Below are 57,671 nucleotides of genomic sequence, written 5' to 3' on the forward strand. Positions count from 1 at the left end.
ATAAATAAGAGAAATAAAATCATCTACTAAAATAACCTTGGATGTAGCACAATAATAGCCATACAGCCATACATGCCAATAACTCATCCGTTTTGGTTCACTGTCATCTAAAAGGAATCGAATATCTAACGTTTTATCTTCTTTTAAGATATTATAAACAAATTCAAAATTACCTGTTAAATCATTTCTTCTATTTGATATAAATACAACTCGGTTTTGCTTAATTGGAAGCTTACTGCACACATTAAAAGCAGTATGAAGCGTTTTTATTTTACTGTCTGTAATACCAAAGTTCTTGCGAGTAAAACGATTTACTCTCCAACGCATATGGAAAAGAATCTTTAATGGTCCCCACTTTTTATTTTTAGGAGCTTTTTTTGCACATCCGATTAATGCCAATACACTTTCTACAAAATAAACAGGAAGTAAAGGTACTGACAATACAACTAAAATACAAGTCCATAGTCCTTTTACAAAGTTCTGAATACTTTTTACAATCCCAGTTGTAGTTTTTTCTGTTTGATCTTCCAGTAATTCAAATGTAAAAATTTTATTATCATCAGATGTATATATATTATATACTTTATCATCTTCCTCTTCTTCTAATTTTACATCACGGCTGATTCGAAATTCCATAGAATCAATTACAATATCGCCATACGTAAATTCAAACCAAAAATCAATTTTTTTATTTACCGGTGTATTAAAAAACAAATATTCTAAATTATAATTGTACTTTGCAAAAATCGTACATTCATTCAAATCTTCATTTGGAAAATATGCCTGTACAATCACTGGCAATCTTCTTGTTTCTACTCCATTACTAAAAATAACTGTAACCTTTGGATTTCTAACCTTTGGGTCATAAGGACAGTTTACTCTCAAATTGATATTAAGCATCTTACCTTTGCGAAACAGCTCTAATATCTTTAAACTATAACTTTCCAACGTCTTTCTCCTTCTTACGTGCTAATTCTAAGAAATATTTACCCACAAAAACATTCCCCCATTCTACAAGGCATTCATTTGTTATGATGCCCTCTCGAAAGTACATTGTAAGAATGGAGGAACCTTCTATTATCAGCTTATTTTTTTATCTTATTTTTTGCATAAGAAATACAACGTGCCATTTTTTTGCTAATAGAACAGGATTCACATTCCCTTTCTAATTCTTTCACACGTTTTTCTTCCTGTTGTAATTTTCTTTTATAATCAGCGCTCTCTTTTTCTGCTTTTAATACTCTTTCTTTCATCTTAGCTAAATTACGATTATAAGTTGGATAATAATTGTTCCAACGTTCAATCATCTCATCTAAACTGCAATTCCGAATAGACTTAATTGGTTCATACAAATCAAGTTCTTTCATTTTTTTATCAAGTGGAGCCTCATCCGGATTTACACCATCTTTAAAAATATGTTCTAAACCATTTTTATTCAAGAAATCAACATAATGTTCAAATCTCTTGTCATGTCCGTTTAATACCTGTTTAAAGTCAAGTTTTTGAACCAAATCAAAAAGATTGGTATCCTCTTTAATATCTTTTGCCCATACATGTGTAATATTGTGATATTCTGTCAATTCACGCATTCTCGCATCATGAGGAATTAATAATGCAGGGGCACCGGCAAGAATGGCTGTTATATTACCATGAAGTCTTGCACCAAAACTTAAATCTACTTTGCTTAAAAAATCAATCCATGTAACAGCACTATTAAAAAACTTAACTCTGTCTTCTGCATAAAGGCGGGCATCCAATGTGCATGGATAGGTTGGACGCTTCTGTACATGGGAATATGGAGTACCAGCATACAACAGACGAAGCTCATCAATACGTTGCGGCAAATAATAATGATTTGGCAACTGCATCATGCTTCTCTCTAAAAAATTCTGTACATTGTTAGGTGACATAACTGAATTATTCACACTAACAATAGAATCTGTCGTCAGATTTAAATCGCGAACCTTCAAATCCTTTCCAAACATATACATAGAAGGGCATCCAATTACCGTATGGTCAATTCCTTCACGAAATCCTAATTTTGTAAGATAATCAGATGTAATTTCTCCTCTTACTCCTACTATCGCAGATTTGTCTAAAACTGCCTTCACAAATTCCCTGACATCTTCATCAAATTCAAATGACTGGTTTAACTTAGGTTCAAATGGAGCTCTAAGCCCTACTCCGACTACTACACATGGTATAGTAAGCTTCTTAATTAGTTCTGTCGTTCTTCGCATTTCCGGCATAAAATCTTTTCGAAACGCATCTGCCAAAGGAATGACAAAACAATCATATTCTTCATTAATTTTTTCTGCATCTTTAGGATTTACTTTATAATGATTTGCTACTATTTCTGTATCTTCATCAACCATCAAGGAACGAAAAGCACTATAAGCATAAATAAGGTTACCAACATTATCTCCAATCGAATTCCCCTTCAGTATCTGCAAAGGCGACAAGTTTTCCAATGGTGATAATCCCGCCCTTATATAGATTCGTTTCATTTATGTCCTCCTTAAATTCCTTTCACTAACTCCTATTACTAGGTCATTATAAGCAATATTATTTGAAAAGTCAATTATTCCTGCTGCTTCTTCATTTAGTCTTATTTTACTTCAACCATCTGTCCTTCCTGATTAAATGAACTCCAACATGTACTTCCTTCCTGTTTGCGATATGCCTTGACGGTAAAGGAATAATATTCTCCGCTTTCTAATCCCTTCAACGTTACGGATTTTGTATTTTGACCTTTTACATTTTTTATACCAATCCAGTCACCATATTCATCCTGCTGGTAGATTCGATAACCAGTGGCTCCCGGAACCGTTTCCCATGTGATTTTTGCTGTACCCTCTTTTTCAGAAAAAGCATCATTTAGTAGACATTCATCCAGCTCACTATAGGCGTATACTCCGGACTCATCACATTCACTCTCATTGGTAGCGTCATAGGCTTTAACTGTATAATAATATACTTCACCTGTATTAATTGTCTTATCAATATAACTTGAACTAGTTCCACCAAGCTTTTTCGCTATTTTGCTCCATCTTCCATCCTGTGTCTTGCGATAAATAGAATAGCCTTCTGCAAACGGAACCGGAGTCCAGTTAACCTGGATTTCATTATATGAAAGTGCAACTGCTTCCTTTAACTGGGGTATTTCAAAAGCGGTTATTATCTTAGCTGAACTGTAAGATTTGTTACCTGCTTCATCGGTCAACGTCAAATCTAATGTATGTCCCGAACTAAGTGGTGTAATTCCCAAAGAAAAGTCACTTTCAACCGTCTGGTTTGACGCAATTTCTTCATCTTTTAAGAATACTTCTATTTTCCCACCACTGGCACTCTGCCCCGTAATACTTGAATCACTGTTATAGATGGTATTAATCTTACGAAACCCTAACGAGGATATATTTGAAGTACATCCTACCTGAATATTAATATCCAATCCCTGGTTCTTTAATGCATTATCTGTAATTTCTGCATTAGAATAATTTTGTAATAAAATTCCGTTTTTCTTATTATCCTGAATCGCATTATTCATAATCTTTGACCATGAACAATCCAAATAAACTCCATATTTATTTTTCTCTGTTCCGGTTACCTTATTCTTACTAATCTGAGCAGAAGAATATTTTAATGCAATACCAATATTATTATAATCCTTCACTTCATTATTCGTAATCTCATTTCCAATATCCTCCATACTGCCAAGCTGAGAATAATATACCGCAATTCCGTTAGACTCAGAACCATTTAAAACATTATTTTCTACTTTACAGCCGGAACAGTTTCTCAATGCAATTCCATTCGATACTGTCGCATTAATTGCATGATTCTTCCTTATTTCTGAAACTGTATTATTCGTAATCTCACTGTCCCTGACATATTTATAATAAATTCCTGCATCATAAGCAGTATCAATTGTATTATTGTCAACATAAATATTGTCCATATAGTAATCGCCAACTGGGAAAATACCTCCTGTATTGACACCTCCACACAAAAAGATTGCGTAACCGGCACTCATATCCGGTTTGGCGACTGTTGAAATGGCATTATTACGAATAACAATATTAGCCGCATCTTTTTTTGGTTTTAAAATATTACCAACCGGCATCATATAGCTGGCAGTTCCTGTCCAATATTTGAGATTAATTCCCTCGCCAGACTCAGTAATCTTATTGTCTACAATAATACAGTCTTTATAGTTCAATCCATAAACCGCCTGTTTCGCTACATTTTTAAACTGATTATTGGCAATTAAGATATTCGTATAGTACTCACCAATTACTGCTGAATGTGTTCCAATTGCTCTTTGAAGATTTTCAAATTCACAATTGTAAATTACTACATTATCACAGGTTGTATCATCATAGGCACGATAACCGCTTGCTACACTACTGCTATGTGTAATATCAATTTGTATTGCCTCTTTGTTCTTACTTCCCTTATAGCCACTCATATAAGAATTTGTAATCGCAACATTCTGCACGCCACAAAGCTCAACATGATGACCATTATAATTGTCTAAAATTTTCACCTGATTAATCAAAATATTTTTGGCATGACCAAATCGGATAAAGGAATGTTCATAGCTGGAGTCTTCGGCAAATTTTTTCATATTGCCATCCCATGTACCGCCTTCTAAAATTACATTATGAACTCCGTTGTATTCTGTATTAATCTCTTTTGTATTACCACCCATTATCATTGAACTTTTTCCTGTCGTACTTACAATAGAAGCATCTTCATCCATACAAAGCCATGTATTGCTATATATATGAAGTGCTTTACTAATCGCATACGTTCCTTTTGGAATTACAATTTTATATTGAACCTGGTCTGATGCATTTACTTTTGCTTCGTTTAATGCACACTGCAATGCATCTGCAGCATCTTTTTTTCCGGTATTATCCGCATAATAAGGATCGTCCATTACATTAATTGTAATCATATTTGAATAATTAGGAAAAACAGGGAGCCCTATCCCTGTTACTTTATTGTTATCTAATCCCTCTTGTGCCTTTTTTACAATATAATTAATATTTGCAGAAGTGGTTCTATCGTAACTCTTATCCTTAACGCCTGCCTTTGCAGTAACAGACATAGTTTGAATCGACATATATGCACTCCCTACGATTAACATAATAACTACTAGCATTATCCTTAAAGCCGGTATTTTCTTTTTTTCCATTGTTTTTCTATTCATTATACTACCTTCTTTACCCTCTTGCTTGTCATCCTGTTTCTACTTATCCTCATTTACTTGTTTCTTCAATTAATTTACATATCTTTTCCGATGCTGTTCCTGACTCAACTTCATTATATTTTTTAGAAAAAGCAGAATACTTTTCTATATATTTTGCCTCATCATAATGCAGTATATCCTGAATTAATTCTTTTGTTTCATATGAAATAGGACCAGGAGCTTCTTTTTCAAAATCAAAATAAAATCCTCTTAAATTATTTTTATAATTATCATAATCATAACAATAAAATAACATAGGACGTTTTAAAATACTATAGTCAAACATAACAGAAGAATAGTCTGTAATTAAAATATCTGATACTAAATATAATAAAGAAATATCATAATTTAAATCGCAATCAAAAATAAAGCCTTTATATGGACTCCAATCCACTAAATCCTTTACCAAATAATGATATTTAACAATAATACAATATTCATCCTCTAATTGTTCTTTTAACAGTTCGAAATCAATATGGGGATTAAATTTATAACGTCCCGAACCATAAAATTCATTATCACGCCAAGTTGGTGCATATAATATTATTTTCTTGTCCATTGGAAGTTCTAATTCTTTTTTTAATGATTCAATGTATTCCTTCGTATTATTACGGATTAAAATATCATTTCTCGGATAACCAATCGTAAGCATTTCTTTTTCAAAGCCAAATGCTTTCCGAAATATTTTAGCTGAAAAATCATTTTGAGCAATCAAATAATCCCAAGTTTGTGCATTTTGATAGAATTTATTTTTATATTTCTCAATGTCCTTATCCTCTGCCATAGACACCGAATCCATATCAAGTGCTAACTTTTTGAGTGGTGTTCCATGCCATGTCTGAATATAAGTTACGTTTTTCTTCTTAACTAAAAAATCTGGCTGTCTACAATCAAACACCCATGTTTTAGCTATTGCCATATAATAAAAATATTTTATCCGTTTAAAACGAACAATTTTATAATTTCCTGGTAGTTCTTTTGGAAGCGATTCAAAAAACCATATACACTGATATTTTTTATCAAGACCTTTTTCAACCATATATTCATAAATATATCTCGGGTTACCAGTATAATTTCTTCCCATACTACTGTTAAATACAATTACTTTCTTGTCAATTGGAAGAAGACTCGCCATGATTCGGTAGCAAAATAACATAACAGATTTTGCTGCTTTTTTCAGTTGTTTCTTCATTTTAATATCCCCCTGTCCTCTTCCATTTAATTTTAATTCGAATGATGATTCATCTCTCCACGTCTTAGGTCATTTTTTATCTTTGTTGTTGATATTTTTTCGGTTCGAGGTAAATAAATCACTTCACAATAATCCTTAAGAAAATCAAACTGTCCTTCCCAGTCATGTCCCATAACAAAGATATCAATATCATTATCTACAACATCTTTTATCTTCTGATCCCATGAAACTTCCGGTATTACCTCATCTACGTAACGAATCGCCTCTAATATCATTTTTCTGTCTTCATAAGAATGGTAGGCCGTTTTATGTTTTAGAGCATTAAATTCATCCGTTGATAACACAACCAATAAATAATCTCCCAACTCCTTTGCCCTACGGAGCAAATTAATATGTCCGACATGTAGCAAATCATAGGTTCCATAAGTTATAACTTTTTTCATAATTATTTTTCCTTCTTTCTGATATCCTATACATATATCTAAAAACAAAAATATTTATTATTTCATCCTCTGCTCATACAACTTACTAACCTCTTCGACAGACCCTTCTGCCAGTACTTTTCCATGATCAAGCAAAATTGCTTTATCACAAAGACGTTTTACCTGTTCTAAAGAGTGAGATACAAATAACACAGTTACACCTCGGTCAAACATATCTCTTATCTTCTTTTCACTTTTTTTACGGAATTTTGCATCACCAACAGATAATACTTCATCTAAAATTAAAATATCCGGTTCTACTACAGTTGCAATTGCAAATCCAAGTCTTGCTTTCATACCGGAAGAATAGTTTTTTAATGGTACATTGATAAAATCGCCCAACTCAGAAAATTCAACAATTTCATCATATTTTTCCCGTATAAACTCCTTGGAATATCCAAGAACTGCTCCATATAAATATATATTTTCCGCTCCTGTATATTGCTTATCAAAACCGGCACCAAGCTCTAAAAGAGGTACTATCTTCCCTTTCTTCTTAACAGAGCCTTCGGTTGGCTTTAACACACCTGCAATTACTTTTAATAATGTACTCTTTCCTGCCCCATTAAATCCTAAAATTCCAAGCCGTTCTCCCTTCTGAAGTTCAAAAGAAACATTTCTCAATGCCCAGAATTCCTGAAAACGTAATTCTCTTTTTATAAATTTAATCACATAATCCTTTAAATCATCTACTTTTTCTGCACTAAGGTTAAAACGCATACTTACATTTTCAACTTTTAATGCCACATTTTTCTTACCCACTTTTGTGCCTCCTGCTAAATATTCAGAATAAATTTATCCTGATTCTTGTAGAATACGTAAACACCTATAATCAAACTTCCAAAACTTATGACTGCTGAAAATACTAAAGCATACATATCAAATCCCTGTCCATACATAACCGTATTTCTAAAGTTCTGGATTAGGCAGTATAATGGATTAACTTTGAAAATCCACTCAAATCCATTCTTGATTACTCGGGAAGGATAATAGAATACTGCACACGCATAAAAGAGTAATGTTAAAAATACTCCCCACAAATATTCCAAATCACGGAAAAATACCGCTAACGTAGCAAGAATTAATCCAAAACCCAAACTCATGATTAACAATAAAACAATCGGAACAATTGCTCCAAATACATAAATAGTTGGTTTTACATGTAATACAGCCGCAACTCCAACTAAAACAATAAGTGACAGTAAAAATGTCACGAAGTTTGATAATACGGATGATAATGGATAAATATACTTTGGTACATATACTTTTTTAATCATACCACTGTTTGTCCGAATTGATTTCATCGCAGATTTTGTAGCACCTGAAAAGAATTGGGTCATTAAGCGTCCGGTTAAAATATAAACCGGAAACAGGGCATCATCTTTTGCATATAATTTTGAGAATACAACCCAAAGTACCAACATATTAAGAAGTGGCTCTAATAAGGTCCAGACAAGTCCAAGTACAGACCGTCGATACTTCAGTTTTATGTCTTTTTTCACCAATTCTTGAAGTAAAAACCGGTATTTCATAAAGTTATTTAGATATTTTTTCATCTCTGTTCTCCATCTTTCTTCCCGTTTCACTTTAGCTTTGCCGTCAGGCGGGGTTATTATATCATATTTGATTATATTAGTCAAACGAAGTAAATACACTAAAAAAGCCAAAAACAAAACAAATGTCCAGTCTAAGTATTGGATATTAAGGCAATTAGAATATTCATTAAAACGTGAACTTTAAAAATAAATTTTTCTAAAGTTCACGTTATAAAATCTTAATTATTTTGTTCTTTTTTACTTATTCAAACGATTGATTGCACTAAATAATGCCCGCAAAGAAGACCTTGTAATATTAGAGCTTATTCCTGCACCATAGATTGCATTTCCATTCTCTTCATCCAATAAATGGATGTAAGTAACAGCCTGTGCATTTGATCCTGACTGTAGGGCATGCTCATTATAATCTAATACTTTTAATTTTCTACTAATTATATTACTAATTCCCTTCTGTGCCGCATCAATCGGACCATTTCCAATTCCTTCTAATGTTTTTTCAATTCCATTTTCTTTATACAAGATTGTAATATGTGTGCTTTCCCGGTTATTTTCGTCCATTTTCTCTTCTATCTTGCACTGGCAGAAATGAAACGGCTCTTTTGCTTCTAAATATTCTTTTTTAAATTCCTCCATAATCTGTTCCGGAGCTACCTCACCTTGCTTTTCTGAAATTTCCTGTATTATTTTTGCAAACTCTTTTTGCATCCCCTTTGGAAGCTTAAAGCCAAAACAGGAATCCATAATGAATGCAACACCACCTTTTCCAGACTGACTGTTGATTCTCACAATTGGTTCATACTTCCGTCCTACATCTGCTGGATCAATTGGCAAGTATGGCACTTCCCAATATGACTGATTTCTTTCTTTCATGGCTTTAATACCTTTATTAATTGCATCCTGATGAGAACCTGAAAACGCCGTAAAAACTAGTTTTCCCGCATATGGATGGCGAATATGAACCGGTATTTTACAACATCTTTCATAAACTTCTATAATTTCATTGATATTTTCTAAATTTAAATTTGGATTCACTCCCTGAGAAAACAGATTATAGGCGATTGTTAAAATATCCACATTTCCTGTTCGTTCTCCATTTCCAAATAACGTCCCTTCGATTCGGTCTGCTCCTGCTAATAAGGAAAGTTCAGCTGCCGCAACCGCACAACCTCTATCATTATGAGGATGAACACTTAAAATTACCGCTTCTCTGTTTTTCAAATGACGATGAAACCACTCAATCTGATCTGCATATACATTTGGTGTATTCATTTCCACGGTAGCCGGAAGGTTTATAATAACTGGTTCTTCTTTTGTTGCACCCCATTCATCCAGTACAGCTTCACAGACATCCAATGCATAATCCACTTCTGTTCCTGTGAAGCTTTCAGGTGAATATTCTAATATAATTTTTCCTTCGAAATCTTTCATTTTCTGCTTTACCAGCTTCGTTCCCTCAATTGCAATTTCTTTTATCTCTTCTTTACTTTTTCCAAAGACAACATCTCTTTGTAAAGCAGAGGTCGAATTATAAATATGAACGATTGCTTTTTTTACTCCATTTAACGCTTCAAATGTTCGTTCTATCAAATGTTCCCTACATTGTACCAATACTTGTACAATGACATCATCAGGTATTAAGTTCCGCTCGACAAGCTGTCTTAAAAAGTCATATTCAATCTGCGAGGCTGAAGGAAATCCCACCTCAATTTCTTTGAATCCAAGCTTTACCAGCATTTGAAAAAATTCAATTTTTTCTTCTACAACCATTGGCTCAATCAATGCCTGATTTCCGTCACGTAAATCAACACTACACCATACCGGTGCCTTTTCAATCTGATTATCTGGCCATTGACGTTCTGACAAGCTTATAACTGGATTTTTTTTGTATCTCGCATAATTTAACATCGCAAACCCTCCTATTTTCTTCAAAAAAAAAGCCCTCGTCTCCAATTTATTAGAGACGAAAGACTATATTCTTACGCGGTACCACTCTAGTTTATACTTTATGTATACCCTCACCCAATACAAGTATCTTCTTATATTGTCCTGTCTGATAACGGTCAGGATCCGTCTTTTCCTACTGCTATTAAAATCAAAACTTTTGACTCTCTAACGGTTCAGAAAAACTGCTAAAAGGCGAGTTCAGTTTTTTCCTGCAATCGTTTTTCACCGGTCAACGACTCTCTGAATGCGCAAAAAAACTTACTATTCCTTCTCATCGCTTTTATCTTTTATCAATTTTAATATTGATATTATAATAATCGAATTTCTTTTCCATGTCAATTCTTTTTTCAGATTATTCTGTTTCTTCTATTACTTCTCCTAATCCGCTTTTAACAAGCGAAATTAATGCATCCAGTGCTTCTTTTTCACGCTCTCCTTCACAGATGATATTAATCTCATCGCCCTGCTTCACACATGCACCTAATACTCCTAGTATACTCTTTCCATTAAGCTTCGCATTTTTCGATTGAATCAATATAGAACATGGGTATTCAATTGCTAATCCACAAAATCTTTCTGCAACTCGAAGGTGAAGTCCTTTTGGATTTTTTACAGTTACACGTTGATTAACCATACAATCGCCTCCTATAATAGCTACTATTCTTCTGTTCTTTCCTCCACATCTGTCTTATCATCATCTGAAGTATTTTGATTATTGCTATTATTTGTATTATCCATCGAATCAATATCATTTTCATCTGTATTATTTTCGGGTTCAGCGGTCTCTTCTGGAGGTTCTGTCTTATCATCGGAAGAAAAACCGTTATCTTCATCTGCTAATAACATAACTGATACGGTAGGTGTACTTACAATTTCAAAATTCTCATTTTCTTCAAATTTAACCGCAATTACATGTTTTCCTTTTCCAAGATTATTTAAATCAATATATGCCCCCAGTTTAGAAGCTGTCAACTTACTTACAACATCTTCAAGCCCCATAACCTTCACTTTATAAATCTTATTCGAATTACCATAAGAAAATTCCATTCCATCAGGAACATTTTTTGTTTCAATGTCGCTTGCCGTAAATGATATTTCTTTTGTAACAAGCTTCTCAACGGTTATCTTGACAGCTATTGATGTCATATTTCCAACAATTGATATGCCTTCAGGAAGATATTCCTTTAAATCAATCTCTTTTTCAATATTCTTTTTCACATTATTCACATTTATTATAATCGGAATAGAAGAAATCGTTTGAAGGACACGGTCTTCTCCCGTTATCTCAACCTGCCCCGGTTCAAAGTCAGTTTTCATGACCATATATCCCTGACCGGCTGTTCCTTCTGTCTTTACCTCAATTGGAACCGTTTTTGTACGCTGTACATTTATTTTTACCGAAATCGAAGAGGAACTGAATTTAAGTCTTGAAGAATCGATTTCCTTTCCCTCTTCATCATATACCTTTGGTATTAATTGATCTTCTTTAAAACTTGCAGATGCATTATTAATATCTACTACAACTCTTGCTTCTGCTATCTTATTCACAACTGATTTAGCACCTGATACTTCAATCAAATTTGGTTTTGCCTCAACAGTTCCGACAGAAAACCCGCTTGCGGCTTCACCAATCTGTTCAACATTTATTTTTACCTGCTTTGTTTCTTTATCTTCCATATTGATTGTCAGCATTTTAGGTTTTACCGTAAACTCTAAACTTGCATAATCAAATTTAGGACAACTCGCTACCAATTCAATTTTATTAAATGGTGTCATTTGTGTTAAATCAGCAGTAACCTGTAAATCTGTATATTTAATTTTATCTAATACACTTCGTTTACCTCTCACCGTAACAGTTACCGTATTTCCCTCTTCTACATCATATACTTTACCCAAGGAAGAAATTGCATCCTCATTAAGAAATTCAATCGGAATATTTGAAAAAGGTCTTGTTATCGCAGGATCATCAATATTAATAATAATAATCCAAATTATGGCGGCAAGTGGTATTGATAAAAGTTTAATGCCTAGGTTATTCATCAGCTTTTCTTTCATTCTTCTTTCTTCCCTTCCATAATTTTATTTTTTTACTATCAGCACTTTTCTTTTTCTGATAACGGGTAAGATATTCTTTTAACTGTTCTCCATCAACAGAGCGTTTTAATACACCTTCGGAAGCAATCGACACTTTACCAGTTTCTTCGGAAACAATAATTGTAATACTGTCTGTCACTTCGCTGATTCCGACGCCGGCACGATGTCTGGTTCCCAAATCCTTACTCAATTCCATGTTATCTGACAACGGTAAATAACAGGTAGCCGCAACAATTCGATTACCTCTTATAATAATTGCACCATCATGGAGGGGCGTATTATGTTCAAATATATTAATTAACAACTGACTGCTAATTACCGAGTCCAATATAATCCCTGTCCGCTCATATTCGTTTAAATCAATATCTCTCTCAATTACAATCAATGCCCCTGTCTTTGTCTTAGCCATCTCAAATGTAGCCCTTACAATCTCACTAATTGTCCGGTCTGAAAACCGTTCGTATTTATCCTTCTGGTCATCAAATGGAATAATTGAGGATATATAATTCTTTCTTCCAAGTTGTTCCAGCGCCTTCCTGAGCTCTGGCTGAAATACAATAATAATTGCAGTAATTCCAACACCAATTGTATTTTTAAATATCCACAAAATTACACTCATATCCAAAACAATTGCAATGATACAAAAAATACAAAGCACAATAATACCCTTTACCAGCATCCAGGCTCGTGTTTTTTTCACCCAGATAATAATATGGTAAAGTGCAAATGCAATAATTAATATTTCTAAAACATCAATAACTGTTATCTTAGGCAGTGATACTACCGTCAGATATTTTTCAAAAAAGGTTTTAATGATGTCCATACTGCCTCCAATTATCTTTTCTATTTTCTTTCTCCTAAATTATTCTCATCAAAATCATCTTCTAACTCCCGATTTTGATATATTTCATCCTGACTGTATCCCTTTTGAATCACATCTTGAAGATTCATTGTATTTTCATTTGTCTTTTGTGGATTAATTCTTTTTATATTTTTTTCTGGTGCTGTAATTGCCATTTTCGGAACCGCTTTTACATAATAGTAATAGTCATCGTCTTCAAACTGCAATTTTTCAACTGTTGTATAGTCAAGACTAAGTCGAAAAAACCAGATAATATAAACTAATACTCCACTTACTGCATTTCCTATAACAATAGATCCAATATTTTTATATATATCGAAGCCTAATCCTCCAATTAAAAATCCAATAATGCTTACGCAAGTTCCTACGACAATTCCTGCTTCAAATGCATGATCAAAGCTTTGCTTCCTTACAATATAAGTCACAAGCATAACAACAGAAAAAATAAGTATTGCTGAAAGCATTTCCTTGTTATTGACCAGACTATCTATTACAATCCGATACACATTGAAAATATCCTCTACTGAATTGCCATTTGTCGCAAGTACACTCTCCTTAATTGCAGAAAACAGGTAAAACACAACAACTCCACAACTTACAGGTAGAACTGCAATTGGCGTTCCTATCATCCCGAGTAAGATAGGAATGCAGTAAGGAATTTTTAGTAAAAATAGAATCGGAATTGCCAGTACTGCAAAACTATATTTAGGAGTAAACCGCAAAAACATACAGTACATAATAATCAATATAACGGCAGCAACAATTGCCAATATTTTAGAAACAAAAAATATTTGTAACACTGCAACAATCCCTGTCACTAAACTGATAAATGAAACTGGCAAAAATGCACACACAAAAGAACCAATTACCATTATGTTAACCTGTGTCAGTTTTGGGTTAAACCCCAGATGGGTATTTATCATATAAAATATAAATAATGTCGATATAAACTTTATCGCAGGATTAAGGTAGCTATCCGCTTTGGAATAAAATTTCCGAAGCTGCTCTTTGATTACCAATAGATTCATCATCCTGTCTTGCCCTCCTACTTTTGTTCTGCCTCGTCTTTGTAGAACTTACGGAGTACACCAAGCATTCTAAAATATTTTTTCACAAATTTATGGGCTTTATCATATTTCAAAGAATACATAACAATTGTTCCAATTATATATATAATAAGTAAAATTAAATAGACTGCCAGTGCTTTTCCAATCACTGCTTTATAATTCAGTGTTGCCGCATTTGTAATCAAAAATTCTGCATTGTAAAAAACCAATAGACCTAAAATAAGTATATACCCAATTGTAACACTCACTATAGTTTTCAACAAATTATATCGTATATAGTCCGATTTATAATAACCAAACCGTTTAAAATTTTCTTGATTTTCTTTCTTCTCATAGCTGGCTAATCGACTCATAATACGAATCTTCTTTTCATTTAACACGGTCACACCTCACTTTCTACCGATAGGCATACTCACTTATAACTAGTATAGCACACATTGTTTTGATAGTGAAGAAAATTTTTAAGCTTATTATACTTCTAATCTTTCTATTATATAAGAGAGCAGTTCATCTGAAAAAATTTGTAATTGGGAAAGTGTAATAATTTTTTCGTCTAAAATAGATAACCTTCCTAATTGATGTGGGGCAATTCCCAAATCTGCTTCTTCCAACATCGAAAGATCAAACTCACTGTCACCAGCAGAAATTACCAATTCAGAATTAATTTTTTCTTTAAAACGCCTTACCGCATTTCCTTTCGTTAATTTCTTTGGTATAACATAAATTTTCGTGCCATTACTACATACATCTACTAAATCTGTATTTAGATTTTGTTTTAAAAGTTCTACTGTCTTACATGGAAAACTACTTTTGGTAAATAAGAATAATTCCTCAATATTTCTCAATTCAAAACACCGATTTTTATCCCTTTCAAGCATTGACTCTGCATTCTTCAACTCCATTTTACAGTCTGATATCAAATTTAATGATTCTTTATACCATATATTGTCGCTTTTTCCATTTTTCAAAAGTATCCCGCCATTACAAACAAAAGCATATTCCGGTTCGTCAATTCCCAAATTAATCCTTTTATATTGTTCGATTGTTCGGGTCGTGGTCGGTACAAACAATATCCTTTTACAAATTTGTTTTAACAACTCATTGGATTTTTTGGTCATAAAAGAAATTTCCCGACCTTGATAAACTTCTACGCATTTTTTCTTTTCTTCTATTGGGTGTTTATACGAATAAATTAAAGTATTATCTAAATCGCAATGAAATACAACCATATTTATCCTCCTAAAAAACTGGCATACGATATAAAATACCGTATGCCATCTTCCTATTTCATTCTCTTTTTATTTTTCTCTGTCGCCAACAATATATTTTCGAACCAAATCAACAGGAATCATTGTAAATGCCAATGCAATCACTAATAACCAACCCTTTATTCCAAATGGAACACAGCTAAACATTTCACCAATCCATTTAAAGACTGGGAATGGTACTAACGCTGCATTTACAATAACTGCCTGCACAAGAATAATCGTGAAAAATACTTTTAAGAAACCTGGATTTGCATTTATATTCTTGAAAATTCCAAAGCCGTCATCTCTTACATTAAATCCGTTAAATAATGCACTTACAATAAATAGAACAAAATATCCTGTTAATAATTGCTCTTGATTATCAAAGAAACTTGCAAAAAATGGAGCCTTTAGGAATACAAAACTAACAATTGTAAGCCAGATTCCCATTGTTAATATCTGTTCCATCATTTTTCTGCTGACAATACTTTCATCTCTTCTTCTTGGTCTTTCTTTCATGTATTTTTCAAGAGCCGGTTCATTGCCCAGCATAATTGCACCTAAACCATCCATTACAAGATTTACAAATAATAAATGTGTTACTTTTAATGGCTCTGCCACTCCAAAGAACGGTGCGATTGCACTGACAACTACAGCTGCAACATTGATTACAAGCTGGAATTTACAGAACTTTAATATATTATGATAAATTGTTCTACCATACCAGATTGCATCTTTAATTGATTTAAAATTATCATCTAAAATTACAATCTTACCAGCTTCCTTTGCTGCTTCTGTACCGCTTCCCATTGCAAATCCAACATCAGCTCTTTTTAACGCAGGAGAATCATTTACACCATCACCAGTCATACCAACTACAAGGTTCATTTCCTGACATAATCTTACCATTCTTGATTTGTCAGTTGGAAGTGCACGGGCAATTACTCTAATATTAGGAATAATTTTCTTCACTTCCTCATCACTCATTTGATTTAACTCTATTGATGACAATACAACATCTGATTCCTTCTTAATTAAGCCTGCATCTTTTGCGATTGCAGCTGCTGTTTCAAGTCGGTCACCCGTAATCATGACAACTTGGATACCTGCATTTTGCACTTCTTCAATCGCTTCTCTTGCTTCTGCTCTTACTTCATCCCGGATACCAACTAAGCCGATAATAACAATATCCTCATTAATCTTATTTTCAACAAGTGCTTTTTCTGAATACCCAAATGCCAGTACTCTCATTGCCTTAGAAGCCAAATCATCAATTTTTTTGTCTAATACAGCTTTATCCAAATTTTTAATTTCACCATTTGCATCCATATATTTTGTTGCTGCTGCCAAAAGACGCTCTGGTGCACCTTTATAAAAAGTCTTGCCATACTTATCAATTCTTGCCTGACTAAATTTATTAGTAGAATTAAATCCCTGTGAAGCTGTTACAACACAATCACTGGAAGATGATAACTGGTTAAATGTTGTTTCACCAAGGAATTTCATTAATGCCTGATCCGTTGCATTTCCACCAATCACTCTATGTTCTGAATCATACATAGACTGTGTATTTTTTCCAATTGCTAAGTCAATATGTTCTTTTACTTTCGCATGAGAATCTAATTCCTGAATTGGAATTGATTGCCCATCCGCTGTAAAGAAGTCAACAACCTCAAGCATCCCCTTTGTAATCGTTCCTGTTTTATCACTAAATAAAATATTTAAAGAACCGGCTGTTTCAATTCCCTCCGCTTTTCTTACAAGAACATTATGGTCTAACATCTTACTTGTATTCTGCATTAATACAAGTGAAATCATAAGTGGAAGTCCCTCTGGAACTGCACAGACAATAATTACAACGGCTAATGAAACTGCCTCTACAATATCCTTAAATACTTCAGCAAACCCTATTGAGAAATATGCAGATACACCACCTGCACTAATAATAAAGTAAGCAAAATATAAGATTGCAATTACAATCGCACCGATATATCCAAAGGTAGAAATCTGATTCGCAAGTTTAGCCAGTTTAACCTTTAATGGGGAATCCGGCTCATCTTCCTGCATTTCCTCTGCCATTTTACCCATCATTGTCTTTAAACCAACTTTTCTTACATCTAAGATTCCTTCTCCGTCAAACACTACGGCACCACGAAATAGGGAATGTTTATCTACAAATGTATCTCCAGTAATATCATCCGGTAAAACAAAACCTTCGTCTGCCGCTGTCTTTTTACATTCCTCTGCCTCACCATTTAAAGCAGAATTGTCAACTCTCAAATTACCGGATACTAACACACCATCTGCCGGTACTTTATCACCAGACTGTAATAATACCTTATCTCCAACAACAACATCGTCAATATCAATAACAGAAACGGCACCATTACGATGTACCTTACACTGATCTTTTTTCGTGCTATCCTTTAACTCACGATACTTTGTATCACTTGCAACACCGGTTTTGGCAGATACCACTGCTACGATCAATACTGCTACAATCGTTCCTACCGGCTCATAAATCTCAGCATAACCAAAGAAAAACATAACAATCATCAATGCTGCAATTGCCAGCAAGATTCGAATCATCGGATCACTAAATGTTTCTTTAAATTCCTGCCAAAAGGTAGTAGGCTCGGAATCAGGAATTTCATTTGAGCCGTATTTTGCCCTCGAGTCTATAACCTCTTTGTCTGTAAGTCCACTAAATTTCATATTATTCTCCTCGTGTCTTATAATATTATTTGAAAACTATTGAATATACCGATTCGCAAGTTCTCCTAATCCCGGATCATTCGTTCCCTGACCGATTGCATTAAATTTCCATTCACCATTGTGTCTATATACTTCTCCGAAAATCATAGCTGTCATTCCGGAATAATCTTCTGTCAGGTTATAATGACACATTTCCGTATTATTTCTAGCATCAACCAAACGGATAAACGCATTCTGAATCATTCCAAAGTGCTGATTTCTTTTAACCGCCTGATAAATATTTACAACAAGAACAATTCTATCATATTCTGCTGGTATTTTATCCAGCTCAACAATAATCTGTTCATCATCGCCATCCCCTGCACCGGTTAAATTGTCACCCATATGCTGTACGGTACCTGATTTATGTCTTAAATTACCAAAATAAACAATATCCTTTTGATTCACTAATTTGCCATTTTGTAGTAACAAAGCTGAAGCATCGCAATCAATTGGCTGAGGTTTTGGTGCAAAGAAACCGCCTTTTTTACGTTCTACTTCATCCCATCCTAATCCAATAACCACTTTAGAAAGTCCTTCTCTATCTTTTGATAAACTAACTTTTTGTCCTTTTTGTAAACTAACCGACATTCTTTTTCCTCCTATTCTACTTCAACACCATAGTTTGCACAAAGTGCTGCTAAGCCGCCTTGGTAACCGCATCCAATCGCATTGAATTTCCATTCGCCATTATTTTTATATAATTCACCAAATACTGCTGCTGTTTCAATTGAAAAATCTTCTCCTAAATCATAACGAAGCAATTCTTCTCCTGTATCTTCTCTATAAATTCGAATAAACGCATTATTTACCTGTCCAAAATTTTGTCTTCTGACTTCCGCATCATAGATTGTAACCGTAAATGCAATTTTAGATATATTCGCCGGAACTATAGACAAGTCCACTTTTATCTGCTCATCATCTCCATCACCAACACCGGTCAGATTATCTCCCAGATGTTCTACACCTCCGGAAGGATGTTTTAAATTTCCATAAAACACAAAATCTTCTTGTCTTGAAATTTTTCCTGAATCAGTCAACAAAAATGCTGCTGCATCCAAATCGAAATCTCCACCTGTATCAAATTGATTTACATCCCATCCAAGACCTACTACAACCTTTGATAATCCAGGATTTCCTTTTGTTAAACTTACTTTTTGTCCTTTTTGTAAACTTACTGGCATTTTTCTACCTCCTATGCTACCTCAATTCCATAATGTCCACATAATGCGGCAAGTCCTCCCTGGAAACCACTTCCAATTGCATTAAATTTCCACTCACCATTATGTCTATATAATTCACCTACAACGACTGCTGTTTCAATTGAAAAATCCTCTCCTAAATCATAACGAATTAATTCTGTATTCGTAGCTTCATCTACAATTCGGATAAAAGCATTTGATACCTGACCAAAATTTTGTCTTCTGACTTCTGCATCATAGATTGTAACCGTAAATGCAATTTTAGATATATTCGCCGGAATTTTGCTTAGATCAACTTCGATTTGTTCATCATCGCCATCTCCCTCGCCGGTTAAGTTATCTCCCATATGTTTGACTGCCTCACTGGGATGAGCAAGATTTCCATAAAACACAAATTCTTTTTCCGTTGGACACTTTCCATTTTCCCCTAGCATAAATGCAGCTGCATCAAGGTCAAAATCTGAACCCGAATCAAAGGCGTTTACATCCCATCCAAGACCTACCATAATATTTTTCAATCCCGGATTCCCCTTTGTTAAATCAACTTTTTGTCCTTTTGATAAATTAATTGGCATAATTATATCCTCCCTTAAAATACTTATTTTTGAATTTTATCTGGAACATGATACATCTTTTCGAACTCTGTTTTAATCGTTTCAAGTCTGGCCTGATCTTCCATTCTTTTCTTTCTTGCATTTTCCTGAATTTGTTTTGTTTCATCAATACCATTTACAATTGTTCTCCAAGTTGTTTCCAACGTTTCAATTTTAATTGAACTTCCAGATGCTAACCTTGCTGTCGCTTTTGACTGTTCCACTGTATTTTTCGCATTTTTAATTAACATCTCATTTGTTCTTTCGTCTAAAGCAGACATTGCTTCTGCCTGAATTTTCTGCCGTTTAAGCATGATTGCCTGTGCAAGTGCCTGTTTAAACACGGGCAATGTAATAATAAATGCCGAATTGATTTTACGAACTAGGTTCATATTGCTAAATTCCATTGTCTTAATCATTGGAATAGACTGTATTGCTACACTTTCCGCTGTGCGAAGATCCTGCGTTCTCTGTTCTAGCATCATTAGAGCCTGTTCTAAACTCTGTATTTCAAATTGAATCGAATTATCGCCTGTCATTTCCATATCATTTCTTCGCTGTGCGATATAAGCTTCCAATTCCCGGCAACCTTGTTCTCCTGCCAAAATATACTTTACAAGCTCATGATAATAATTTACATTTGCCTCAAACATCATTTCTAATTTACGGTTTGACTGTTTAATTTCGGACTCATACTGCTTCAATTGCACGTAAATTTTATCAATTTCCTCACCCATTGTATGGTATTTCGCAAGTATTTTATCAAGCTGCTTCCGAAGATTCCCAAACAATTTTCCAAACAAACCTGAATTTTCTTTTATTTCTTCAATATCAAACTTGGACATTATTTTGGCCAATTCATTTAGCATCTCACTGGAATCATCCAACTGTGACATATTCATACTGTTTAGTACAACATCGGATGCTTTTGATATTTCTTCGGCAACCGGAGCACCAAAAGAAACAATAGTTTCAAGATTATAAACCTCGATTTGGCTTGCCAGAGCATCGACCTCCGGTGAATTTACCAGCGTTTCGTTCATCTGCTGTCTGTCTGCAACAATATCGTATTGTTCTACCACTTCTAATTCATTTTTAGGCTCTGGTGTCGACGCAGCTGTTGTTGTCTGCTGCATATTTGGTCTGCTAAAATCTAATCCCATATCATCTACCCTCTCTTAAATATTTTATCACGCCATGAACGACGTGGGTGCAATGGAATCAAATCAAAATTGGGTGTATGTAAATCATATAGATATTCTCCAATCTGATATTCTTCCAAAACTTTTCTGTTAAAATACTTTTCTACATTTTGGTAACCGGTAGGAACGAAAAACACAATATCAAATCCAATTAAATTCAAAAATGCAGTCATAATACTATCTTCTAATGAAATTATTTTCTCTGTTGTATTAATATAAATTAATTTTGGATTCTTTTTTGTAAAATCAAATTTTTGAATCATTCTTATCATTTCTTTTTTCAGATTAAGCACAGTAGAAATAATGGTATATTCCGTTCCGTTTTCAAACGTGCCCTTAATTGTTCTTTGTTCAATCAATAACGCTAACTTGTCCAACATGTATTCTTGCATTTCATCTCTTAAAAAACTATATTGATAACATGGATGCTCTTTTATTTTCGTTTTATTCAGGCGTCCATTCTTAAAAAATTCCGTTGCATGTGCCTTTATTGGATTTGCATCGGTGCTATTGATAAATGGTACATTCTTTACTACGATTGTGTCTTCATTAAATAATGCTTTTATCTCAGACCAATACTCCATTGCCGAGCCGTTTTTAACCCCTGAAACTTTCGCAAAAATAACCGGAAGGTTAACAACGTTATCTATTACGCTGAAGTTCGGTCTATACTTTAATTCCTGATTCCACAAAATATTAATTTCTTCATATATAGTCTGTAAAGACACTGAAACTGCCTTCGTATACTGCTGATTTCGATATAATCCGGAACCCTGGTACATCATTGTATCTAATTCTCGTTCTGCCTGATATGCCACCGTTGTCATATGTACATCTGAATTTTCACTTGGAAATTTTTCAATTACAAGCGAATTATCATAATTTTTTTCAAATAATAACTTGTCTGTCAAACAACATTTTGTATTTAAATTTGGATTTAATATCACTACATCAATTGGAAGTCTTGCTAAAAATCTTAAAAATAATGCTTCTGTTTCATTTTTACAGCTGCCAAAATATATAAAACAGGAAATGTCCGGCATATTCCAATTTGAAAACAATTCCGGCTGATAACGCTGTAACCAGCAAAGCAAATAAACCGCCTTATTCGTAAGCTTATTTAAATTATTGTCCGGATCTCTACTTTCCTCCAATATAAGGTCAACAAAAGCCTTTATCATGACTCTCTGCAGCTGAATATTGGCAGAGTATTGAATGTTATGAGATAAATCCAATATCATTTGTTCCGGTTTTGTATAGCTATTCCTTCGAATTTTTTGAATCTCATCTATGGTCGGACAAGAGATGGAATTCTCAACAATTACAATTCTCCGACCATTCGTTTTAAGCTGAAGTTGAAACTGATACAATTCATTCAAATAAGTCAATTTATCTTCGACACCATTCATTCTATAAAAACAATTGTAAAATAAATTGGGGTCTGTTCCTCTTAGCTGTATTTCTTTTAGAATATCTTCAAATCCATTTCCTTCAATCCAAATATTCGTTGCGTTCATTACATCAGGTAAAATTCCATACAACTGCCGGTTCTTTCTCTCCTGCTCAATCTCATTTCTAATCGTCGCAATACTAAATTCTTTCGGAAACGGAAGCATTTCTTCCTTTTCATATAAGATCGAGTACTTCGATTCGGAATCTAATTTTTTATAGGCTTCTTCTCCATGGATTTGAAGAAATACAATATCACATCCCGCATTAGACAATATTGTAAGCATCTTTAGCTCATAGTTACTAATCTCGCCTTCATAAAGAATTTTAGGAATCTCATCGTTTCCCAGCTGATTAACAATACGCTCAAATTTATAATATAACCAGCACATAAACTTAATATAGGCATTCCGGAGCATAGAATCGTTTTTACCTTCCTGCCTCATCTGCTCCAATGTATCATAAATAGACGTTGCTACATTTTTTCTTTGATAATCATTCATCCGTGGCAACCATTTTTGCAAACTGCTTATTAAAAACCCCATGTCAAGCAAAAAATCCATCCCCATGATTTCTTCATAATAAGATAGATTATTTTCATTAGGATTTGATATTCTTCCTTCAATAACAACACCAGACCGTCTTGCCGCCTCGTAGTATTTCTTTATAAAATTTTTTATGCCCTCATTATATCCGGCAATACGATAAAAATAAACTTCTCCTTTGTTTCTGGCACTTAACGTATTAAAATACTGATTCAAATTTTCTAACATTTTATGTTCAAACATAAGCTATCAAACTCACCCTCAATATCGATTCATTCTATTTCTGTTCATCGCAAACCCAAGTCCTGCACCAACAATTCCACCCAATATATGAGTCAGATTAGAAACATTATTCCGTACAAATAACCCTTCATAAAGCTGTCCTCCTAAATATATAACAGCAACAAGTAGAAACGTTAGCGGAACTTCTCCTTCTTTTATGCTCGTAATTGGCGATAACAAAATTAATGCAAATACAACACCACTTGCTCCTAATAACATCACATTAGGTAAAAAAATAAAGTGAACAAGTCCGGTCACAAGTGCTGTTGAAATTATAACAAAAAACAGATTAAGTGAACCATATTTTTACTTTTCTTTTTGTCATAAATCCACCTCATATTATATAACTGTAATTAATATAGCAAATATAACTACAGTTTTCAAGTTGAAAGTCTATTTTGTTACAATTCTTAGCAACTTTCGTTAAATTTTCAAACAAATCCACAAATAAATTGTAGCATCATTTAACGCAGAACTAAATAAAAGAGATACTTTATCATATTTTTACAAAAATAACTACCATTTCCAATTCTACAATGTTATAATTATATCAATTGCTTGCAAAGGAGTAACTACATGAAAAACGAAATACTTTGTTATAGTATTGGTGCTCTCTTATATTGTCCCGCTAATAACGAAAACATAGTTCACTATTTAATTAACGAAAAATTTGGGACTCTGTTTTCACTTGCCTTATGCTTAGAAGATACGATTCGTGATAGCTGTGTTGCAGAAGCCGAACAACAGCTTATCCACTCTCTCAAACAGTTACACAAAGAATCACAAATCAAAGATTTTTTTATGCCTCATATTTTCATCAGAGTAAGAGAACCCAAACAAATAAAAAAATTAACCCTACAACTAGGTCAGGCTATCTCTATCGTAAAAGGATTTATTATTCCTAAGTTTTCTTTAGAAAATGCTGACAGCTATATACAAGAACTTCTTGAAACTAATGAGCATGTAACTCAAACCTTATATATGATGCCTATTTTTGAAAGTCCTACTATTATACCACTAAACACAAGATATGATATTTTATATGGATTAAAAGAAAAATTGGATTCCATTTCTCAATATGTTCTTAATATCCGTGTTGGCGGAAACGATTTATGCCATGCATTCGGTTATAGGCGGCATAGTAGTGAATCTATTCATGATATCAAACCAATTTTTAATATTCTCTCTGACATTATAACTGTATTTGGAATGGACTATGTTGTATCCGGTCCTGTGTGGGAATATTATAATGGAGAAGGATGGGATACAGGTCTTAGAAATGAATTAAACCAAGACAGGTTAAATGGCTTTATTGGAAAAACAGTAATTCATCCTAATCAGATTCCGCTCGTCAATGAAGCTTACAAAGTGTCAAAAGCAGATTTCGAAGATGCTGTTTCTATTTTAAACTGGGATTCCAATTTAAAAGGGCTTGTATCCGGCAGTGCTGAAAACACTAGAATGAATGAATATAAGACCCATTCTAACTGGGCAAAAAAAATTATAATCTTATCCCATATCTATGGGAAGTCAGAATTTTAATAGAATCGCAAAAATCTTTAATATTCGGCACGTATTGATAATTATCAAGTTCTATGTTATTATAACCATATCCCCCCTAGGGGGATATAATTTTTCATAAATACCCTAATGCATTAGGAGATATAGAAGATGAACCGATTAAAAAAAGACACTTGGTGTACGTTAAAATTGGCTTTCCCCATTATCATTGAAAATACATTGCAAACATTGCTAGGAACAACCGATACTTATTTTGCAGGTCAATTAACTGATACTGCAATTGCAGGTATTAATATAACTAATATTATAATGAATATCTTTATAGCATTTTTTACTGCTGTCAGTATCGGAACAACTGCCATTGTTACAAGAAGTTATGGAAAAAAAAACTACGAGAAAACAAATAAATCTATGGTTCAGTCAATTATCATTGGTTTCTGGCTAGGATTAACAATTGGTATTATCTGCTTCATCTTTTATAAACAATTTTTAATGGTGTCAAAGACACCTAAAACTATTATTGAATATGCAACGCCTTACTATTTCGTAGTTGCTATTCCATCTATATTTCTTTGTCTGCAGTTAATATTGTCCAGTTGTCTGAGAGCTGTCAAAGATACGAAAACACCTATGTATATAACCGGACTGTCAAATATATTAAACATTCTATTGGATACTTTATTTATCCATCTTGGATACGGAGTATTAGGACTCGCTTTAGCGACAACACTATCCCGAATCATCGGTATGTTACTTCTATTTTATAAATTGCAAAGGCATGACACGAATATTAAGTTCTGCAAAAAAGATTTTGTAGCAGATAAAAAATTGATTAAAACTATTCTTACAATCGGTATTCCTGCTGGTGCAGAAAAACTAATTATGCGAATAGGACAGCTTTTATATAACAACATGATAATTTCTATTAGCGTGACTGCATATGCTGCACATAATATCGCCGGAACCATTGAAAGCTATTCTTATATTCCAGCTATGGGATTTGGGCTGGCTGCATCTACTTTGGTCGGTACCTCACTGGGAGAACAAAAAATCGAAGATGCAAAAAAATATACTTATATCAGCTATTTATTGTCTGCTATTTGTATGATAATAATAGGTGCTGTATTTTATATCTTTGCCAAACCACTTGCTTCCTTATTTACTACTACAAAAGAAACGCAATTATTCGTTGCAAGTGTACTCCGAATAATTGCGTTTTTTCAACCATTTTCCGCTTTGGTACAAGTTATGACCAACTCACTTCAAGGTGCAGGTGATACAAAATTCCCTATGTATTCAACGCTCATCGGTATCTGGGGAATCCGATTAGGTATCGGTTATCTGTTAGCCATTCCTTTTAGATTAGGTCTTAAAGGCGTTTGGTATGCTTATGCTTTTGATTTAGTAATTAGAGGACTTATACTTTTAATAAGATTTTATAACGGAAAATGGGAAGAAATAATAATAAGTGTGGACAAAAAATAAAAAATAGAGAAACACAACTTTTTTATTTTTCCTAAAAGCGTTGTATTCCTCTATTTATACGACTTCCCTTCCAAGCTGCCTAGGGGACTTGAACCCCCGACCTCCGCCTTACCAAGGCGACGCTCTACCGACTGAGCCAAGGCAGCATATCAATGGTGTATCTGTTTTAACACATAATTTAGTTTACTCTTAACACGTTGAATTGCGTTATCAATTGATTTCGGTGAACGCTCTAAACGCTCAGCTATCTCTGTATATGGATACCCTTCCATATACAAATTCATAACCTCTTTTTCCAATAAACTAAGATGTCTTCCGAGTTCATATTCTATCACACTGACCGTCTCTTTGTCAATAACCAATTCCTCCGGATTCAACTTATGAGCCGCAGGGAGAAAGTTTATATAAGGATCCTTCATATCTTCATATTCCTCTAAAAAAGCCGGACTATAAAAGGAGATATAAGTATTTAAAGGCATATTTTTTTGACGATTTGAATTTTTAATTGCGGAATAAATCTGTCCCGCAATGCACAAATCGGCAAATGTATAAAAAGATGCTTTCTTATCTGGTTCGTAATCTCTTATTGCTTTATATAAACCAATCATTCCTTCCTGAATAAGATCATCCTTATCTCCATCAATTAAAAATAACTTTCTTGCCCGTTTCCGCACTAAGTTCTTATATTTATCCATCAAAAAATCAACAGCGTCATTATCACCCTGCCGAATCAATACAATAATCTGTTCATCTGTAAGTTGATTATATGATTGCTTCACATCCAATCCCCTCTTTTAATTTATCAGCATCTAGTCTATTTACAAGTCATGAATTTCATTTTCGTAAAATATAGAAAACAGTCCGGCAAGCATTATTCTTGCCGAACTTTATCTTTACTGTTTTTATCCGTTACTGAAAACTTATAAAAAGTTGTAAACCTTTATGTTTCATTCCTACTTCAATGTGTATGCTTTTGTACTGAATAAATCCAGATACTACTCACAAGTTCTTGTACACTCCATAGGCGTAAATTCCTGACTAACGTACCAGTACATATCTGCATTAACTTGAACGTGTTATGATACAGATTGTTGTTCTAAAGTCGTTTTTCCATATCTTTTTAGATTCAAAGAAGCTTGGTAATCTCTATCTATCACGTTTCCACATTCACATTTGTAAATACGGTCTGATAACTTTAAATCTTTCTTGATATTTCCGCAACAACTACATAGTTTAGAACTTGGAAAGAATCTATCTGCAAGAATTATCGGAATATTCTTCCATGCAGATTTGTATTCCATCTGTCGTCTAAATTCTCCAAAACATTGTTGTTGAACTGCCTTCGATAAATGTCTATTCTTCATTATTCCTTTTACATTCAAATCTTCCATACATATAAAACTTGGTTCTCGTTTTATGATTTCAGAGGTTGTCTGATGTAAATAGTTTTGACGAAGATTGGTTAGTCTGTGATTTAACTTTAAAAGTTCTTGTTCACTTTTTATAAGGTTACTTGTTTTACAGTAATTTTCTCCTTTCTTATTTTTCTCATATCTTCTTGATATGGAACGCTGTAACCTGCGTTTTCTTTTCTCTAATTTCTTTACTTTTTGAGTTTTATTTATATTCTGATATTTATGCCCATTCGAACAGATTGCTAAATCTTTTATTCCTAAATCAATTCCAATTCCTTCGTTTGATGGAAAAGCAGAACTGTCTTCGTATTCCATTCCAATTGTAATCCACCAATTTAATCCGTCATATTTTATACGAGGATTCATGTACTTTACGTTTGCAATAGGAATACGACCATGTTCTGCAAGCCTGATCCAATTTAATTTCTGTTTGTTTTTCTTTTTCGAAGCAGCGAATCCTTCTACTTTTACATGAGTGTCTGTAAATTGGATTTTTACATTATCCTGATAGAATTTTGGCATGGAATGTTTCTTACTCTTAAATCGTGGAAACCTTGTATACCCATTAAAGAAATCTCTATACGCTTCACAAGCGTCTTTAATTGCTTGTTTGGTTACATTGTTAGAAACCTTATTTAACCAAGCATATTCTTCTGTCTTCTTTAATTGTGTAAATTCTTTTCGTAAATCTCCATCCGATATAAACTTACCACCGTTTTTATAATTATCCTGTTCTCTACCCAAAGCCCAGTTATAAGCAAATCTGGCCGTATTAGCATATTGGAATAATTTGGTTTTTTGTTTATTATTTGGAATCAACATTACTCGAATTGTTTTTATCATTGTCTTCACCACCTTCTTCTATCAGTTCTTTAACAAGTTTTCTTGCTTTATTTGCACGTTTTCCTTGTAACTTACAACTGAATACAGTTATTATTTGAACTAAATCTTCAACAAGTTCTTGTTGCTCTGGTTTTTCAGTGTTATCAATTATTTCTATATCGCAATTATATAAACTTGCAATATATTCAACTAATTCAAAACCAAATCGTAATAATCTATCTTGATACAAAACTACAACCTTTTCGACTTTATTCTGAGAGATTCGTTTAATCAGTTCTTTTAATCCTTTTTTCTTATAATTGATTCCAGAGCCAATATCACTAATAATCTCAAAAGGCTTGCCTTGTGCAGTTAAGTACAATTTCATATTCTCTATTTGACGTTCCAAATCATCTTTTTGTTTCTTGCTTGAAACTCTACAATAGCCAATGGTAATTCTATCAAGATTTGGTTTTATATTCACCACTTGATTCAATTGTTCGTGCGAATAATATCTATATCCATTGCTAGAAGTATGATGTGGATGAAGTTTTCCGTTATTGTCCCAATTCCGTAATGTTTGTGCTGAAACTCCTAAAATTTTTGAAAATTCATTGATAGAATAGTATTTGCTCATAATTAAAATCTCCTTATAATGTTTATACTTTATTCTATCAAGATAAGTTATAAAATTCAACAGATATTTATAACATTTTACAAGTTTAATTTATCTGTTTGTCACCTCTTTGTCTTACAATTTCATAAGCAAGTACACCCATTGCCACGGAAGCATTAAGCGAATCGATATCACCTTTCATTGGAATCTTTGCAACAAAATCACATTTCTCTTTAACAAGACGACCAACTCCATCCCCTTCGCTTCCGATTACGAGTCCTATTGGTCCTTTCAAATCCAAGTTATACATGACTTCACCGTCTAAATCAGCACATACAAACCATAGACCTCTTTCTTTTAATTCTTCAATTGTCGCTCCAAGATTTGTAACTTTAGCAACCGGTGTATAGTTGATTGCTCCTGCAGAAGCCTTTGCAACCGTAGCTGTAAGCCCAACTGCTCTTCTTTTTGGAATGATAACACCATGAGCTCCAGCCTGATTTGCAGTTCGGATAATCGCGCCAAGATTATGAGGATCTTCAATGTTATCTAGTAAAATTAAAAATGGTGGTTCTCCTTTTTCTTCTGCAAGGCGAAACATATCTTCGATATCCGCATATTCATATGCTGCTGCATAAGCAATTACACCTTGATGTTTTCCTGTTGTTGACAACTGGTCTAATCTTTCTTTTTGTACAAAATTAATAATTGTATCTCTCTTTTTTGCTTCTCTTAAAATTGTTTTTATTGGTCCATCCTGACAGCCATCGAGCAAAAACACACGGTCTATCGTCTTTCCTGAGCGAAATGCTTCCAATACAGCATTTCTTCCTTCAATTGTAAATTCTTCGTATCTCATTCTTTCTCCAATTCCTTACCATATTTTCATTACGAATTGCCTTAATTTATGTTCTGCTATTCTTCTCTTTTTCCAACCCATATTGAACAAGCCAAAGTGCCCGATCTATTTGATTATCTAGGTATAAATACCCCATCAGAGCCTCAAAGCCTGTCGCAGTACGATAATCGAGTACACTTGCATTTTTTGCTGATGTAGCCGATTTGGCATTTCTTCCTCTTTTGTATATTGCTAATTCTTCTTCTGTCAATTCGTCCTCTATTTGATGAATTAACCTTGCTTGTGCTTCTGCCTTTACAAAAGAACTCGCTTTTCTGTGAAGCTTATTCACAGGAGCATTACCATGCTCAACAAGCATGGTACGAATAATCAAATCGTAGATGGCATCACCAATATAAGCCAATGTAAGCGGTGAGTACTGTTTTGCCATGACCGGCTGTAACTCAAATGTGTCTTGTATCTTATCTAATAAGCTTTTTACGCTCTTTTCCATCTTACGCCTTCCCTTGTATCTTCTAATACAATTCCTTTTTCCAGTAAAAGATTACGAATCTCATCTGCCCTGGAAAAATTCTTTTCTTTTCTTGCAGTTTGTCTTTCCTCAATCAACTGCTCAATCTCTTCTTCCAGTAATTCTGTTTCCCGTTTTGTTTGAATTCCTAATACATCACAAAGCGTTACAATATATTGTTCTACCTTTTCAACTGCTTCTCTTGTGCTTTCTTGTGTTAGATTTGAATTTGCAAGCTTAACCATCTCAAATATAACAGACACTGCATCTGCTGTATTAAAATCATCGTCCATTGCAACGTCGAATTTTTCATTCAACTTAGCCATCTTTTCTACAACTGCTTTTTCTTCTTCTGTCATGCCTGATTCATTTGCCTGCTCTTTTAATCTTTCTAAATGATCAACCGCATTGAGAATACGTTCTAATCCGTTCTTTGCTGCCTCCATTAATTCTCTGCTGAAATTAAGTGGCATACGATAATGAGCACCACTGAGCATGAAGAAACGAAGTACTTCATATGGATATTTTTCTCCAATTTCACGAACCGTAAAGAAATTTCCCTCTGACTTTGACATTTTCTTATTATCAATATTTAAAAATCCATTGTGTAGCCAATATTTTGCAAACTCTTTATCATTGCATGCTTCACTTTGGGCAATTTCATTTTCATGGTGAGGAAAAATCAAATCTTCTCCACCCGCATGAATGTCAATCTGGTCACCAAGATACTTTTTACTCATAACCGAACACTCAATATGCCATCCTGGACGTCCATCACTCCATGGTGACTGCCATGCCGGTTCTCCCTCTTTTTTCGGTTTCCATAATACAAAATCCAGCGGATCTTCTTTGTCTTCCTCACCGGCAACTTTTATATCACGATGACCAGCTTCCAAATCGTCGATATTTTTCTTTGATAATTTTCCATATGGTTTAAAACTTCTCGTACGGAAATATACCGTTCCGTTTTTCTCATAAGCATGCCTTTTATCAATCAAGGTCTGAATCATATCAATCATTCCATCTATTTCTTCGGTTGCTTTTGGATGCGTTGTAGCAGGTTTTACATTCAAATGCTCCATATCCTCTTTTACCGCAGAAATAAAGCGCTCTGAAATAACTGCAGGGTCGACACCCTCTTCATTTGCTTTTTTAATAATTTTATCATCCACATCCGTAAAATTAGATACATAATTTACTTCATAACCTTTGTATTCAAAATATCTTCTTACTGTATCAAATATAATCATTGGTCTTGCATTTCCTATATGAATATAATTATATACCGTAGGACCACATACATACATTTTTACCTTTCCTTCTTCTAAAGGAACAAACTCTTCTTTTTTTCTCGTTAAAGTATTATAAACTTTCATCTTCTTATTCCTTTCTTATCACGAAATACTTTCATTTCTGATAATACTAATTTTTCTTTAATTTTTCAACTTCTTTTGATAAATATTTCAATTCTTCTCTTAACTTTTGATTTTCCTCTCTCAAGTTCGATATATCATTTAGCACAGGGTCAGGAAGATGAACTTGATCCATTTCTTCCGTTGGTATTCTTACATTGTCTCTTTTTACCACTCTTCCAGGCACTCCCACTACAGTAGAGTTCGGCGGAACTTCTGTTAATACAACCGAACCCGCTCCTATTTTTGAATTTTTTCCAACCCGGAATGAACCTAAAACCTTTGCTCCCGCACTAATCATAACATTATCTTCTATCGTTGGGTGTCGTTTCCCCTGCTCTTTTCCTGTTCCCCCAAGCGTTACTCCCTGATACAAAGTCACATTATCACCAATAATTGTTGTTTCCCCTATAATAACACCATTTCCATGGTCAATGAACAATCCTTTTCCAATAACCGCTCCCGGATGAATTTCTATTCCTGTCTTACGGGCAGTTCTTTGAGAATACCATCTTGCTAAAAAATAATGTTTTCTCTGATACAACTTATGTGCAATCCGATATCTGGTAATTGCTTTAAAACTAGGATACAAAAAAACTTCCATCGAAGATTTAATTGCCGGATCGCGCTCTCTTATAATTCGGATTTCCTCTTTCACAGCTTTTATAAAGCCCATACAATCCCTTCCCTCTATATTATATTTCGTTTTTCAATAATAAAAAAACTCCATCTCTACTCTTAGAGACGAAGTTATCCGCGGTTCCACTCTATTGTATATCAAAAGACATACTCTCATTTGCCATTAAAATAAATCTTTAACAACATACAGGTAACGGCTGTAACCGGATTATACTACTCTGTTTCGCATAACCAGCTCCCGAATGCACTTCGTTTATTGTTTAATATAGAATGCTTCCAGCCTCCGACATTCTTTCTCTGTTATTATCCATATAAACTACTCTTTCGTTCCACGCTTTTTGCTCTATTCCAATCATTTTTACAATCGCTTTTATTCTATGCAATATTCTGATTTTTGTCAACCCTTATACAATTTCGTTTAAATAAACTCTCTGTCCTCTCCAAATACTTTCCGCTTCCTCTGTATCCTCTAACATCTTTGCCATTATAATTGGCACCGTTTCCTTTTGAACCCATTCTGCCGATTCTTCCAAAACAGTTTTATCTAAAAAATGACTTTCCAAAAAATACGCTTCTGTTTCATCTTCGATTGAAAAGAAAGCCATAAGAATTTCCCTTGTATAATTAAAATCAATTAAACTTTCTGTGATTTCAAGAACACCCTTCTCCCTTCCATAAGCCAAAATTCCTATGATATGGTTCTTTTTAAAAAATACCCTTACTGCTCCACAAGAAGCCTTCATTTCCTTTTGAAGATTTGTATAATATTCCTGTCCTCTTATAACGTAAAGGTCAAATTCCTTCTGAAGTATTCTTTCGCAAAAAGAAAGTAATTCTTCCAATTCCTCTGTTGATAGTTCTTCTATTGTCTTTGACTTGACCCCAGAAGTAAAATCCCAGTTCCTTTTTATTTTATGCAAGCGATATCGTTCCTGTTCATATATGAATCGAAATCCAAATGGTTCATATATCTTACGATCGGCCGGCATTAAGTAAGTAAGCTTAATTCCGCTTTCTTTCATAAAAGAAAAGCTTTGTTCTAAAAGCTGTCGCATATTTCCTTTCTTCCGATATTCTTTTTTCGTTGCTACTCCAACAATATAATAGCTTTCTACTTTTTTCCCTTTGTAGCATAAACTATATGGATTCAGATGCACCATGCTCACTACCTCATCTGTCTCTTCTTTTGTAAAAACAATGTTATTTTTCCATTTTTCAGTAAAATAGTAATCCATATATGATTCACTATCACCAAAACATTCTTTCCATAGTTTTCTACAAGATTCTCTTTTATCCATTTTAACAATTTACCCTTCTTCCTATTCCATTGACTTTTAACACACTTTTTCAAAATTATACCAAATAATATTATTTTTTACTAGGAATATCTCTGAAGTTCCGCTATAATTGTATAAAAATGTGTAATATATTACCTGGCGGAGGAAATTAAGCATGAAAGAACCAATTCACTTAATGCAACCAATTGAAAACAAAGAATTTCATTATTTAGAAGATATCATTTCTGCTGGTTTAATCAAGTTATCTGGTCAGACCGGAGAAGTTATTTATGCAAATGATATTTTTTTTCAATTAAATGATATCACAAAAGAAGAATATATCCAAAAGTATCATAACTGTTTATTTGAACAAATGGTACCTGAAAAAGCAGAACAATTAAAAGAGCAGATAAACGAAGCTGTTTCTAATCAATCACCCTTATCATTTTATTATAAAATGGAAAGTGGACAGGGAGAATCAAAATTACTGCATCTTCACGGGAAACCTATCTCTCATGAAGACTCCCCACAACCGTTTACTTTTTTGTGCATAATTAAGGATGTTACAAGACAAAATCTATATAAAGAATCACACCTGTTTGAACAGCTTTGTACAACAATTCTAACTAAATTAATCGGTTCGCTCTTTTGGGAGTACGATATCCAGACACAAACACTCTTTCGGTATGGAGTGCTTTCCGAAACTTATTTAAATAACAAAGTAATTCCAAACTATGTAGAAACCATACTAAACAACAATTACATCCATAAAGATGATGAAGAATCCTTCCGGCATTTCTTCGAAAGTCTATCCACTGGCAAGCAATATAAGACAGCTGTCATTCGCTATAAAGACAACCTTGAAATTTATAATTGGTATCAGCTTCAGGGAATTGTACTATTTGACAACTGTAATACTCCGGTGCGAATTTTTGGAACAACCAAAAATATAGGAAAACAAGAAAAACAAGAAGATACCCAGTCACTTTTAATTAAAAAATCTGTTTTTGTTAAAAAAATGAATGAATACTTAAAATCATATAAAGATGACTCCATTCAGCATGCTCTCATTCTTATTGAAATTGATAATTATAATTCATTAAAAAGAATTCACGGCAAAACACTATTAGAAAATATTATGACAGAAGCTGTCATTGAATTAAAAAATATTTTTTCAGAGCAGCTACTTGGACAATTGTCACCAACCACTTTGGCTGTATTTTACTACGAAGTTCAAAGTCAAAAAGATTTAATTGGACAGTTAGAAAATTATGTATCAACTATAAGTCAGCTATATAATAATCCTTCGACCTTTTCGATTACATGCTCTATGGGTGTTGCAATAGAAAAAGGAACAACTACGTATGAGTTGTTTCATCGAAAAGCTGAAATTGCACTTTCCACTGTTCAAAAAAAAGGCGGGGGATTTTTTGATTTTTATGGTCATTCCAAAACGCAGCAAATCGTGCAGAAGAAAATTTCACCTTTTGAAAAAACAATAAAGTCATCAGCAGACCTTTCTTTTCTTCAACAGACACTTGCACTTTTAGAAAATACGGATATTGAAAATGCCCTTTATCATTACCTGTTTCATGTCTGCCAATATTATAATGCCAGTCATGCTTATATTATGCTAAAAAATCAGGTAGAACAGACTCTTTCTGTTTCCTACCAATACAGCACTCCTAATTATTTTAGTGATATCAATGCTCTTTACCAATATCCATTCGAACTGGTTGGCGATTATATTAAGCTATTCGATTCCAATAACTGTTATTTCTGCAACGATTTGTTGGAGGTAGAACAAATTTCTCCTGTAATTGCTGAAAGCTACCGACTTGCTGGTGTAACATCATTTTGGCAATACGCTTTATATAGTGATGGATATTGTATCGGATTTTTAGGTATTGATTTCTGTTCCGAGCAAGAAGCTACAGAAAATAGCCAAATTACTTCGTTTTATTTTATGGGAAAATTTCTCTCATATATTATAAAAAACCTGCAGCGTCAACGTTGTATGTCACTACCCTATCATCGTGATAAACTAACAAAACTGTTAAGTTTCCATGAGTTTCTTCGTCACGGAGAGACCATTGTGCCTAAAAATCCTGCAATAAAATTTGCCGCTATTTCTTGCAATATTAATAATTTCAAAAGCTACAATAAAAATTATGGTATCGCAATTGGAAATAAAATATTAAAAAAGTATGCTCATGAATTACTTCTTTCTCTAAAAGAAAATGAGCTTTGTACACGTATTTCAGCCGATGACTTTGCATTACTCTTAACCTATAATAATTCCATTGAAGAATTATTTTCCCGGCTCGTAATATATTCCAATAATAGCCTGTGCAATACGAAACAAATGCCGGATTATTATCGTTTTGATGTTATATATGGTATATGCCCTCTTTCTGAAAGCCTCAATTTAACTGACGCATTTCAAAAAGCTATTCGTGCAAGAAAATCACTTAAAGGTTACACCGGAAACCAGTACGCCGTTTATAACTCTGAATTTGAGCAGCAGGAAATAATCCGTTATTCATTTAAAAAGTCATTAGAAGATGGATTAAACGAGAACCAATTTCTTCCATACTATCAGCCAAAGTTTTCTCTTACTGACAATAAATTGGTAGGTTTCGAAGCACTTGCCCGTTGGAAGCAGGAATCCCAACAATTAAAGTACCCAAAAGAGTTTCTCTCTATCATGGAAGAGAATAACCATGCAATTGAACTGGATTTTCAGATTATTCAAGCCATCTGCAAAGACCTTCATACAGCAATGAAATATTCTGAAAAAATATATCCGGTATCAATCAATTTGTCAATAACTCATCTAATGACAACAAACTTTATTGAACGACTTTTACATATTGTTCGTTGCTATCAGATTCCTCTTTCTTATTTAAAATTTGAAATTTCAGAAGATTTCTTTCATCATTATCAGACGGAGACATTCTGCTTTATTTCAGAGCTTAAAGAGTTAGGTTTCTCCATCACGATTGATAATTTTGGAAACCACTATTCTTCCTTTAACATTCTTCGTGAATTTGATATCGACTCTATTAATTTAGATGTTTCGTTCTTCCAAAACAAATATAATTCATCAAAGGAACAAATAATTGCGAAAACCATTGTGGAACTTGCAAATACCCTTAAGATTTCAGTAAATGTGAAGAACCTGGAAAAACCAGAACAGATTAAAACTCTTTGCGAATTAGGATGCAATACTGCACAAGGGTTTGCTTTTTCACAAGCATTACCATTTGAGCAGATTCAAAAAGAATATTTAATGAAAAAAACTTCTTCTATGATTTAAGCTTCATTTTTGGGTTAAAAAGGACTGTCTAAAACTTTGAAGACAGCCCTTTTTTATCTATGTCTAACTCTCCTTCCTGCAACCCATACATCCATTGCATCCAGAGCATTGTCCTCTCTGTGTCATTCGGTCATCATAAATATAGTTTGTTACTTCATTTAACAAACATACTGCATGAGCTGATATTCCCTCAGAGGAACCAGTGAATCCAAGTCCCTCCTCCGTTGTTGCTTTTATATTAACCTGCTCTACTGAAATGTGAAGTGTTTCTGCTATTGTTTGCCTCATTTTTTCAATGTAAGGAAGCATTTTAGGTTGTTGTGCAATAATTGTCGCATCTATATTTTCAATAATATAGAGATTGTCCTCTAAAAGAGCAGAAACAGCCTTTAATAGATCTACACTGGATATCCCTTTATATTCTTCCTTTGTATCAGGAAAATGCTTTCCAATATCGCCCAATGCGGCTGCTCCCAATAAAGCATCCATAATTGCATGCAATAATACATCTGCATCCGAATGTCCGAGAAGCCCTTTTTTATAAGGAATTTGAACACCTCCAATAATAAGTTCCCTGTCATCAACTAATCTATGAACATCATATCCCATTCCAATTCTCATTTTCATACCTCTGCTTATTTAAGCATATTTTCCTTTCTTCTATAAATTACTTTGATTTTTATAGTATACCATTATTAACTCAAAATTACAGCTTGATATTTTAAATTAATTTTGTGCATTTTGACTATAATCATCTATTTTTGTCTAAGTTTGCTGTACAAACTTTACACCAAAATTATATTGTGGTATAGTTATATAATCAAGATTTTTTTCTTGATATTTTTTATACACTATAATGTATTTGGGGAGGTTATTATGAGCAGACTAAGCATTATTACCAAAAGCAAATCACAGTCAATTGTAGAAGAGCTTTATAAAGATTTGGAACGCCGTATTATTGCAAGTCCTCCGGGGCTATGTCCAATTGATGTTTCATCTTCTTTCTTAAAGCTCTGCCATGCACAAACCTGTGGAAAATGTGTTCCATGTAGAATTGGACTTTCACAGCTGGAACATTTATTAGAAGATGTACTAAATGGTGATGCCACTTTAGATACAATTCCTCTAATCGAAAAAACAGCCCGAGTAATCGCAGAGACAGCCGACTGCGCAATTGGATTTGAAGCTGCCCGCATGGTTCTAAAGGGATTAGAGGGATTTCGTGATGATTATATTGAACATATAACAACCGGAAAATGTCTATGTCACTTAGAGCAACCTGTGCCTTGTGTTGCTTTGTGTCCGGCAGGTGTTGATATTCCTGGATATGTAGCTTTAGTTTCAAAGGAACGCTATCAGGATGCAGTATCACTAATTCGAAAAGACAATCCGTTTCCAGTTGCCTGTGCATATGTATGTGAACATCCTTGTGAAGCCCGTTGCCGTCGTAATATGGTCGATGCACCAATTAACATACGAGGTCTAAAACGGTTTGCAGTTGACCATGCTGGAAATGTACCTGTTCCAAAATGTTCTAGTCCTACTGGGAAAAAAGTTGCTGTTATCGGTGGAGGTCCGAGCGGTTTAAGTGCCGCCTACTACCTGCAGCTTATGGGACATTCTGTAACTGTATATGAGCAAAGACAAAAACTAGGCGGAATGCTTTATTATGGAATCCCAAACTATCGTCTTCCAAAAGATCTATTAGACCAGGATATCAACGCAATTCTTTCAACCGGTATTCAGGTTCGCCTTAATACTTCAGTCGGTGATGAGGAAAATCAGGTTTCCTTTGATGAACTGAGAAAAGAATATGACGCTATCTATCTTTCAATCGGAGCACATACAGATAAAAAGCTCGGAATTCCTGGCGAGGAGGCAAAGGGTGTTATTTCTGCGGTTTCTTTCTTACGCGATATTGGAGATGGTAAACTTCCAGATTTCACCGGAAAACGTGTTATTGTTGTCGGAGGTGGTAACGTAGCAATGGACGCAACCCGCTCTGCCATTCGACTTGGAGCAGAAAACGTAAGTGTTCTATACCGCCGTCGTAAAAAAGATATGACTGCCCTTCCTGATGAAATTGAAGCAGCAATTGCAGAAGGAACGGAAATACTAGAGCTTCATGCGCCAAAAGAAATTGAACAAAATGCAGATGGTCAAGTAACCGCTATGTACGCAGATCCTAAAATTATCGGTTTAATGGATTCTGCCGGAAGACCTCGACCAGGTGATTTAAACTGCCCACCTTCAAGAATTCCTTGTGATATTGTAATTGTTGCAATCGGACAGGATATCGTATATGGTCCATTTGAACACGCAGGGCTTCCAATTAAGAGAAATACATTCCAAGTAAAAGAATCCAGTGCAGTTATCGGTACCGATGGTATCTTCGCCGGTGGTGACTGTGTAACCGGACCGTCTACTGTTATCCGGGCAATTGCAACCGGAAAAACTGCAGCTGCAAATATTGATACTTATCTTGGATATCATCATATTATCAGCAGTGATATTGAAATACCACCTGCACGTCTTGGAGACCATCCGGCTTGCGGAAGAGTAAATATGACAGAGCGTGCATCTCAAGACCGTATCAAAGACTTTAATTTATGCGAATACGGAATGAGTTCGGAAGAAGCAGCCCAGGAATCCAGACGTTGCCTGCGTTGTGATCATTTCGGATATGGAGTATTAAAAGGAGGGCGTGTACACGAATGGTAAAATTAACAATTAATCATAAATCATTTGAAGTAGAAGACGGAATTACAATTATGGAAGCCTGTGAGCAGGCAAATATGCCGGTCCCAAGTCTTTGTTATTTAAAAGATTTAAACGAAATTGGTGCCTGTCGTGTCTGTGTTGTAGAAGTTATCGGTATGGAGCGTCTTGTTACAGCCTGTAACAATCCTGTTTGGAATGGCATGGAGATTCTTACCAATTCTCCTAAAGTAAGAGAAGCAAGAAAAACAAACGTTGACCTTATTTTATCCCAACATGACTGCTTTTGTCCTACTTGTATCCGCAATGGAAATTGTAAACTGCAAAAAATTGCATTTAGTCTTGGAATTCATCAGGCAGGCTACCAAAGGGATATTACAACTACCCCTTGGCCAAAAGATATTCCTCTAATTCGTGATTCTGGAAAATGTATAAAATGTATGCGTTGTATACAAATATGCGATAAAGTACAATCTTTACATATATGGGATGTTGCTAAAACAGGATCCCGTACAACTGTTTCTGTTTCTGAAAACCGTAATATCTTAGAAGCACCTTGTTCTTTCTGTGGTCAATGTGTTACTCACTGTCCTACAGGAGCATTAAGTGCAAGAGATGACAAAGAACAACTATTTGCCTATGATGCACCAATTGCGGATCCTGATAAAGTTGTTGTTGTATCAATCGCACCGGCAGTCCGTACTGCATGGGCAGAGGAATCCGGTCTTCCCCGCGAAGCAGCAACACCTGGAAAGCTCGTTGCTGCTCTTCGCCAAATGGGCTTCCAGTATGTATTTGATACAAACTATGCAGCAGATTTAACAATCATGGAAGAAGGAAGCGAATTTTTGGAACGTTTGTCCCATAAAGAAGACTTTGATTATCCATTATTTACTTCCTGCTGCCCTGGCTGGGTACGCTTCCTAAAGTCGCAATATCCTGAACTTACAACCTGTCTTTCTACTGCAAAATCACCACAACAGATGCAGGGAACAATAATAAAGACCTATTTTGCTAAAGTTGCCGGCATCCAACCGGAAAACATCTATCATGTATCAATTATGCCTTGTATGGCAAAAAAAGCTGAGGCTGATATTCCAACGATTAATGATTCAGGTGCCGGAAAAGATGTGGATCTGGTTCTTACAACAAGGGAGCTAATCCGCCAGTGCCGTTCCATGAATATTGATTTTTCCAGTCTTGAAGAGGAAGAATTTGACTCACCTCTTGGTACAGGTACAGGTGCAGGTGTAATCTTTGGTGCAACCGGCGGTGTTATGGAAGCAGCCCTTCGCTCCTGTTATTACCTTGTAACAGGTAAAAATGCTGATGCTGACGCATTTAAAGAAATCCGCGGCATGGATGGATGGCGAGAAAGCTCCATTGATATTAACAATACAACAATAAAAACAGCTGTTGTAAATGGTCTGGGAAACGCAAGAAAATTAATTGAAGCACTTCTAAAAGGGGAGGTACAGTATGACTTTGTAGAAGTCATGGCCTGTCCTGGTGGTTGTGTAGGTGGAGGCGGTCAGCCAATTCACCTTGATGAAGAAGAAACAGAGGACCGAAGAGAATATTTGTATTCTCTGGATCAAAATGCTCCTTTGCGGTTCTCTCATGAAAATCCGGAAATTCAAAAAACTTATGAGGATTTCTTGGAAAAACCGCTCTCTCATCTTGCCCATGAATTACTTCACACTGACCATACCGCATGGACTGTTCCAGGTACAAAAAAAATAAAACCTGAATAAATGATTAAAACTGGAGTTGTAATAAAATGTATTTTGTGACAACCCAGTTTTTTATATCACTTCCTAATCTACTATTTTCTACTATTTTTTTAATTTTTTTATTGACAAGCAATTATTTTTTTGTTAGAATATAAAAGGTTTCACGAGATAAATATTGTAGTATGTATGGCGGGATAGCTCAGTTGGCTAGAGCACACGGTTCATACCCGTGGTGTCGAGGGTTCAAATCCCCCTCCCGCTATCAAAAAAAGGAATGTTTGTTTTAAACATTCCTTTTTTATTTTTAAATTATTTTCGAATACAAGCATAGAATATAATAATCAAAAACAAAGTCCCAATTATTCTATACAATCGAGTCTGTATATATTTTTCTTTTCCTTTCATTTCCCTGCTGCAAATTAATTTATAATATCCTCTTACCTGTTCAGGAAATACAACAAGCGCAGAAAATCCTGCATTCAGTATTGTTATAAATATCATAAATAAAATATTTTGTGGCAGTGGATTACTATATTTATTTTCAATGACCCGCTTTAAAATATTATAATTATCTTTCTCTAATACCGCTTTATAATGATCAAAATCCGTCATCCCGCCTCTGGATGGAATTATTAGTCTTCTATCCGATTGACAAACTAGTACTTCCTCATTATCCGGCATAATTACTCTGTAAAAATCTGAATTTTTCTTCTTGTTACTCCAGATTCGTATTCTCCGATATCTTACATCTTTATAAACATAACAATATTGCCGTTCCCTTTGCTCCCATTGTACATATTTAAACTCGTATGCACCAATGCTATTTCCAAATTGTGGGTAAGACAGTACGAGAAAACTTTCCACAACCGAAAAAACAATAATTAAGGAAACATAAATTACTTTCTTTCGAAATTTTTCTTTTTTTATCTCAATTTCCATGTATATTCCAATCCTGTTCGCATTCTTTTTTTATTAAAATACCATTTATCCTAAAATGCTGTCAACCGGTTACCACTACAGAGCTTCCATTTTTTTTCTTTTCCACAATAATCTGATTCTCTATTCGTTCTTTTAGTTCTGCAACATGAGAAATAATTCCAATCAGGCAATTTTTATCAGTCAAAAGGGCAAGCGTATCTAAAGCCTGGTTCAAAGATTCCTCATCTAAACTTCCAAATCCTTCATCAATAAACAATGTATCGATTTGTATTCCTCCAGCATGGCGTTTCACAATATCGGATAGCCCAAGGGCTAACGCCAATGCAGCTTTAAAAGATTCTCCGCCAGATAAAGTTTTAACAGAACGTTTCTTTCCGGTAAACGCATCAAATACTTCCAGACTTAAACTATCAGTTGTTCTTCCATCCGTTACCTTTTCAACCTTCGTTAACTCATAACGTCCCGCCGTCATTTTATTTAAACGAATATTAGCAGCACCAATAATATCTTCAAAGTAAGAAGATAAAACATAGTGTTCAAATACAATTCTTGCTTTATTATTTCCTCTTGTTACCTGATCCAGATCCTTTATAATTCCATACTCATCTTCTAGTCCTTCTTGATTTTTTTGTTTTTCTTTTAATGAAGAAAGTGCGGTCTGATTCATTGCAAACACTTGTTTCTTTTTCTCTTTTTGGAATTGAATTTGCCTCTTTTCTAATTCTAAGCAATGAAGCTCCTCTTTTAATTTTTCTACTTCGATTCCTTTCATTTCTTTTTGTAAACGCTCAAGACAATTCTGCTCCTCCTCTTTAAATTTTCTCCAGTCCTTTTGATTCTCCTTTATTAATACTTTTATCGATTCAATTTCTATTTTGTTATTTTCCAAAGCCTTTCGATATTGTTCATATTTTTCTTGATATTCCAGTTTTCTTTTTCCTTGTATCTGCTCTAATTGTTTCTGCTTTTTATCAATCAGACTACATTCTTTCTCAATTTCCGTTTTTCGTTTTTTCTTTTGTTCCAATTCCTTAATAATTTCTATTTGTTCCTTTTCTTCTTCCTCCAACGCCCTTTTATATTCTACAAGCTCCTTCCGTCCGATCTTCTTTTCTTCCAACGCTTGCTCTAATTCCTTTCTTATAACATCAAGCCTTCCCTTTTCTTTCGATGCCTTTTGAAAAATATCATTTTTAATCTGCTCTTGCGTTTCCCAATCATACTTCCATTTTTTTAACATGTTCTCATCTGGTATTTCCCCTGCTATTGGTGCAATATGGGGATGCTCACAAGATCCACATACCGGACAAGGCTCACCCTCCCTTAATTCTTTTGCAATCAGACCAATTGTTGAAGATTTATAGATTTCTTCTTTTTCTTCATATTGACGCTTTATTTGTTTTGTCTTCTCTCTTTGCTTTTCATATTCCATCTGACAGCGTTGCAGTTCCTTCTCTTGCATTTCCTCTTCTTTTATCCGCTTTTTAATTGTATTCACAGACTCAATCTCTTCTTTTTTCCGTTCCATGAAAACGACAGCTTTTGAAAGTTCCAGTTCAATTTCCTGATATTCTTTACTTTCCTGCTCTAATTGTTCTTTCTTTTGCTTCATTTCCATTTGCTCTAGTTTTTGATTTTTTTCTACTTTTTCCGATTTCATCTGCCATTGTTCAAAATCTTCTTTTAACGCTTCTTCCTTTTGTTCACCTTCTTTAAGCTGTATTTTATTTTTCTCTATTTTTTCTTCTAACTCTTCTCGTTTCTTTTGTATAGTAAAATACACCTCCCCTTTTCCTGTTAGTTCCTTTATCTGTTTTTCTAATAATTCAGTCTGCACCTGAAGCGTTTGGATTTCCTCTTTTTCTTCTTTTATTTCTGCCTCCAGCAAACCTATTACTTTATCAAACGAAAGGTATTCCTCTTTAAGTGCCTCTGACAACTGATTATTTTGGCAGCAAATCATAGAAGCTGCTTCTTCCATTTTACTTTTTTGTCTGCTTAATTTTCCACCAATTCGTTTTGCCTCTTCACTGATTTTTCTCTGTATCTGTTCAAATTCTTCTGTCTGAAATATATTCCTAAGAATTTCTACCCTGTCCTTTGAATTTGCCAATAAAAGCTCTAAAAATTCACCTTGTGCAATCATAGCAATCTGTTTAAACTGACGGTAATTAATTCCCATAATCTGTTCTAGTCTTTTATTTACCTCATTTACTAACGTACATGGCTCCTTCTCTTCTTCATACAACTCCGCTGTTTCCGGACTAATTGTTTCTCCTGTTCCTCTTCGTTTCGGACGACTGTACTTAGGTGACCGCTTAACTGTATAATTTTTTCCTTTATGAGAAAATATAAATTCTACATAAGTATCTGTTTCGGGTTTTGCAAAATCACTTCGAAGTGTTGTTTTTTCACGATTTTTACCACTCACATTACCATAGATTGCGTATGTTATCCCATCAAAAATCGTTGTTTTTCCACTCCCTGTTGCGCCGGTTACTAAAAATAATCCTCCCTCTATATAATTTGAAAAATCAATACACTCTCTCGAAGAATATGGTCCCCAGGCGCTTAATGTCAGCCGTATTGGTTTCATCCTACAGTTCCTCCTCTGCTACATTTTGAATTATCTTAGTAAGAATTGCTTCTCTTCGTTCATCAAGTTCCTGCTCTGTCACTATTCTATAGAACTCTTTATATAACTCCATTGATGACTTTTTTTCTGCTTTGGCAAAACACTCACTTCTCAAGTTTTTTCTTTCAGTATTCGTTTCCTTTACCATCTGCATAATATTTGGGTATACGCTCCTTAGCTTATCCATCGGTTCGAACAATACTTCCTCATCCGTTAATACCGCCTGAATATAGTCATTACAATCTGCCAAAGCAACAACGTCTTCCGCCAGCAAATCCTTTAGTTTCCCTTTAATAATACGCATATCATGAAGCGGTTTTAATGGTACTTTTTTTATGACAAGGTCACCTTTTTCTTTTAGTTCAACAACAGTTACACTCTTCTCATGACCTGCTTCTGAAAATGAATATTTTAACGGAGAACCACAATACCTCATCGTATCCCTTCCGACCTTCTGTGGACGATGAATATGTCCTAGAGCAACATAATCAAAGCAGTCAAAGATTTCGCCATCAACCTGTTCTGTTCCTCCCACAAAAACAGACTGCTCAGAATCCGAACAAAGTGGAATTTCTGCTCCTTTTATAACAAAATGATGCGTCACTAAAATGTTCCTCTCATTTTGATTTATCTCACAATTCTCAATCATTTTTTTAATACATGCCTCATAATTCATTTCTTTTCCATTTTCTTCTCCAAGCCAGTATTTCATAACTGCAGGTCTTGCAAATGGAAGTAAATAAATATTAACTGCTCCAAATTCGTCATCAAAACACACTTTCTTTATCCCATTCTTTGCTGTATTTGCAATATACAAACCACTTTTATCCAATATTTCACCAGCGAATCCAATCCGTTCCGGTGAATCGTGATTTCCGCTAATCATACACACTTTTATATGTTTCTCAATTAACTTCGTTAAAAAAGAATCTAATACAGACACAGCTTCTGCAGGCGGTATGGAACGGTCATAAACATCTCCTGCAATTATAATCCCATCCGCCTTCTCTTTTTCCGCAATTGTTATAATTTGATTTAATATATATTCCTGGTCTTTTAACATTGAAAACTCATGTACATATTTTCCTATATGTACATCGCCAATATGAATCCATTTCATCTCATTTTCTCCTCTTATTTTTTTCTAAGACATTACAAATTCTTACGAATATTTTAATTTTAACACAAAATGTATTTTTTTTCTGTACAAACAACTTTTTTTGTAGTACAGTTATTTTAGATTTTTATGTATTTATAAAGGATGTGAAGTAATGGAACGTCGCTCAATTAAAATAACGACTTTTGTATTTTTTATAAGCTTATTCTTGGTAGGTGCTGAATTTGGTGTCTACTATTTTGTTGATAAATTTTGGCCGGTAGGTTTGGTTACTGTTCTTGGTTCACTTATCGTGTCCCACATTTTTTTAGAAAGTTCATTAACTTATGACACCTGCTTTTTGTTTTCTTTAATGAGTATGCTTTTTAGTTCAATACTAACTGCATCGGTATACTTTGGACAAACCGGGAACATTATAGTTTATCGGGAATATGTCCAGTTTATTATTTACGCAAACTGGTTATTTCCACTTTTATATAGCATTTTCCGTTGCCTGTTCGATCGCGGACCAAGATTTGTATGTTTTAATTCCTACTTTTGGAAAACAAATATTTTATTTGGAGTTTTCTATCTCTGGAATCTCGTTTTCCATACAGTAATTTCACCGCTTCGTCTTCCTTACGGATTCGATCAAAAAGGAATTTCGTTTATCCCATTCCTTACTACGGCAACCCATATTGAAGACTTTATTTATACAGGAAATGGAATCGGAAGTTTAATCGGATATATCATTCATATCCTGATATTATTTATACCAATGGGATTTTATATTGCACTTCTCCTAAAAAAATACTCTTTTCTTTTAAAAGGAATTTTGATTTTTTTAATTCCGGTTGCTTTTGAAAGCGTACCATATGTTACACAGGGAATTGCAAATATCGACTCGTGTTTCTATCGGTTCTTTGGTCTTTTAATTGGAATTTTGTTATACCAGATTTTAAATGCTATTTTTCAGCATGTAACAGGAGAAGATTTTCTATATGAACGGAATAAATACTCCTTCTTTTTCAATAACTATTAATGCTGATATACTTTTATAAAAAATGAGGCTATTTAACAGCCTCATTTTTTTACATTTTATTCTCAATATTTCCGATACTCATTGATATCATGAATAATAATCTTTGCACCACGAATTAATTGATCAAAAATTCCCGCCTTGTACAAATTAATAATTGCCATACCAACAGGAATTCCAATTATCATGCCAAGGACTCCCTTTATCTTATAACCAACATACATAAAGACTAATGTAGCCAGTGGACTTAATCCAATACTGTCCCCAACCATTTTCGGTTGTAACACCTGCCTTACAAGCTGGCAGATAATATAAATTATCATAAGACAGACCGCGTGAAAATATTTCCCTCCGATTACATCAAACAATGCCCATGGGAAAATAACCGTTCCTGTTCCAAAAACCGGAAGAAAATCCAAAAAAGCAATGAGCAAGGCCAATAAAAACGAATAATTTACATCCATAATCTCTAATCCAACAAATAAAATAACAATAATAACACCCATAATCTTAAATTGTGCTTTAAAATATCCTCCAATTGCAAGCACAAAATTAACCTTTATAATTCGATATTTCTCCATAATTGATTCGGGCATATTCTTTTTAATATCGGCTACTAATATATCCCGTTCTGCAATAAAGAAATATGCAGAAAGAATCGTAATAATAGCCATCAGAAATCCTTCAGCAACATTTTTTACCAATAAACCTGCACCATTGATTGAAGTTGTACTTATTTTAGATACAAATGTAGTAATGTATTTTCCAAGGTTACCACCGATGCTGTCAATCCACTCTTTTAAATTTTCAGGCAAAATATGATAAAAGCCTTTCATGTCGTTTGTTGCAATAATAATCTGATTTTGAATTTCATCTGCAATATATGGCAAATCAGAAATCAATCCCATCGTCTGGCGAACCAAAAAAATTCCTCCAAAGTAAAGAATAGCAACAACTGCTCCAAGTGCAGCAATGATAATAAGTACGGAACTATGCTTTCTGACAATTTTAACTCTTCGTTCTAAGAAACGAACAAGCGGATTCGCAATCATCGCTATAATCCAGCCAATTACAAATGGCATAAAAAACCGGATTGCTTTTGGAACAAGAAAAACTAAAATCAAAACCGTTATCACTGCAATTAAAAAATCAACTAAAATTTTCTTATAAATACTAGAATTACCCATTGTACCACCTCACATTATCCATCTGCCTTATGTTTCTTATTATAGACCTATCAATCTATTTTACAAAAGGTTTTGCCACTAAGGTCAAGAAAAATACCATTGAAGCTACAATTACAATTGTTGGTCCCGTTGCCGTATTATTATAATAAGACACAATCAATCCTAAAATTCCTGAAAACATAGAAATTTCAATTGCAAATCTGTGATATTCTCTCATGTCAGAGGCTAAATTTCTACTACTGGCTGCTGGAAGAATCAACAAAGCATTAATAATCAGTATACCAACCCAACGAATTGACAACATAATAATCAATGCCGTAATAACAACAAAGCAATTATCCATAAGTGTTGCAGGAATCCGCTTGCTCTTTGCTAATGTTTCATTAATACTCAGTGCATGGAGCCTATTAAAGCAAAAGCCCCAAAATAAAATTGTGACAATAAAAATAATCAGCAAAAGTACAATTTCCTTTGGTGTAATACTTAATATATCTCCAACTAACAAGCTTGAATATTCCGAAAATTTTCCATTTCTTGACAAAATCACAAGTCCCACGGCTGTACCAAGTGAAGAAAACACAGAAATAATCGTATCAGTTGATACTGTATTTCTTCGTTTTATCCAATTTAACAAAAGAGCAAAAACTACTGCAAAAACTATCATTGATATATTCGTGTCGGCCAATCCTAAAATGATACCAATTGCAATTCCGGTAAATGCCGAATGTCCTAATGCATCGGAAAAAAAAGCCAGCCGATTGTTTACAATCATGGTTCCTAAAATTCCAAATAACGGAGTAATAATCAGCATTGCAAGCAGTGCATTTTTCATAAAATCATAATGAATAAATTGGAATGGTAACAGTTCTTCCAATAACTTATAAAATAATTCCATATCCAAGTCCTTCCTATCTAACTATCTTTTCGCCAAAAGTTTCTTTAAATGCTGTACTGCTAAACACTTCCTCAGCGGTGCCTTCTTTTTGAATTGTATGATCTAACAAAATAACATGATCACTATACTTTGCAACATATTCCAAATCATGAGATACAAGTATAACAGCCAGGTCACAATTTTTCTTTAAATAGTCAATCTTTTCAAAAAACAACTCCATTCCATTGTGATCAATTCCGGATACCGGCTCATCCAAAATTAGTAAATTAGGCATGGGCATCATTGCAAGTGACAAAAGCACTCGTTGTAACTGGCCACCGGACAAATCACAAACTGTTTTATCAATCAGCTCTTCTGCCTCAAATTGTGCCAATTGCTTCTTAATCATCTGATATGCTTTTTTATTCTTTTTAAAGAAAACCGGAGTCCTTGTTACATAACTTGCAAGCAAATCATAGACACTTGTCGGTGTATTCTTTGCTATATTTAAATGTTGTGGAACATAACCAATTCTTAAGTCCTTATATTCATTGTTTTTGATATCTTTAAATTCTATCGTGCCTTCATGCTTTATTTCATTTAATATTGCACGAATAAGAGTTGATTTTCCTGCACCATTTTTACCAATAATAGAAGTCAGCTCCCCACAATGAATATGCACATTAATATGATCTAATATATTTGTATCACCAATTTTAACTCCAAAATCTTTAATCCGAATACAATGAAAACCACAGTTATTCTTGCTTTTTTTCATTGTAGCATTTACAATATTTTTTTTCCCAACTGTTTTACTTAACTTATTCATTTCGTCAGCTCCTGCTTCATAATGCGTATATTCTCTTCCATACCATCAATATAAGCATCTTTATCCATTGCCCCTGATACAAGGGAATCAATTACAACAACCTTAGCTTTATTTTCTTTTGCAATACTCTCTGGAATTGCCATGGAAAATTGTTTTTCCGCCAATAAAATTGATACTTTATTTTCCCGCATTTCATCAATAATCTCTGCTACTTCTCCAGCACTAAAAGAAGTATCGTTATCCATATCAATCTGATGCACGATATTCATTCCCAACCGATTTGCCAAATAAGCAAACGCGTCATGGAAAATAATTATATTCTCATTTAGTTTCTTCTGCTCTAAAGTTGTCAACTCTTTTTCCAACTTCTGTATTTTTGTTCGATATTTTTTTTCATTTTCTACATACTGCTTCGCATGTGCTTTGTCTATTTTCTGTAATTCTTTACTTATCTTCTGAATTTGTTTTTCATAACGAACCGGATCCATCCACACATGCCCATTCCATGCTCCATGGTTATGTCCTTCATGTTCCTCTTCACTATGAATATCTTCTTCAATGCTATGAACCTCCTCATGTTCATGCTCATGACCTTCTTCATTCTCCAGCAAATCAACTTCTTCACTGGCATTTATAATTTTTATATCTGGATATGCTTCCAAAACAGAATCAATAAAAGATTCCATTCCGCCACCATTCAAAATTAAGACATCGGCATATTCTAACTTTTTCATGTCCTTTGTTGTCAATTGATAGTCATGAAGGCAACCACCTTTATTTTCAGTTAAATTACTTAACTCAATCTGCTCAACATTGTCCGTAAGATTTAGTGCTGCGATATACATCGGATAGAATGAAGTAACAACTTGTATCGAATCTTTATTCTGCATTGATGTTCCTTCCATCTGTCTGGTAATTAGTACACTAATTCCTGTTACAAAAAACATAATCCCAAGTAAAATCAATCTTTTCTTCATCTTTATTCCCCATTCATAGCACATCACAATTCTTCTTGCAATACTGCCAAAATCTACTCAAACTTATTTACTCTCTTCCCAAGAAAAAGGCTACCGCAAATCCAACTGCAAACGTAATAATACTGCTTATAACTATAATTGGAGATAATGCAGGTATTCCGTTTCCGATTAAAATAGCAAATGGGGAAGCCAATACTAAACCTAATATAGCACAATACGTATGACTCTCATAATTAGCTAATAAAAGTTCAATAATTTTAGCAATTACAAATATTCCAACAACAACTCCAATTCCAAATGGAATTAAAATACCACAGGCTGCTAACATTACCTGTATATCACCTGCTCTTAGTCCGTCAACAAATGCTGTAATTGTATTGATAATAGGATAATAATACCCCATCAGCATCAAAATCATAGAACCGCTTACACCTGGTACAACCATCGTAGCCGCTGCAATTATTCCAATAAAAAATAGTTTGATTCCTTCTAAAACGGAAGGTTCAATCGTAGTCTGAGTTGCTTCGGTTCCTCCAAGCATTTGTAATACTATAATCATTGCAAAAAAGATTACAAATATAATACCATTTGATATTCCCATTTTCTTGCCCTTTACATGTTCTGCTAATACAGGAATACCACCTAAAATCAAACCGATAAATATCATACTGGTCTGTAGTGGAAAATTGGCTAATAAGTATTTAATCCCATAAGATAAACCAACAATTCCAAGACCCATACCAATAATATAAGGAATCAATGTTATAATACTTTTTTTCAGTTGAGAAAATAAATTCGTAACACAACCAATAATTTCATCATAAATTCCCATTGATACCATCATTGTACCACCACTCACACCCGGTATTGCATTCGCAATTCCGATTAAAACGCCTTTGATAATGTTTATCAAATATTTCATACATCTTACCCTTTCTCTTTTATTTTTTCAACTCTGATATTTTATCATAACATATTCCTAACTACTACGCTGTTAAGAAAAAATTAAAAAATATGTCAAATTAATATTAGCTTCTCCAATCTGGTACCTTCCCTTTTGTATAATCTGGCTCTTTTTACCATGCCAGATTCATTGTATAGTAACACATACAATAAATCAATAGGATAAATGGAGGCTTTTCTATGGCTAAAAAAACATCATTATTAGTAATAACTGCTCTAATGGCAGCTTTAACGTGTATTGCAACTATGGTTATAACAATTCCCTCTCCAATGAATGGTTATATTCATTTAGGGGATGGTCTTGTTCTTTTATCTGGAATTTTATTAGGTCCTATTTACGGCGGTATGGCAGCCGGAGTTGGATCGATGCTATCGGATTTACTATTAGGCTATCCCCATTATGCACTTCCAACTTTAGTTATCAAAGCATTTGCCGCAATTGTTGGTGGTATCATTTATAATATGCTTGTCCACAAAAGCTTTTGCAAAAAATATCACCTAATTCCTTTGATTGCTGCCGGAATAGGCGGAGGAATTATTGTAACCGGAGGATACTTTATTGTTGCAAGCATTTTATTTGGAGAAGGCGTTGCTGCCCTATCTTCTGTTCCGGGAAATCTTCTGCAAAATCTTTTTGGAATTATTGTATCCTGTATTCTTATGCCGGTTCTTACCCATGTACCAGCTGTTAAATCTATGCTAGCGAGAGAGGCCTAAACGGCATCTCCTCGCTCATATGCCAATCCATAGCCTAATTCTTTTACTTTTCTTTCTAATACTTTAATATTTTCTGCTGCTTCAGCATTTTGATGTATCTTGTTATCATACAAGGCATATTGCTCTCTTTTTGATAATGGCGATAAATTAGGCATTACAACATTTGCCCCAACTGCCAGCCCTTTTTCTCTTCCATCACCTTCTGCTGTTCCAAGTGCAGTTGTTGCAGGAAGCAATACTTTTGGAAGAATGATTCTTACCACTGCAAGTAAAAGTAATGTTTTTGACACACTTCCTTTTTCCTCTTTTGCAAATGGTGTATCATGATGGGGAAGAAATGGTCCAATTCCAACCATATCCGGTTCAAGTTCTTTTAAAAATATTAAGTCTTCCGCTAAACATTCATTCGTCTGATGTGGAGAGCCAACCATGAATCCGGCTCCAACCTGATATCCCAACTCCTTCAATTGATATAGACAATGTTTTCGATTTTCAAGTGACATTTCTCTTGGATGGAGCTTGCAATAGTGACTTTCCATTGCAGTTTCATGTCTTAAAAGGTATCTGTCAGCTCCGGCCTCTTTCAGTGCTTTATAGCTTTCATAGGAACGCTCACCGACTGATAAAGTAATCGCACAATCCGGATACCTTTGCTTAATCGATTTGATTATATCACAAAGCTTCTCATCATTAAAGTAAATATCCTCACCGCCTTGCAATACAAATGTGCGAAATCCAAGTTCATACCCACTTTTACAACATTCAAGTATTTCTTCCTTTGTAAGTCTATAACGAATAATATTTCTGTTTTTTCCTCTGATTCCACAATAGAAACAATTATTTTTACAATAGTTTGTAAACTCAATTAACCCTCTTGTATAAACCTTATTTCCATAGTAGCGTTTTCTATATTGAACAGCAATTTCACTTAGCTGATTTATCGTATCTTCTGTATACGTATCTAAAAGCTCTATATATTCCTCTTTTTTTAACATTCCTTCTCTTATTAATTTTTGTACTAACACAAAATACCTCCTAATCCTATAAGAAAAAATCCTGTTCCAAAGGATTCTCCGCCTGCGGCGGGTCGCTTTGGCGATATCATTCATCTCCAACGCGGTGCGTTTTTGCTTTATAGGAAACAAAGTTTCCTATAAAGCAAAAAATAGTCCCTTCCTTGCATTTGACACAAAGAAGGGACAATCTTCTATTTCCCTTATTTCTTAATATTTTCCAAATCCATTATCAATTGAAGTTGTTATCTCTTTGCTGCCTTGCTGTTCTAGTTCATCATCTTCTAATGATATTATTGGTTCTTTCCACTCTTCTGAACCATTCATGTTGTTATACACATTTCCCATATAAGAATTAGAATTTAATTCTTTCAAATTGAAAATTGAAATTAATTCTCGCAACCGAACTGCCTGATTCGATAGTTCTTCACTAGCTGCTGCACATTGTTCACTTGTTGCAGAGTTTGTTTGCACAACCTGTGATACCTGTGCCAGTGCCTGGTCAATTTGAGCTACTGCAGTTGCCTGTTCATTTGAAGCTCCGGCAATTCCATTGATTAAATCTACAATATTATCAACTGCCGCTACAATATGATTCAAAGCTACTGCTGTTTCTTGTGCAAGTTTGGATCCATTTTCAACTTTTTTAATCGAATCCTCTATCATCTCTGCCGTTTCACTCGCCGCTAAAGCACTCTTTCCTGCCAAATTCCGGACTTCTTCTGCTACAACAGCAAATCCTTTTCCATGTGTTCCTGCTCTTGCCGCTTCTACAGCTGCATTCAATGCAAGTATATTCGTCTGAAAAGCAATATCATCAATCACCTTTATAATTTTCGAAATATTTTCCGATGATTCATTAATTTCTTCCATCGCATGAATCATTTCATTCATCTGCTCGTTTCCTTTTACTGCATCTTCTTTTGTTTCATTTACAAGACGATTTGCTTCATTTGCATCGGTTGCATTTACACGAGTCCTTTCTGCAATATCTTCAATGGAAGCAGATACCTGTTCAATTGCACTCGCCTGTTCTGTAGAGCCTTGTGCTAATGACTGGCTTGCAGAAGCCACCTGACCGGAACCAGAAGTCACCTGCATGGAAGCTTCTTTAATGTTTCCTAATACACGATTATTATCATCAACAATTTTCTTTAGTGCATATCCCAAAATGTCCTTTTCTGAATTTGGCTGAACCTCTATACACATATCCCCCTTAGCAATCTGTTCTGCAATCATTGCCTGTTTACGGATATTATCAATCATAATTTTAAATTCATCCATTAACTCACCGAATTCATCATCGGACTCTTTTTGAACGGTTATCTGAACATCACCAACTGCCAGACTCTCTGATACTTTTTTCAATTTTTTTAATGGAATTCGAATTGAACGTACAATAACAATTTCAAAAATGACTGAAATTAAAATTCCAATAAACGCTACAAAAATCATAAGAATTACTAACCATCCCACATCTCCTTGTAGCTCTTTTGCTTTCTCATCTGCTCTTTTATCAAGCATTGTAATAATATCGTCAATTGCTCCTTCTGTAGTCTTTGCTACCTCTGCTCCCTCTTCTTCCAAGGTTAATCTGGCTTCATCGTACTTATTTTCTTGCACTAGTGCAATCACTTTATCTACTGTATCCTGGAAGTTAATCAGACTCGCCTGTGATTCTTTGAAAACACTAAGAACCTGATCGTCTTTCACTTCTTTATAAAATTTATTCAAATATTGCCCCATATATTCTGAACATTCATTAATTTGCTCAATTTCCGAAGCTTCTGAAGCACTTCCATCTTTTTCTACATACAATAAGTTTCTTAAATGTACCTTGATTTCCTGATAATTTACAAATGCAAGTGCCACATCACCCGAACTTGTTCCATATGTAGTAAATCTTTTTTCTCCTGCTGTATTTGTTATATAAATCATTTTTAAAGAACAAATTGCCAAAAAAACAATAGCAACAATTACAATATTAAAACCAATAATAAGCTTTGTTTTAATTTTCAGATCTTTGAAACTTTTCATTTGCCTACCTCCAATTATTCATTTTGAATAACCATATCTTCCATTACTCTGACATCTTTATCATTTATCAAAGCTTCTGGATCCAACAGTAACTTCACTTCATCCCCAATTTTTCCAATGCCGTAAACATATTTACTCGCTTGTGATGAACCCGACACAACAGTTGGAGGTGGAACAATATTCGCATCATCAATTGTAACAACTTCTGCGATTGTGTCTACGATAAGTCCCACAACTGTAGACTTGACATCAATTACAATAATACAAGTTCTGTCATTGTATGGAAGTGCTTCCTTTTTAAAACGGATTCTCACATCAATAACCGGTATAATCTTCCCTCTAAGATTAATCAACCCTATAATGTAATCTTCTACCTCCGGCACTTCCGTTATCGATTGCATTCCTATAATTTCATTTACATAATTAATTCCTATTCCATAATACTCATTTCCTGACTTAAACGTCATGTATTTCCCTTTTTGAGTATCTTCGTTTTCTAAAATTTTATCTACTTCTTCTGCCATATGACAACTCCTTTCTACTCTTGCATAATGCCCCCAGCATCAAGAATTAAACTAATACTTCCATCTCCCAACTGAGTACATCCTGAGATTCCTTTTACTTTTCTTATATAAGTTGGCATTGGTTTTACTACAATTCCCTGTTCTCCAATCAGGCGATCGGCAAAAACACAAATCACATGTTCTTCATGTTCAATTAATATCATGACGCCTTCCTCCACATCATCAACAGAATCTTTAATATGATAATATTGATTTAAGCGGATAACAGGATAACATTCTCCTCGAATCATAATATATTCATTTCCATCCGGTTCTACAATTAATTGTTCTTTTTTAACACAAATGAATTCTTTTACCGCATTTGTAGCTACTACAAAGTTTGTTTTACCAACACTAAAAATAATTCCATCAATAATTGCAAGAGTAAGAGGAATTTTCATAGTCATTGTCGTACCAATTCCCTCTTTACTGTCAATCTCCAGACTTCCGCCAATCTGCTGAATGTTTTTCATAACAACATCCATTCCGACACCTCTGCCTGAGTATTCTGTCACTTCTTTTTTCGTAGAAAAGCCTGGCAATGTTATGAAGGAAAAAACTTCTTTATCACTCAAATCTTTTTCCGATTTATTTCCTAACAAATTATTTTCCCGTGCTTTCTCTAATATTGCACGCCTACTCAAACCCTTTCCATTATCACTTACTATAATCCAGACCTTTCCGCCTTCATTCTTTGCTTCCAGAATCACTTTTCCTTTTTCCGTTTTGCCTAAATTCTTCCTTTCCTCA

At 34.3% G+C, this 57,671-nt stretch carries 48 protein-coding genes, 2 tRNA genes, 1 pseudogene and 2 other annotated features (2 of these 53 cut by a window edge); of the genes and pseudogenes, 8 read left to right on the forward strand and 43 right to left on the reverse strand.

What is annotated here, in order from left to right; genetic code table 11:
- From FYJ58_RS01840 to FYJ58_RS01940, 21 genes and pseudogenes are all read right to left on the reverse strand, one after another.
- A protein-coding gene (locus tag FYJ58_RS01840) for a CDP-glycerol glycerophosphotransferase family protein (RefSeq protein WP_154516422.1) crosses the window boundary here: on the reverse strand, positions 1–948 show its 5' portion. 840 nt of this gene lie to the left of the window's left edge; only the first 948 of its 1,788 coding nucleotides appear in the window; it begins with the start codon at positions 946–948; its stop codon lies beyond the left edge, outside the window.
- Between the two features lie 137 nt (positions 949–1,085).
- Positions 1,086–2,507: a polysaccharide pyruvyl transferase family protein gene (locus FYJ58_RS01845; RefSeq protein WP_154516425.1), complete on the reverse strand. Its 1,422-nt coding sequence runs from the start codon at positions 2,505–2,507 to the stop codon at positions 1,086–1,088.
- A gap of 101 nt (positions 2,508–2,608) precedes the next feature.
- Positions 2,609–5,215: a right-handed parallel beta-helix repeat-containing protein gene (locus tag FYJ58_RS01850; RefSeq protein ID WP_154516428.1), complete on the reverse strand. Its 2,607-nt coding sequence runs from the start codon at positions 5,213–5,215 to the stop codon at positions 2,609–2,611.
- A gap of 49 nt (positions 5,216–5,264) precedes the next feature.
- Positions 5,265–6,446, reverse strand: coding sequence for a CDP-glycerol glycerophosphotransferase family protein (locus FYJ58_RS01855; protein ID WP_235912528.1), 1,182 nt, complete (start codon positions 6,444–6,446; stop codon positions 5,265–5,267).
- A gap of 32 nt (positions 6,447–6,478) precedes the next feature.
- Positions 6,479–6,889, reverse strand: a complete 411-nt coding sequence (gene tagD, locus FYJ58_RS01860; protein ID WP_154516431.1) for a glycerol-3-phosphate cytidylyltransferase — start codon at positions 6,887–6,889, stop codon at positions 6,479–6,481.
- 57 nt (positions 6,890–6,946) lie between these two features.
- The gene (locus FYJ58_RS01865; protein ID WP_328597774.1) at positions 6,947–7,690 is read right to left on the reverse strand and encodes an ABC transporter ATP-binding protein; all 744 of its coding nucleotides are present in this window, start codon (positions 7,688–7,690) and stop codon (positions 6,947–6,949) included.
- A 14-nt stretch (positions 7,691–7,704) separates the two neighbouring features.
- The gene (locus tag FYJ58_RS01870; protein ID WP_154516434.1) at positions 7,705–8,484 is read right to left on the reverse strand and encodes an ABC transporter permease; all 780 of its coding nucleotides are present in this window, start codon (positions 8,482–8,484) and stop codon (positions 7,705–7,707) included.
- Positions 8,485–8,721: 237 nt separating this feature from the next.
- Positions 8,722–10,389 carry a 2-isopropylmalate synthase gene (leuA, locus tag FYJ58_RS01875; RefSeq protein ID WP_154516437.1) on the reverse strand — a complete coding sequence of 556 codons (1,668 nt, stop codon included), beginning with the start codon at positions 10,387–10,389 and terminating at the stop codon, positions 8,722–8,724.
- Positions 10,390–10,437: 48 nt separating this feature from the next.
- Positions 10,438–10,712 (reverse strand) — a binding site (T-box leader).
- Positions 10,713–10,780: 68 nt separating this feature from the next.
- Positions 10,781–11,062, reverse strand: a complete 282-nt coding sequence (locus FYJ58_RS01880) for an HPr family phosphocarrier protein (protein ID WP_154516440.1) — start codon at positions 11,060–11,062, stop codon at positions 10,781–10,783.
- 23 nt (positions 11,063–11,085) lie between these two features.
- On the reverse strand, positions 11,086–12,483 hold the full coding sequence (locus FYJ58_RS01885) for a CdaR family protein (RefSeq protein ID WP_154516443.1): 1,398 nt from the start codon (positions 12,481–12,483) through the stop codon (positions 11,086–11,088).
- Entirely contained in the window at positions 12,461–13,345 is an 885-nt protein-coding gene (gene cdaA, locus FYJ58_RS01890) for a diadenylate cyclase CdaA (RefSeq protein WP_154516446.1), read from the reverse strand. The genes FYJ58_RS01885 and cdaA overlap by 23 nt, the downstream gene beginning before the upstream one ends.
- Before the next feature lie 20 nt (positions 13,346–13,365).
- Positions 13,366–14,415 carry a hypothetical protein gene (locus tag FYJ58_RS01895; protein WP_154516449.1) on the reverse strand — a complete coding sequence of 350 codons (1,050 nt, stop codon included), beginning with the start codon at positions 14,413–14,415 and terminating at the stop codon, positions 13,366–13,368.
- 14 nt (positions 14,416–14,429) lie between these two features.
- Positions 14,430–14,831: a hypothetical protein gene (locus FYJ58_RS01900; RefSeq protein ID WP_154516452.1), complete on the reverse strand. Its 402-nt coding sequence runs from the start codon at positions 14,829–14,831 to the stop codon at positions 14,430–14,432.
- A 90-nt stretch (positions 14,832–14,921) separates the two neighbouring features.
- The gene (locus FYJ58_RS01905; protein ID WP_154516455.1) at positions 14,922–15,680 is read right to left on the reverse strand and encodes an HAD hydrolase family protein; all 759 of its coding nucleotides are present in this window, start codon (positions 15,678–15,680) and stop codon (positions 14,922–14,924) included.
- A 69-nt stretch (positions 15,681–15,749) separates the two neighbouring features.
- Complete coding sequence (locus FYJ58_RS01910; protein ID WP_154516458.1) at positions 15,750–18,413, reverse strand: calcium-translocating P-type ATPase, PMCA-type; 2,664 nt, start codon at positions 18,411–18,413, stop codon at positions 15,750–15,752.
- 36 nt (positions 18,414–18,449) lie between these two features.
- A complete protein-coding gene (locus FYJ58_RS01915) occupies positions 18,450–19,043 on the reverse strand; it encodes a TerD family protein (protein ID WP_154516461.1) in 594 nt (197 codons plus the stop codon).
- 11 nt (positions 19,044–19,054) lie between these two features.
- Positions 19,055–19,636 carry a TerD family protein gene (locus FYJ58_RS01920; protein WP_154516464.1) on the reverse strand — a complete coding sequence of 194 codons (582 nt, stop codon included), beginning with the start codon at positions 19,634–19,636 and terminating at the stop codon, positions 19,055–19,057.
- 11 nt (positions 19,637–19,647) lie between these two features.
- Positions 19,648–20,229 (reverse strand): TerD family protein, encoded by a 582-nt coding sequence (locus FYJ58_RS01925; RefSeq protein ID WP_154516467.1) that lies wholly within the window; start codon positions 20,227–20,229, stop codon positions 19,648–19,650.
- Between the two features lie 23 nt (positions 20,230–20,252).
- Positions 20,253–21,410, reverse strand: coding sequence for a toxic anion resistance protein (locus FYJ58_RS01930; protein WP_154516470.1), 1,158 nt, complete (start codon positions 21,408–21,410; stop codon positions 20,253–20,255).
- A 5-nt stretch (positions 21,411–21,415) separates the two neighbouring features.
- Positions 21,416–23,686, reverse strand: a complete 2,271-nt coding sequence (locus FYJ58_RS01935) for a YceG family protein (protein ID WP_154516473.1) — start codon at positions 23,684–23,686, stop codon at positions 21,416–21,418.
- A gap of 18 nt (positions 23,687–23,704) precedes the next feature.
- A pseudogene (locus FYJ58_RS01940) lies at positions 23,705–24,031 on the reverse strand (rhomboid family intramembrane serine protease); the annotation flags it as partial.
- Between the two features lie 270 nt (positions 24,032–24,301).
- On the opposite strand from FYJ58_RS01940, the gene FYJ58_RS01945 reads away from it, so the two are divergent.
- Both FYJ58_RS01945 and FYJ58_RS01950 read left to right on the forward strand, forming a co-directional pair.
- Entirely contained in the window at positions 24,302–25,267 is a 966-nt protein-coding gene (locus FYJ58_RS01945) for an HpcH/HpaI aldolase/citrate lyase family protein (RefSeq protein ID WP_154516479.1), read from the forward strand.
- Between the two features lie 129 nt (positions 25,268–25,396).
- The gene (locus tag FYJ58_RS01950) at positions 25,397–26,731 is read left to right on the forward strand and encodes an MATE family efflux transporter (RefSeq protein WP_154516482.1); all 1,335 of its coding nucleotides are present in this window, start codon (positions 25,397–25,399) and stop codon (positions 26,729–26,731) included.
- A gap of 73 nt (positions 26,732–26,804) precedes the next feature.
- Here FYJ58_RS01950 and FYJ58_RS01955 read toward each other — a convergent pair.
- From FYJ58_RS01955 to FYJ58_RS01995, 9 genes are all read right to left on the reverse strand, one after another.
- A tRNA-Thr gene (locus tag FYJ58_RS01955) sits at positions 26,805–26,877 on the reverse strand.
- Positions 26,878–26,880: 3 nt separating this feature from the next.
- On the reverse strand, positions 26,881–27,510 hold the full coding sequence (gene sigH / locus FYJ58_RS01960) for an RNA polymerase sporulation sigma factor SigH (protein ID WP_328597775.1): 630 nt from the start codon (positions 27,508–27,510) through the stop codon (positions 26,881–26,883).
- Positions 27,511–27,807: 297 nt separating this feature from the next.
- Positions 27,808–28,989, reverse strand: a complete 1,182-nt coding sequence (locus FYJ58_RS01965) for an RNA-guided endonuclease InsQ/TnpB family protein (RefSeq protein WP_154516488.1) — start codon at positions 28,987–28,989, stop codon at positions 27,808–27,810.
- On the reverse strand, positions 28,952–29,605 hold the full coding sequence (locus tag FYJ58_RS01970; RefSeq protein ID WP_154516491.1) for an IS607 family transposase: 654 nt from the start codon (positions 29,603–29,605) through the stop codon (positions 28,952–28,954). Before FYJ58_RS01970 ends, FYJ58_RS01965 begins: the two co-directional genes overlap by 38 nt.
- Before the next feature lie 85 nt (positions 29,606–29,690).
- The gene (rlmB, locus tag FYJ58_RS01975; RefSeq protein WP_154516494.1) at positions 29,691–30,443 is read right to left on the reverse strand and encodes a 23S rRNA (guanosine(2251)-2'-O)-methyltransferase RlmB; all 753 of its coding nucleotides are present in this window, start codon (positions 30,441–30,443) and stop codon (positions 29,691–29,693) included.
- 46 nt (positions 30,444–30,489) lie between these two features.
- Positions 30,490–30,936, reverse strand: coding sequence for a Mini-ribonuclease 3 (locus tag FYJ58_RS01980; protein WP_154516497.1), 447 nt, complete (start codon positions 30,934–30,936; stop codon positions 30,490–30,492).
- On the reverse strand, positions 30,921–32,330 hold the full coding sequence (cysS, locus tag FYJ58_RS01985; protein ID WP_154516500.1) for a cysteine--tRNA ligase: 1,410 nt from the start codon (positions 32,328–32,330) through the stop codon (positions 30,921–30,923). The genes FYJ58_RS01980 and cysS overlap by 16 nt, the downstream gene beginning before the upstream one ends.
- Before the next feature lie 46 nt (positions 32,331–32,376).
- Positions 32,377–33,042, reverse strand: coding sequence for a serine O-acetyltransferase EpsC (gene epsC, locus FYJ58_RS01990; protein ID WP_154516503.1), 666 nt, complete (start codon positions 33,040–33,042; stop codon positions 32,377–32,379).
- A 61-nt stretch (positions 33,043–33,103) separates the two neighbouring features.
- Positions 33,104–33,346: a binding site (T-box leader), on the reverse strand.
- Positions 33,347–33,409: 63 nt separating this feature from the next.
- The gene (locus tag FYJ58_RS01995; protein WP_154516506.1) at positions 33,410–34,303 is read right to left on the reverse strand and encodes a GNAT family N-acetyltransferase; all 894 of its coding nucleotides are present in this window, start codon (positions 34,301–34,303) and stop codon (positions 33,410–33,412) included.
- A gap of 154 nt (positions 34,304–34,457) precedes the next feature.
- Between FYJ58_RS01995 and FYJ58_RS02000 the strand changes: the two genes are divergently transcribed.
- Positions 34,458–37,601: an EAL domain-containing protein gene (locus FYJ58_RS02000; RefSeq protein WP_154516509.1), complete on the forward strand. Its 3,144-nt coding sequence runs from the start codon at positions 34,458–34,460 to the stop codon at positions 37,599–37,601.
- 63 nt (positions 37,602–37,664) lie between these two features.
- Here FYJ58_RS02000 and ispF read toward each other — a convergent pair whose 3' ends face one another.
- Positions 37,665–38,222 carry a 2-C-methyl-D-erythritol 2,4-cyclodiphosphate synthase gene (ispF, locus tag FYJ58_RS02005; RefSeq protein ID WP_154516512.1) on the reverse strand — a complete coding sequence of 186 codons (558 nt, stop codon included), beginning with the start codon at positions 38,220–38,222 and terminating at the stop codon, positions 37,665–37,667.
- A gap of 255 nt (positions 38,223–38,477) precedes the next feature.
- On the opposite strand from ispF, the gene FYJ58_RS02010 reads away from it, so the two are divergent.
- The 3 genes from FYJ58_RS02010 (at position 38,478) to FYJ58_RS02020 (ending at position 42,314) form a co-directional block, all read left to right on the forward strand.
- Positions 38,478–40,322, forward strand: coding sequence for an NAD(P)-binding protein (locus FYJ58_RS02010; protein ID WP_154516515.1), 1,845 nt, complete (start codon positions 38,478–38,480; stop codon positions 40,320–40,322).
- A complete protein-coding gene (locus FYJ58_RS02015; RefSeq protein ID WP_154516518.1) occupies positions 40,316–42,073 on the forward strand; it encodes a [FeFe] hydrogenase, group A in 1,758 nt (585 codons plus the stop codon). The genes FYJ58_RS02010 and FYJ58_RS02015 overlap by 7 nt, the downstream gene beginning before the upstream one ends.
- Before the next feature lie 167 nt (positions 42,074–42,240).
- A tRNA-Met gene (locus FYJ58_RS02020) sits at positions 42,241–42,314 on the forward strand.
- A 47-nt stretch (positions 42,315–42,361) separates the two neighbouring features.
- Here FYJ58_RS02020 and FYJ58_RS02025 read toward each other — a convergent pair.
- The 3 genes from FYJ58_RS02025 to FYJ58_RS02035 all read right to left on the reverse strand — a co-directional run bounded on the left by FYJ58_RS02025 (position 42,362) and on the right by FYJ58_RS02035 (position 46,746).
- Positions 42,362–42,991, reverse strand: coding sequence for a hypothetical protein (locus FYJ58_RS02025; RefSeq protein ID WP_154516521.1), 630 nt, complete (start codon positions 42,989–42,991; stop codon positions 42,362–42,364).
- A gap of 61 nt (positions 42,992–43,052) precedes the next feature.
- Positions 43,053–45,587 carry an AAA family ATPase gene (locus FYJ58_RS02030; protein WP_154516524.1) on the reverse strand — a complete coding sequence of 845 codons (2,535 nt, stop codon included), beginning with the start codon at positions 45,585–45,587 and terminating at the stop codon, positions 43,053–43,055.
- A gap of 1 nt (position 45,588) precedes the next feature.
- The gene (locus tag FYJ58_RS02035) at positions 45,589–46,746 is read right to left on the reverse strand and encodes an exonuclease SbcCD subunit D (protein ID WP_154516527.1); all 1,158 of its coding nucleotides are present in this window, start codon (positions 46,744–46,746) and stop codon (positions 45,589–45,591) included.
- Between the two features lie 151 nt (positions 46,747–46,897).
- On the opposite strand from FYJ58_RS02035, the gene FYJ58_RS02040 reads away from it, so the two are divergent.
- Positions 46,898–47,764: a VanZ family protein gene (locus tag FYJ58_RS02040; RefSeq protein WP_154516530.1), complete on the forward strand. Its 867-nt coding sequence runs from the start codon at positions 46,898–46,900 to the stop codon at positions 47,762–47,764.
- A gap of 62 nt (positions 47,765–47,826) precedes the next feature.
- On the opposite strand, the gene ytvI is transcribed toward FYJ58_RS02040, so the two are convergent.
- The 5 genes from ytvI to FYJ58_RS02065 all read right to left on the reverse strand — a co-directional run bounded on the left by ytvI (position 47,827) and on the right by FYJ58_RS02065 (position 52,550).
- Complete coding sequence (ytvI, locus tag FYJ58_RS02045) at positions 47,827–48,948, reverse strand: sporulation integral membrane protein YtvI (RefSeq protein WP_154516533.1); 1,122 nt, start codon at positions 48,946–48,948, stop codon at positions 47,827–47,829.
- Positions 48,949–49,003: 55 nt separating this feature from the next.
- On the reverse strand, positions 49,004–49,843 hold the full coding sequence (locus FYJ58_RS02050) for a metal ABC transporter permease (RefSeq protein ID WP_154516536.1): 840 nt from the start codon (positions 49,841–49,843) through the stop codon (positions 49,004–49,006).
- A 13-nt stretch (positions 49,844–49,856) separates the two neighbouring features.
- Positions 49,857–50,651 (reverse strand): metal ABC transporter ATP-binding protein, encoded by a 795-nt coding sequence (locus tag FYJ58_RS02055; RefSeq protein WP_235912529.1) that lies wholly within the window; start codon positions 50,649–50,651, stop codon positions 49,857–49,859.
- Positions 50,648–51,628, reverse strand: coding sequence for a metal ABC transporter substrate-binding protein (locus tag FYJ58_RS02060; protein ID WP_205839130.1), 981 nt, complete (start codon positions 51,626–51,628; stop codon positions 50,648–50,650). The genes FYJ58_RS02055 and FYJ58_RS02060 overlap by 4 nt, the downstream gene beginning before the upstream one ends.
- A gap of 67 nt (positions 51,629–51,695) precedes the next feature.
- Positions 51,696–52,550, reverse strand: a complete 855-nt coding sequence (locus FYJ58_RS02065) for a DUF368 domain-containing protein (protein WP_154516542.1) — start codon at positions 52,548–52,550, stop codon at positions 51,696–51,698.
- Positions 52,551–52,771: 221 nt separating this feature from the next.
- Here FYJ58_RS02065 and FYJ58_RS02070 point away from each other — a divergent pair, with 221 nt between their 5' ends.
- Positions 52,772–53,308, forward strand: a complete 537-nt coding sequence (locus FYJ58_RS02070) for an ECF transporter S component (RefSeq protein ID WP_154516545.1) — start codon at positions 52,772–52,774, stop codon at positions 53,306–53,308.
- Here the strand turns inward: FYJ58_RS02070 and hydE are convergent.
- From hydE to FYJ58_RS02090, 4 genes are all read right to left on the reverse strand, one after another.
- On the reverse strand, positions 53,305–54,333 hold the full coding sequence (gene hydE / locus FYJ58_RS02075; protein WP_328597776.1) for a [FeFe] hydrogenase H-cluster radical SAM maturase HydE: 1,029 nt from the start codon (positions 54,331–54,333) through the stop codon (positions 53,305–53,307). The two genes, FYJ58_RS02070 and hydE, sit on opposite strands and share 4 nt — an antisense overlap.
- A 198-nt stretch (positions 54,334–54,531) precedes the next feature.
- The gene (locus FYJ58_RS02080; RefSeq protein ID WP_154516548.1) at positions 54,532–56,358 is read right to left on the reverse strand and encodes a methyl-accepting chemotaxis protein; all 1,827 of its coding nucleotides are present in this window, start codon (positions 56,356–56,358) and stop codon (positions 54,532–54,534) included.
- 14 nt (positions 56,359–56,372) lie between these two features.
- Complete coding sequence (locus tag FYJ58_RS02085) at positions 56,373–56,882, reverse strand: chemotaxis protein CheW (protein ID WP_154516551.1); 510 nt, start codon at positions 56,880–56,882, stop codon at positions 56,373–56,375.
- Positions 56,883–56,896: 14 nt separating this feature from the next.
- Positions 56,897–57,671, reverse strand: partial view of a chemotaxis protein CheA gene (locus FYJ58_RS02090; RefSeq protein ID WP_154516554.1) — the 3' portion only. The gene runs 1,382 nt beyond the window's last position; 775 of the gene's 2,157 nt are visible here — the last part of the coding sequence; its start codon lies off the right edge, out of view; it ends in the stop codon at positions 56,897–56,899.

Source organism: Velocimicrobium porci (genome assembly GCF_009696045.1).
Lineage (GTDB): Bacteria > Bacillota > Clostridia > Lachnospirales > Lachnospiraceae > Velocimicrobium > Velocimicrobium porci.

Coding starts and splice junctions, on each gene's coding strand:
- FYJ58_RS02035 (WP_154516527.1), bottom strand. CDS start 46,746: ATGAAATGGATTCATATTGGCGATGTACATATAGGAAAATATGTACAT.
- cysS (WP_154516500.1), bottom strand. CDS start 32,330: ATGAAAGTTTATAATACTTTAACGAGAAAAAAAGAAGAGTTTGTTCCT.
- FYJ58_RS01925 (WP_154516467.1), bottom strand. CDS start 20,229: ATGCCAATTAATTTATCAAAAGGACAAAAAGTTGATTTAACAAAGGGG.
- tagD (WP_154516431.1), bottom strand. CDS start 6,889: ATGAAAAAAGTTATAACTTATGGAACCTATGATTTGCTACATGTCGGA.
- FYJ58_RS01920 (WP_154516464.1), bottom strand. CDS start 19,636: ATGCCAGTAAGTTTACAAAAAGGACAAAAAGTAAGTTTAACAAAAGGA.
- FYJ58_RS01950 (WP_154516482.1), top strand. CDS start 25,397: ATGAACCGATTAAAAAAAGACACTTGGTGTACGTTAAAATTGGCTTTC.
- FYJ58_RS01965 (WP_154516488.1), bottom strand. CDS start 28,989: ATGATAAAAACAATTCGAGTAATGTTGATTCCAAATAATAAACAAAAA.
- leuA (WP_154516437.1), bottom strand. CDS start 10,389: ATGTTAAATTATGCGAGATACAAAAAAAATCCAGTTATAAGCTTGTCA.
- epsC (WP_154516503.1), bottom strand. CDS start 33,042: ATGGGCTTTATAAAAGCTGTGAAAGAGGAAATCCGAATTATAAGAGAG.
- cdaA (WP_154516446.1), bottom strand. CDS start 13,345: ATGGACATCATTAAAACCTTTTTTGAAAAATATCTGACGGTAGTATCA.
- FYJ58_RS01980 (WP_154516497.1), bottom strand. CDS start 30,936: ATGGAAAAGAGCGTAAAAAGCTTATTAGATAAGATACAAGACACATTT.
- FYJ58_RS02000 (WP_154516509.1), top strand. CDS start 34,458: ATGAAAGAACCAATTCACTTAATGCAACCAATTGAAAACAAAGAATTT.
- FYJ58_RS01910 (WP_154516458.1), bottom strand. CDS start 18,413: ATGAAATTTAGTGGACTTACAGACAAAGAGGTTATAGACTCGAGGGCA.
- FYJ58_RS01880 (WP_154516440.1), bottom strand. CDS start 11,062: ATGGTTAATCAACGTGTAACTGTAAAAAATCCAAAAGGACTTCACCTT.
- FYJ58_RS02055 (WP_235912529.1), bottom strand. CDS start 50,651: ATGAATAAGTTAAGTAAAACAGTTGGGAAAAAAAATATTGTAAATGCT.
- FYJ58_RS01905 (WP_154516455.1), bottom strand. CDS start 15,680: ATGGTTGTATTTCATTGCGATTTAGATAATACTTTAATTTATTCGTAT.
- FYJ58_RS02015 (WP_154516518.1), top strand. CDS start 40,316: ATGGTAAAATTAACAATTAATCATAAATCATTTGAAGTAGAAGACGGA.
- FYJ58_RS02030 (WP_154516524.1), bottom strand. CDS start 45,587: ATGAAACCAATACGGCTGACATTAAGCGCCTGGGGACCATATTCTTCG.
- FYJ58_RS02025 (WP_154516521.1), bottom strand. CDS start 42,991: ATGGAAATTGAGATAAAAAAAGAAAAATTTCGAAAGAAAGTAATTTAT.
- FYJ58_RS02065 (WP_154516542.1), bottom strand. CDS start 52,550: ATGAAATATTTGATAAACATTATCAAAGGCGTTTTAATCGGAATTGCG.
- FYJ58_RS02060 (WP_205839130.1), bottom strand. CDS start 51,628: ATGAAGAAAAGATTGATTTTACTTGGGATTATGTTTTTTGTAACAGGA.
- FYJ58_RS01845 (WP_154516425.1), bottom strand. CDS start 2,507: ATGAAACGAATCTATATAAGGGCGGGATTATCACCATTGGAAAACTTG.
- FYJ58_RS02085 (WP_154516551.1), bottom strand. CDS start 56,882: ATGGCAGAAGAAGTAGATAAAATTTTAGAAAACGAAGATACTCAAAAA.
- ytvI (WP_154516533.1), bottom strand. CDS start 48,948: ATGGGTAATTCTAGTATTTATAAGAAAATTTTAGTTGATTTTTTAATT.
- FYJ58_RS01855 (WP_235912528.1), bottom strand. CDS start 6,446: ATGAAGAAACAACTGAAAAAAGCAGCAAAATCTGTTATGTTATTTTGC.
- ispF (WP_154516512.1), bottom strand. CDS start 38,222: ATGAGAATTGGAATGGGATATGATGTTCATAGATTAGTTGATGACAGG.
- FYJ58_RS01995 (WP_154516506.1), bottom strand. CDS start 34,303: ATGGATAAAAGAGAATCTTGTAGAAAACTATGGAAAGAATGTTTTGGT.
- rlmB (WP_154516494.1), bottom strand. CDS start 30,443: ATGAGATACGAAGAATTTACAATTGAAGGAAGAAATGCTGTATTGGAA.
- FYJ58_RS01915 (WP_154516461.1), bottom strand. CDS start 19,043: ATGTCGGTTAGTTTACAAAAAGGACAAAAAGTTAGTTTATCAAAAGAT.
- FYJ58_RS01945 (WP_154516479.1), top strand. CDS start 24,302: ATGAAAAACGAAATACTTTGTTATAGTATTGGTGCTCTCTTATATTGT.
- FYJ58_RS02050 (WP_154516536.1), bottom strand. CDS start 49,843: ATGGAATTATTTTATAAGTTATTGGAAGAACTGTTACCATTCCAATTT.
- FYJ58_RS01935 (WP_154516473.1), bottom strand. CDS start 23,686: ATGTTTGAACATAAAATGTTAGAAAATTTGAATCAGTATTTTAATACG.
- FYJ58_RS02040 (WP_154516530.1), top strand. CDS start 46,898: ATGGAACGTCGCTCAATTAAAATAACGACTTTTGTATTTTTTATAAGC.
- FYJ58_RS01970 (WP_154516491.1), bottom strand. CDS start 29,605: ATGAGCAAATACTATTCTATCAATGAATTTTCAAAAATTTTAGGAGTT.
- FYJ58_RS02070 (WP_154516545.1), top strand. CDS start 52,772: ATGGCTAAAAAAACATCATTATTAGTAATAACTGCTCTAATGGCAGCT.
- FYJ58_RS01850 (WP_154516428.1), bottom strand. CDS start 5,215: ATGAATAGAAAAACAATGGAAAAAAAGAAAATACCGGCTTTAAGGATA.
- FYJ58_RS02010 (WP_154516515.1), top strand. CDS start 38,478: ATGAGCAGACTAAGCATTATTACCAAAAGCAAATCACAGTCAATTGTA.
- FYJ58_RS02080 (WP_154516548.1), bottom strand. CDS start 56,358: ATGAAAAGTTTCAAAGATCTGAAAATTAAAACAAAGCTTATTATTGGT.
- FYJ58_RS01870 (WP_154516434.1), bottom strand. CDS start 8,484: ATGAAAAAATATCTAAATAACTTTATGAAATACCGGTTTTTACTTCAA.
- FYJ58_RS01930 (WP_154516470.1), bottom strand. CDS start 21,410: ATGGGATTAGATTTTAGCAGACCAAATATGCAGCAGACAACAACAGCT.
- FYJ58_RS01885 (WP_154516443.1), bottom strand. CDS start 12,483: ATGAAAGAAAAGCTGATGAATAACCTAGGCATTAAACTTTTATCAATA.
- FYJ58_RS01895 (WP_154516449.1), bottom strand. CDS start 14,415: ATGATGAATCTATTGGTAATCAAAGAGCAGCTTCGGAAATTTTATTCC.